This is a genomic window from Microbulbifer echini (genome assembly GCF_041447225.1).
Lineage (GTDB): Bacteria > Pseudomonadota > Gammaproteobacteria > Pseudomonadales > Cellvibrionaceae > Microbulbifer > Microbulbifer echini.
In genome coordinates, this window is sequence record NZ_JBGMEL010000001.1 from 403,698 (window position 1) to 461,368 (window position 57,671).

A 57,671-nucleotide genomic window follows, 5' to 3' on the forward strand; every position below is an offset into this window, starting at 1 on the left:
GCCAAAACGGCGCGGAAATCGAAGGAGATTTTACCTATGGGGGCGATGTCAATAAAGTGGGCATCGAAGTGGATTTCGAACGTACCGCCGGGGAGGTGGAAAGAAAGGAATTATGGGGTTTCTACAGCCGCGCCATCACGGCGAACTGGAACCTGATCGCTGGTATTCGCCACGATTTCCAATTGGAAAGCAACAGCCGCAACTGGGCTCTTATTGGCATAGTCGGAGAAACACCTTACTCATTAGAATTGGATGTCGTTTTTTTTGTCGGCAAAAGTGGCAGTACCGCCCTGAGGATTGAAGGAGAATACGATCTAAAGATCGCGGAAAAATGGAGTTTGGTTCCCCGATGTGAACTGAATTTCTTCGGGCAAAATGACGAAGAGATTGGCACCGGATCGGGTTTGTCAGAGTTAGAATTAGGAATACGCCTGTTCTATAAAGTTTCCCCAAAATTTTCTCCCTATGCCGGCGTACACTATTCTAGGGAAATAGGAAATTCTGCAGATTTCGCCAGGGAAGAAGGCGAGGATGTGGGCCTAACTGTCTGGGCTTTGGGCTTCCGCGCCTGGTTTTAATGTAAAGAACGGCCCTTCTTTGCTAACACTTAACGCTAACTATTTGTTGGCTCAAAGTGATTGGCACAGTGTCTTAATACCAATCACTTTCATTGATTCAAAAAATAAAATAGCGCCTCCCTTACTTGAGTAATAAATACTGCACGCTAGATCGCCGCATAATTATTGGCGTATATGCCAGTAGTATTTTTCCTTTAAATCCACTGACAAACGTACTAGAACTCTTTCCATCTCACCTACTTTCAAGCGATAGTTTCGCCCTTACCCGTTGATCAAATCATTACTTCGGTCACAACGAGGGTTCGACGGCCAGCTCACCAGAATCACCGGTAACCATCTCCCGCCACCAGGTTCGGGTTGCCAGTGGCGTTACCACATTCACCGGAGCGCCAACAATTGGTGTCAGTAATGTCACGCCTTGGCTTTCGGCGGCAGCCTGCACTCGCTCCAGAGGCTCAAACCAATCGTGCAAAGCAAGGTCAAAAGTGCTGTTATGGATTGGTATTATCGCCCGACCGCGCAAGTCCAAATGTGCCTGCACACTCTCCTCCGGCTGCATGTGGATTTCACTCCACAAATCGTTATAAGCACCCGTTTCAATCAGGGTCAGATCAAAGGGACCGTAGCGCTCACCGATTTCTCGAAAGCCACCGAAATAACCACTATCACCACTAAAGAAAATTCGCGCATCGCGCCCACCAATTACCCAACTGGCCCAAAGGGTCTTATCCCGGTCGGCAAGACCACGTCCGGAAAAATGCTGGGCCGGAGTTGCTGTAAATTGCAAACTGCCCAATGAGAAGGACTGCCACCAGGCAAGCTCGGTAATTTTGCCCGCGTCCACCCCCCAGCTCTGTAGATGTCTGCCGACGCCGGTGGGGACGATAAAGCGCTCCACTTTTTCATCCAGGGTGCGCACGCTGGCCTTATCCAGATGATCGTAGTGATCGTGGCTGATTATCACCGCTTTCAATGCAGGCAGGTCCTGCAGGGACAGTGGCAGTGGATGGAAACGTTTCGGCCCCATCCACTGAAACGGCGAAGCGCGCTCACTGAATACCGGGTCAGTAAGCACATAGTCTCCATCAAGATGGATCAATACCGATGAGTGACCCAAGCGATAAACAGTGGGCCGCCCCTCATTGTCAGCAAGTACTTTCCCAGTGATGGATTGCAAGGGAATTGGCACTTTCGGTACCGGTGCAGCTCTCTCGGTGCGGATATAGGCATTGAGCATCTCCACAACCTTTCCCATTCCGGCTTTGTAGTCAATTTCCGTATTTTGAAACTTCTCGGATTGAGTCGCACAGCTATTAAAGAAACCAATCGACATAACAATAACCCCTACAAATAGGTACCAACGCTTCTTCATAGATACCACCAAGTAAACTATACCGTACAGTGTATGTACGACAAAGGAAAAAGTAAACCGGTTAGTGTAAAATTGCTCACCGAAAGAGACCCCTAGTGGGTAGTGGGCAGGTGCCCGGATGCAAACAGAGATACCGAGAGTCCCATGAGTGAAAAGATGTCAACCAGAAGCGCGCTGAAACGCCAAGCCATTATCGATGCCGCCAAACAGGCCTTTCATGAACTCGGTGTCCAGGGTACCAGCATGGATGAATTGTCAGCCCGCGCCCAAGTGTCAAAGCGGACTGTGTATAACCACTTTGCCAGCAAGGAAGCGCTGGTTATGTATTTGATTGGCGAGCTCTGGCAACAGGCAACCCTGTCTCCCGGCTGCGACTACAACCCAAACAACGATCTACATGCACAACTGCGCACCTTGCTAGCATTGGAAATTAAAACCATCTGCAACCCGCAGTATATTGAATTGAACCGTATGGCCTTCGACTACTTCTTTCACCAGCCGGATGCTCTGCACAAGGAAATGGAAAAATTTAAAGCCAATGAAACCGGTGTACAACGCTGGATAAAAGCCGCTGCGGCCGATGGCCGCCTGAAGCAGCTGGATCCTGAAATTGCCAGTGGACAGATTCACAACTTGATTAAAGGTAGCTGCTTCTGGCCGCAGCTGTTACAACTTTCGGGACCACCTAACCAGGCCGAGCAGGAGGCCCTGGCTGAGCGTACAGCGGCTATGTTTTTAAGCTATTATCAAACTTTATAAGCCTATCTGCTCGCTCTTTATATCCGTTAGGATTTGCAGGGTTACTCCACATAAAAATTCGCCGAGATACTTTGACGATGCAGCGTTTAAGCCGCATTCATACATCTTAGGAGCTTATAGATTTGATTAAACAACTTGGGCGAAAGGGTTCGAAAATAAAAACCTCTATAGAAAGCTCCGTTCGCGAACGGTAATCCACAATAAAATTTTAAACATCAATAGATGTATTTTATTCCAACCCTGACTTGGTGAAAACCTATATTACTGCAACACCCAACAAGGATATCACTCGCATTGAATATCGAACCTTTAATAAGAGTACGTGTATTGCCAATTTTTGATTTTACCTAAGAGCGAGGTGATTAATGAATTTGAAGTATTTATCACTCCTTATTGCTATCAGCTGCATTTTTTTGAAGAATGGGTGCCAACCGAAATCATGATCAAGTATACGGAATCCATTGTTAATTTATGGATAAAAAGAGAAATCGATGGTTACTTGTTTAAGCATTTATTCTCATGTGACATACACGATGAGATTGACAGAATAATTTTCAGGATGAAAGACATCCTAATCAATGAAAGACCTGAAGATAAAACAACAAACACACAGATCAGTGGAGCATCTATGTCAATGCCAAATTATCCACAAAAGAAAACTTTCTCGATAACTTGACATTTTCAAAGTGAACTTAGGCATCGGCCTAATTTTAGAGTCAGAGATGACAGATAGCATCTATCAAACACTCGAGAATTATGTGTTCTTTTCATGGAGCACAGGAGTTTGTGTCATTTAGATCCTATTAAATCCAGGAAACAGAAAGATAATGATCAGAAAATATAAACCAAAAGATACAGATACCGTTTTAGATATTTGGCTGAAAGCCTCTGCCGAAGCACACAATTTTATCTCTCCTGAATTCTGGGAGTCACAATTAGACAACATGCGCAATATCTATCTACCCTCCTCAGAAACTTATACTTATGAGAGACAAACGGAGATAGCTGGATTTTATTCCCTTTACGGGCACTCACTTGCGGCGCTCTTTGTTTATCCACATCTCCAAGGCCAGGGTATAGGAAAACAGCTGCTTTCTCACGCGAAATCCAAACAACCTCACCTGACACTGGCCGTTTATAAAGAAAACGTAGCCAGCTTTCGCTTTTACATATCTCAAGGATTTCAGCTGATTAAAGAACAAGTCGATGAGCACACCGGGCATATCGAATATTTAATGGAAATAAAAATCTAGCCACCACGACCGATTATAAAATCATTCACAACGATTAGTTATTTTATTCACCTGCAATAATTAGGCGGGAAAATAGTAATTTATATTACCCGCATAACTCTGCCTAGTGAAAAGGTGAGAAAATAACCCTACTAGCAAGAAGCTCATTAGTATCACCCCAAAATTTTTCTCCAGAAGCCAATTAAGCTACTTTGTGAGATCCCGCTAATCCACATGATACTACTGTATTTTTGACCGTTCCTTCAGCTGCGACCAGCTGTTCACCCTTAGCCTCACTAAAACGTTCCGTCAAATAATCACTCTGCCCACGCAGCAATATAGTAGTCTTAACCAACTCTTCCAAAACATCGATAACCCGATCCCGGAATGAGGAATCCTTTAGGCGCCCCAGCTCATCAAATTCCTGCCACGCCTTGGCAATGGAGGATTGATTGGGAATCGTGAACATGCGCATCCAACGCCCTAGTACGCGCAGACTGTTAACTGTATTGAACGACTGGGAGCCACCGGATATCTGCATGACTGCCAAGGTTTTTCCCTGAGTGGCTCGGGTTGCGCTCTGATCCAGTGGTAGCCAGTCAATCTGGTTTTTGAAAACCGCAGATATATTCCCGTGGATCTCCGGGCTGATCCAGACCTGCCCTTGGCTCCAAGCCGACCATTCTCTCAATTGATGTACCTTCGGGTGCTCAAAATTGACACCGTCGTAGAGCGGAAGGTCAGCGGGATCAAACAAACGCACCTCGGCATCAAAGTACTGCAGTATTTCGGCAACTTGATTAGCCAGTAAGCGTGAAAAAGAATTGGGCCTAAGCGATCCATACAGAATCAGAATTTTTGCAGGCTCGCTGCTGGGCGAAGATTTCTGCAAACGCCGTTGGATTTCGCTGCGGGTATGCCTGGGTAGCATAAGACTTTACCTCAAAATACCTATATTTCTGGAATATTCGAAATATAGGTTAAAATAATAGACTAGTTACAGTTAACCGATTCCTGGCCAGGTGTCATACAACACTCTTCCATCAGGTAATTCACCAAGCCCATAAGTTCGGGGAAACAGGCTTCGCAACGCAACACTCTTCCTTCGCGTTTTTGTACCATCAAACCAGAGCTAACTAATCGACTGATGTGGTGAGACAATGTAGAGCCCGGAATATCCAGCTGTTCCTGAATAGCACTTACGGCAAGACCATCTGGTCCCGCTTTAACCAGCAGGCGATAGATTGCTAAGCGGGTGGTATGACCCAGCTCAGCGAGTTTCTTGGCGGCATCTTGGTGTTCCATGGCAATTACGATATACCACACTGAGCAATCTGTAAACTACATTTCTAGAAACTTCGAAATTAATCCAAATTATAGCACCCCAAGGGGTAACATTCTGAAGCCACCAATGAAGCTCCCCCAATAAGGCTGACTACAGAGGACCTCATAGAGCCTGAAGTCTGGCGCTTCTATTTATCGGTCATTTATCCGTGGGGCTGAATTGTAAGGGGCGAGTGATTGTTAATATTGGAGTCCTATCGATTTTGGAATAACAGCATACCCTTACCGGAAGCAATTCATCACTTATTCCTAATGGGGTTTTTCAAACCATTCCAGCACTATACCCTGAACCTAGAGTGCTATATTAGAAAGCTTTTGTAAGTATTGACCTATAAAAATAGTATTTAATCTTACCTATAAACCTACACTCAACTCTGAAGTGCATTACCCTTTAGGCTGCCGAGAAAGCCGTATATTCTCCCAATATCTGCCTGGAATTTTATAGCCCAACGTTTTCTGAGACGATTATGTAAACGCTCAATAAAAACTTCGACATCATTTTGAATCACAAGCTTGAAGTCCGTATTTCTCGGAAAGTACTGGCGCAGCAAGCCATTAGTGATCTCATTCAGGCCACTCCCCCAAGAGGTATACGGATGCGCAAAATAGATGGCTGAATCCAGTACCTCGCCAGTCTTCACGTGCAGGGCAAATTCTTTTCCATTAAGATAGCAATGGTGTGTAATAAGACTTTATACGGCTCAAGTTTAGCGACCAACTCTGCCGTTTTGCGCTCAACCTTCTGAAAGAGAGTAAATTTACTCTTACCATCTACTCTGGTAACCAGGGCACCGCTATGGCCTTTACCTATAGCGGTATCTAGTTCCCCGTCTCCGATGCGAGTTTTATCATCGATAACTGGTGGGCGCTGCTCGATGCTGATGGCGTTCTTGATGTGCCCGCGAGTTGATTTTCCATTTGCTCGTTTGTCGTAGGGTCTATCCCGGCGCCGCAAGTTCTCCTACAGGGTACCACGCTGCTTATCAGCCCAGACATGCAGGTAAATGATTTCATGGCTGAGACAGACTTTCTTCCTGTTCTAGCCTGCCAGAGATTTTCTTTGGGCTCCATTGCAGCTTCAGCTTGCTCTCTATCCCTGCAATGTTCTTGGGTAGCATCTTTGTTGTTATTCTCGCTTATCTACACCGCTCTTCAGTCATCCGTTGGGCTTGTTTATAGCGGTAGCCATAGCCACCTCGATTACGAGCCAGCGCTCTACTAATCGTAGTTTGGCTAACCCCAACCTCCCTGACGATTGACCTCTGACTCCAGTCACTTTTCTTTAATGCCTAAATCTGGCATCGTTGCTTACCGGTCAGTTGTTTATCGCTTTCTGTCACCACTTAATCTCTTGGCGGAGAAGAAGCGGCAGATATTACCTTCGACTGACCGTCCTTTTCCAAGTGATTAACTGATGCACTTCAAAGTTGAATGCAGGAAAACATAGGAATCAGTAACAATGCTCCCAAGCAAGATATATCTCATTGATAAAGCAAAAGAGTTAACTGATGCCTGGCATCAAGTATTCGATGATATTGAGATTTTCGAAATCATAGAGGGCGATTACTTTTCACAGCCTGCCGATGCCATGGTAAGTCCAGCAAACAGCTTTGGAATCATGGATGGGGGATTAGACCTCCCAATTAGAAATACTCTTGGCTTTGAAGCTGAAGAGAAGTTGCAAAAACGGATAAAATCTGATTTTCACGGTGAACTGCCTATAGGGGCGGCAATCATTGTTTCAACGTCCCACAAAAATTGGCCTTACTTAATTTCTGCTCCCACCATGCGCATACCGGAAGATATCTCAAATACATTAAATGCTTACCATGCTTTCAGGGCCATTTTGAATTCAGTACAGCTATTTAATAAGGCACACCCCAAAGAAAAGATTAATTCAATCGTATGCCCAGGTTTAGGTACAGGCATCGGGAATCTACCCGCAAGACGCTGCGCTGGCCATATGCGGGCAGCCTACAACTATCTCTCCAAACCCTCTAGAATTCCAAGCTTTAATGAAATTCATGAAACGCACAGGAGACTGCAGTTGGCCAACTAGGGAAGTTTAAGAATAATAACCCCCTATTTTTACTCGACCCAACGCCCCCAAAAACCTTTCCTAACCAAGAAGACGAAAAAGTTATTATGATTTTCATTTTTTGAAAAAATGGAAGCATTAAAAACCAAGAATTTTCTGACTTTTTATAGCTAAAACGCCAACAAGGCCCCAGTAAGGGGCCTTGTTTCATTTTTAGGGGCTACAGTTTATCCCAAGCCATATCCCAGTTCGATCCTCTGCCCGGCTCAAACTGGTTTGCACTTCGACTCCACTGCACACAGTAACCAGAGTTGGGGAAAGGTTTACACTGATAAATATTACCATCACTGGCCATCACTTTTGTTCCTGCAGTATATGATTTTAAACCTTCAGGAAATACATAATCATAGTTACCTGACGGTGGTGGTGCTACATCGTCATCCATCAAGTGGAAATCCTGCATGGTTTGATCAATCAAGTTGCCATCCATATCTTTTATTACGATCACCAACATGTGATGTCCAGGTTCAGATTTTGAGAGTGTCAAAGTCTTATCCAATCTCTGACCATCACTCATATTGACTTCATAATTAGCCAGTGTTTCTCGCGCATGATTCAAAACCTTGAGATCGGCCCTGATGTTACCTTTTGCAGTAAGAGCGAGCTGTAAAGAAAGTGGCTCTCCAGATATTGAGTACATATCTTCAAGCCCTGACACATCTAAATCGTAGTCAGGTATCGGGCTATTGATCTCATAATTGATTTCAACACGCTCCAGACCACTTCCATTCTGCAAATATATTGGGTTTGAGCCGTAGACTGGGCTAAATTGATCTTCATTAATAAGCTGACCTGCGCGAACACTGGTCTGCTCTTGGTTGATTTTGGCCGCAAGATTATATGCCCAATTATTAGCCATGCCCTGTTCATCTGTAGCAATTTCCAACACGGTCGAATACGTAGGTTCTTCGCTGCTACTACTGTAAACACGCGTGGAAACTTTATCCCCAACTTTTAAATTTTGTGTTGGGTTGATAGTTCCACCCTGACTCCAGTCTGATTCGGGGATACCATCACCACCAAACTCTACGTCAATAACATTGTAAAAGGCCGCGGCTGTATCCGCTACATCCCATACTGCGAGAATCACTTGGTAGCCTTCTCGATCGGGAACTACACATTCGTGATGCATATCAATCGGTGGCTTCTGGTTATTTCCATCGACAGCACAGAATGGATTGAGATCAAATGAGTCACGGGTTAATGGCTGATTCGGGTTCCAGTTCTGTTTGGTAATATAATATTTCCAGTCACGGGCAACATGATTTGCCGTAAAGTGCCACTTAAAAGTTTGTTTACCCGCTGTAATAGGATTTTTGAGCCAACGGTCAGCCGTTTGTTCATTTAAAGGCGACCACACATTGCTACCGGCACTGGCAATCTTACCATCCGCCGGACCACTTTGCGGAAATCCTTCAGGGCCTTCAACACTCTGCGGCTCCCATTGAACAGCCCCGCAATCCACATTCTTTTGACCTGTTGTGGATAAAGGATATTTACATAAAGTTCCCCGTGCAGATGCAACCCCTCCACCATACTCTTCAACATAGCCATGACTCATTACATTGGAACTAATACCAGCCAAAAGCATCGCCAGTAGCGTTTGATTTAATGCAGGTTTTTTCAAAGATGGAGCCGATTTTTTCATTCGTAAAATCATATCTACAACCATTATTTATGCATGTACGGTTTCCTTCCTGGGTATGTTTAATTCCCTATTTAGCCCTACAAAGCAAGTACTACTATTTTTAGAAAATTACTCACAAGGCGTTATTGTCAGGTTAATGGACTGTGACCCACAGATGCGGTTCCAAAAATTTTTATTATTGTGCAAATAATGTGAAATCTTGTCGCCATACGCAAACTCGAAGTTCTGTTTAAGATACTCTCAAGAGAGCTTTCCTTATACCAACCGTCTAGACGGGTGGTATAAACGCCTCAATAGCAAAATTTCAGCGATATAGTTCGCCTAATTTTTTTCATCCCCAGCCATTCAAATTAATGGCCAAAACTCGATTACCGTTCCAGAAAAATAAAAATCACCATAGGTAGGATCAGTATCTTTTTTATGAAAATACTGTGTATCGATAGAACTTATTTGCACTATTTGCGCTTGCCACCCCCTTGATGTTCTGCGAGAAAGCAGCTTAAGGAAACTCTGAATAACCCCATGATGCCATGGACTGTTAGACCTGCTCACCATCGAGGCATGGCTTCGCAGGAGTGACTAAGTTCCTCCAGGAGGTCACAATGTAGCGCAGGAATCACCCTGAAAGCTGCGTAGAGCGCGACTTAAAAGCACTGCTAGTGCGTGCCGCTCTTGCAGCTGGCTAGGCGCGCTGCGCCTAATATCTGTCGCCTTCAAGCCCCGAAGAGAGATTAAGGAATCAATCCGAGGCTCTTTAAGTGGTTTTTTTAAGTAAATGAGAACATCCAGAAAAGCATAAAAAAGAAAAACAAATTCTCAGCGACACGCACATTTGCCGTATTCCCTTCAGCATCTTAAACGCTAGTCTTGTGACTCTTTCTGGCATTTATTTGGAATCAATCCTATCAAGTACAAGCCAGCCGCCGCTGGATATCTATCATTATCAGTAGATTAGCTAGAAACCAAAGATCCTTTATAATAAAGATCCCACTAGAGGACAGCAGTCCTAGACTCACCCAGCTCCCTGGGTAGCTGAACAGAAAGGTCTGTGTAGTCAAAAAAACCGCACTACAAAGTAATATTCCCGGCCAAAATAATGCGCGAATATGAATACCGATGGCCAACACAACCAAAGCGGCCAAGTCATAAACACCAATAATATTGGAGGTCTCCTGAATATCGAAAAAGCGATAAAGCCAGGCCATAAGAGGGGAGCTACTAACCAGGCCTTCAATACCCTGAGCCTCTATAGCCGTAAACTTCATGCCACCAATCCACAGCAAAACCAAACCTACCGGCAGAAAATTTAGCCAAATATATAGTCGCGATTGAAGGGTGTTGTGGCTAAGTAGAGTCAAACCTATTGCGACCAATGCAAAGTATTTGATCACACCCTGCCCGGAACCGAGCGCGGGAAACCCACCCAAGCTCTCTATCCAATGGGCACTGCCGAAGAGGCTGAGTAAAGGCACTACGGATAGTACAATCATCCATAAAGCCAAAACACGCATCCATTTTCGGTGTAAAAATGAAAGTAGCGCTAATACGGCTGCCACCATGAAAATGGTCGCTGACGCAATCCCTGCTACTGTGAGATCAGACGCTTGGCTAATACCATAAAATCGAAAAATTGATGCTAAACCGCCCTGTTGGCCAGAAAATATAGCGATAGCAATCAGTGCAAAGGAAAGGCCCAAGAGGGCCGATATCAGTTTTTGTAAGCGGATATTCATTGTTCCGGGCCATATCGTGAATAATAATTTCAGCGCAGTGCCACTCGTCACTTTCCGTTAATTTAGCCACCCTTACCGAAAAGTTTCCGGAAGCATGACGATTCACAAAGGTGGCGTGGCGAAAAACTGGATGCCGATAAAGAGTGGTCGGACCCGGCGGGAAATTATTACAGCTGCCCTCAAGTACCAGCATATGACACTGCCCCCTGGCGACTCGCCAAGAACAACTGCCGCTGCACACTACGACCAAACTACTCCAAGATCAGAGTGCCCCGGTACATCTGCATCTGGCAGCTAAAGGGATACTTTCCCGGTTTCGCAGCCGGTATCTCTACGGAAGTTTCCTGATTGAGTTCTAACTCAGCACTAATGCCCAGATCCGGGATAATCACCCATTCGGAGCAGGGGCTCGGGTCTTCGCGACGAAAGTGCAAGGTGGCAGCTTGATTGGCAGGTAGGCGAATATGATCCGGCTCATAAACGCCGCCTCTAACCAGAATTTGCAATTTCTCACTAGCCTCCACAGCCTGTACCGCACCGCGCCTGGGCCCCAACCAAAACCACCAAATAATGGCAATAATCAGCAATACTCCGATTGTATTTACCAAGACCGCTTCCATTAGTGGACCTCCGAAGGCTTAAAAAGGCGTAGGCGATTGGCATTGCTCACCACGGTGAGAGAGGAGAGCGCCATGGCGGCACCGGCGACAATGGGGCTCAGGAGCATGCCGGTTATCGGAAACAAAACCCCTGCAGCAATGGGAATACCCAGAGTGTTGTAGATAAAGGCCCCGAACAGATTCTGTTTAATATTGCCCAATGTTGCCCGCGATAACTCCACCGCATTGGCGACGCCATGCAGGGAGGAACGCATCAGAGTGACATCGGCACTTTCGATAGCGACATCGGTGCCCGCACCAATGGCAAAGCCCACATCGGCGCGAGCCAAGGCCGGCGCATCGTTGATACCATCCCCCACCATCCCCACACGCTCACCGCTTTTTTGCAGCTCGGCAACGATTTGCTCTTTATCTTCCGGCAATAACTCCGCGTGCACCTTATCGATGTTAAGGCGGCGGGCCACGGCCTCAGCACTGGCCCTGTTATCACCAGTGAGCATTTCGATACGCAGACCCAGTGTACGCAAACGCGCGATCGCCGCCTCGGCATCGCTGCGGATAGGGTCGGCCACCGCGATAATACCCTGCAGCTCACCATCCACAGCCCCATACATCACCGTGCGCCCCGCTTCCGCCAGGGAATTGGCTCGTGCCTGCCAGTCCCCCAGGGCAATATTTTCCCGTTGCATTAACTTACTGTTGCCAAGCAGCACTTTTTTGCCGGAAATCGTGCCCCTTACCCCATGTGCAGTAATGGCTTCAAAATCGCCCGGCGCCTGCAGGCCCAGTTTTTTCTCCTGGGCGGCAGTGACGATTGCCTCAGCCAGCGGGTGCTCGGAGCCCTGCTCCAGACTCGCCAACAGTTGCAGCAACTGGTCGCGGTCTCCATCGCTTTCGATATCGGTAAGACGCGGCGAGCCCTCGGTGAGGGTGCCGGTTTTATCCACAACCAACACGTCCAGGTTGCAAGACTGCTGCAACGCCTTGCCGTTACGGACCAGCACGCCGTACTCCGCCCCTTTTCCCACGCCCACCATCACCGACATGGGTGTCGCCAGCCCCAGAGCACAGGGACAAGCGATAATCAGCACCGAAGTCAGCACCACCAGCATATGAGCCGCGCGGGGCTCAGGCCCCAGATTGAACCAGACCAGTGCCGCTCCTACGGCAATAATCATGACAACCGGTACAAAAACTGCAGAGATCCGGTCGGCCAGGCGCGCGATGGGTACCCGCGAGCCCTGGGCGTTTTTAACCATCTCGATAATTTGCGCAAGGCGGGTGTCGGCGCCGACTTTTTCCGCGCGAAACAGCAGGCTACCGTTTTTATTCAAGGTGCCGGCGGCCAAGTTATCCCCCTCGCCTTTCTTCACCGGCACCGGCTCGCCGGTGAGCATGGATTCATCCACCAGGCTGGAGCCCTCCAAGACCACGCCATCCACGGGAATTTTTTCACCGGGCCGCACGCGCAACTGGTCCCCGGTCTGCACCTGATCTATCGGCAGGTCTACCTCTTTACCAGCGCGCAGCACCCGCGCCGAGGCATCCTGCAGCTCCAGCAGTTTCTCCACCGCCGCACTGGTGCGCCCGCGGGCGCGCACTTCAAGCGCCTGGCCCAGGCTGATCAGGCCGATAATCATGGCGCTGGCCTCGAAGTACACGTGGCGCGCAGATTCCGGTAACAGGTGCGGCACCAATACCACCAACATCGAGAAGAGCCAGGCCGTGCCCGTACCCAGCGCCACCAGGGTATCCATGGTGGCACTGTGGTGACGCAGCGCCTTCCAGGCACCACTGAAGAACTGCCCACCGCAAAACACCAGGATCGCCAGGGTGACAAGTCCCATTGCACCCCAGGCGAGCTGGTCTGCTAGAGAATTCACCGACATCTTGTCGGTGATCAGCCCCCAGGCCATCAGCGGTAGGCCCACACCCAGTGCGATGGCGGAGCGCCAGAGAAGCTGATGATAGTGACGCTGCTCCTGGGCGCGCTGCTCCTCACGCCGCTGGCGCTCGCTGCTCATAGCCACTTCGGCGTCGTACCCCGCCTGGCGCACCGCCTCGATACAGGCCTGAGACGCAGCCGCTCCCTGCACGGTGAGCGTCTTATCGGCCAGGTTGACACGGGCATCCTGTACCCCCGCCACGCCCTGCACGGCACGCTCGATCTTGTTCACACAGCCGGCACAATTTACGCCGCTTAAACGGAACACTGTCTGCCTTGATTGCTGCTCATTCGCCATAATGCTCTCCCGAGAAACCATTTCTAGCGACAAAGTTACAACCTTACCGCTGGGGTAAGGCAATAGTCTGCGCAGCAATCTCTTCTTTATTTGCGCAAGCGTCGCCAATCTTCAGCTTAGCGGCCCAATTGCTGCCTCGGAGGCCTAGCCAAACTCGAGTGCAAAGGCCGCGCAAGGCCCACTTCGGAGTGTTATTATCGCGCCATGAAACACCCCCTGCTCCCTGAAAGACCCCTGAGTATCTCACCGTCTCTGGCCGCGACTGTTGGCCTGGAGGAAGCGGTATTACTCACAGCACTCGGCGACTTGACGCCTTTCCTACCCCTGGAACCTTATGGGGGGCGGGATTGGTACACCGCGCAGGGGGAGCAGCTGTATCTGTTGCTGCCGTTCTGGCAAGCGGCCGATATTCAGCGTGTGGCCACTAGCCTACGCAACCAGGGAGCTCTATTGCTTGGCGCGGCTCCATTCGGCAGCAGCGAGATCCTGAAGTTCGCCCTACCCGGCGAATACAAGCGCTCCGCCGCCACACCACCGCCTGTCCAACAGGCGCATGCACCGTCCAGCCGCAGCGCCAATACCATCGCACCGGGCTGGCAACCGGATGCCGAAACCATGGCGCGTATCAGCCAACTGGGTATCCCCGAGCATTTCGTGCGCGAACAACTACCGGAGTTCGTCACCTACTGGCGCGAACGTGCGGAACCACGTCATTCCTTTGGCTCCTTGTTCCTCCGCCAGGTAAAGAGTAAATGGGAAGCCTTTCGCGCTACCGCCCAGCGAAAACAGGCTCTGCCTGAGGGCTGGCAACCGAACAGCGACACCCTGCGCAAACTGGCAGACGAAGGCGTGCCCAGCACATTTGTCAGCCGCGGATTACAGCGCTTTCTCGATTACCATCACTCGAGCGGCAAGCAGTCCATTTCCTGGGACTTAGAATTCAATGACTGGATCATGGAAGACTGGGAAAAGCAGGACACCCCGTTTATCGAAAAGCGTAAACCCACCGCTATGGCGCGTGACTGGCAGCCCAGTGAACACACCTGGGAACAGCTACAGCGTCTGGCAATCAATCCGCGCTTTGCCGCCGAGCTGCTGCCTGAATTTATCTATAAGTGGACTGAGCGGGGCGGCCACAGTGCCCGCTGGGGTGAATTATTTATTGAATACGCCCGCGAAGAATGGGCCTATTACTGCCAGGGTATTGAAAAGAACCCGGTAGCTAAACCGATCTCACGCAATTGGCAACCGGGCGGTGATTGTCTCAGCCACCTGGTAAACCAGTGTGAAATCGAGCGGGACTTCGCCCTCTCCCTCGTGCCTGAATTTATTATTTACTGGCGCGGACAAAATGCCGCGCGCAAAAGCTGGGACGCCGTATTTGTGCGTCATGCCCGCCACCAATGGGCGGAGCGCAACAAGTTGGCAATAGGAAACTCTTATGGCAAACCACAAGAATCCAATAACAGCGCAAACCAGCGCACCCGCGACCGATCGATCGGCGACATACTCACAGACACAAACTGGTAGCGGACAAAGCCAGGAACAGCTGAACGAGAAAAAACGTGTAATCAACGAAGTGTTTGCACTTTTTAAACTGAATTACCACAACCAGTTCAGTGCCGCCTTCCCGGATACGGAAACCTTGCACCACGCCAAGCGTTTGTGGCTGGAGGCTCTGCTCTCTTTCGCCCCGCAAGATATTATGCAGGGCGCGAAACGCGCGATTTTGCAGAGCGAATATCTACCCACAGTACACAAGATGTTGCAGCTTTGTGCCGCTGGTGAAAATGGCCTTCCAGAAGCCCGTGCCGCCTATCGAGAAGCCTGCAACGCCCCAAGCCCCAAAACCAATCACAAGTGGAGCCACCCAGTGGTATACCACGCTGGGCGCGAATCCAATTGGCATTTCCTCGCCAATAACCCCGAATCTATCGCCTACCCGGTATTTGCCGAACACTACCGCAAACTCTGTGGGCGGGTTTTGGAAGGAGAAAAACTCAGCGCACCAGAACCATTAAAACTGGAAGAAAAACCAGGAACACCTCTTTCCAAAGAAGAGAATGCACAAAAGATGGCTGCTTTGCGTGCTGAATTAGGTATTTAAACTTCTGTAGATGGCGTTAAAAAATACGCTTAGCGCCGTTCTCCAAACACCCACCTCCCTTCATACTTTCCCAAATCATGACCAGATCTACTGAAAGCTTTAGGTCACCTTCCCTGTATTTTATTAAGCCATCCTCAAAAGATAGAACGTCTTTCAGATTCAAGATTATCTTGAAGCTGTTCGGTATCCTGACAAGGATTGTAATAATCCTACCCACCAACGACGGACACTCTCTTAAGCGATAAACTACGTAGCAGAGGTGGCCTAATGCATGACTCATCGCAATCTTGCTGGATAGCAGAATACGACCTAATTGGCTTACAATTTATTCAGAAGCACCTTAGAGTATACAAGGAAGCCACAGTAAGTAAATACACACTTACAACCCTAATCACTTATAAGAATAACGCCGATAAATGGATGGGGACCTTTAGAGAAGCAGAGAGAATGACTTTGTTCTACGCTTCCAGAACCAACAATAATAAACAGCTTACAAGCCTCAGCAGATCAATTGAATAAGATAAAAATTGAGAAAGTTTATGATTCAAGCATTATTGGCAAGCGGTATAGTTTTCGTTCTATTAAAACTCTTTGAACGAGGAAAAAATCGGGGGTTAGACGGATTTACATCTTTTGCCTTTGTACTTATTCCAGCAATGTTGATTTTCTTAGCCAGAATAGTCACAGGAATAGCGGGCATCAATCAGGAGCTTTTATTTATACTGGTAATATTATACCTCATTATTCCGGCACTTATGTTACGATTTCAGTTTGAACTCCCATGGAAACCCTCGATACTTTATGGACTAATGGTGTTATTTGTCGTAACGGCAGTTGATAGCATTTTTTATCTACTAATTAACACCTACGCAGCCTAAAAATCCTAGCACGATAAAATCGTGCCATTTACACCTTGGGAAAATGAACTAACGTATAGTTCAACTACAGATAATCAGACACAAACTTAAGGAATAAATCTTGAAGGAATTGTTTTATTTGGTACCCACTGCATTGCTATGTATTTCATGTGCCACCGTAAAGACAGTGAACCCCGAGAACAATCAGGTAGATATTAGCCATCAAGGACATAGGAGTTATTGTGAGAGTATTCCAAGAGTTTACAGTGGCACCTCATACTCCTTCTGCCTGCTAAATAGCGAACCAAGTGAACATATAAATAAAGGGTCAACGGTAAACAATGTGCCCCTAGCCGCAGTTGATGCCGTATTTTCGGTAGCAGCAGATACTGTTGTATTGCCATATACAGTATTTATGCAGGCAAAAAATGGCAATATTAAAGTGAATTAAAAGTCATGAGTTTTAAATTTCACCCCTCAGCCCAGATAAAATCGAGCACGCTTCTTACGACAACTGATCACCGTTTAATTAAACAGGACAAACCCTTAAAGTAATAATGGCATATTCCATCATGAGTAATGAGCAACCAAATAATCCATTGCATGGTGTCACACTAGAGACAGTTGTAACGAAGCTTCGAGAGCATTATGGCTGGGACGGATTGGCCCAAAGGATTGACATCAATTGTTTTAAGAGTGACCCATCGATAAAATCATCACTGAAATTTTTGCGTAAAACCCAATGGGCCAGAGATAAGGTTGAGCATTTGTATATTTCAACCTTTGAAAAACCATCCCCCTGGGGTGGGTCCAGTTGAATTATTTACGATTATACCGGCGCTGCGGTTGCCTACCCTCCCAACCATAAACACGACAGGTAAGGCCGTAGAAATTTCAGCTCGACTTTACGGCTTCGTTTCTCCTGAAACATAATATCGACCATGAAAGACTTATAGATACTGGATACATGCCCACAGGAAAAATATCCCTTACAACTGGACTTTAATTGGGATGAAATTTCGGCACAGACCTGACCGCCATCCTTCCTGAAAATTGGTGGAGTGTTATTATTGATAGTTTTTCAGAACCCAAAGCGAATACAGTTTTTCAAACAGCGCATACTTAAGGATCCAAATATCAATCAATAGCATTGTTATCACTGGGTCTACTTTTGGTGACCTCACCCAAATTATGGATAAGTAGAGTCCCTAGCGGCGATCAAACCCCCAAAAATGCTCTGTAGTGGTCAATAAAAATTATGATACCTAGCAATGGATATGATGATAAAATTTCATCCCAGCCCTATAAATATTTAAAAGAATTTTCATATACGTCTAACGGAAATAAGCTCGGTAAAACTACTTGATCAAGCAGTTAACTCCCCTACATCGAGCAGCAATCATCAAAAATATATATGGATCGATCATGAAAAAAATAAAATTTCTGATAAACATAGTTGTGATACTTACGCTATCAATCGGGAATCTGACTGCCGAAGAGGTTAAGATAGATGAAACTCTTACCATTCATTACAAGCAGGTCGGCGAGGGCGATACAACCATTATCTTTATCCCGGGTTGGATGATGTCGACCGATGTATTTGAGCATCAACTTGCACATTTTGAGGGCTCAAAAAAGTACCGGGCGCTGACATATGACCCGCGAGGCCAAGGGAAATCCTCAAAACCTGTTGAGGGGCATACCTACCAACAGCATGCTCGGGATCTAGCCCGGCTGATTGATAAATTAGATTTGGAAAATATAATTCTAGCGGGTTGGTCCTATGGTGTCACAGAACAACTGGCTTACTTGAATCAGTTCGGAACTGATAAGCTCAAAGCAATGATCATGATCGACACGGGCCCAGATATTACAGGGGCCACGCGCGATGAATGGGTGTGGTACCTAAACGACGATTCAGATGGCTATTCACGCGGGTTTACCGAGGGTATTATTGAAAATCGAGAGAAGGTAATTGCTGAATTTAGTGAATGGATGCTCGAAAACCCTACCCCAGAAAAAGTTACTTGGGTATCCAATATCGCCCGTCAAACTTCCAGCAGTGTTGCTTCCATTAATAATGCCACAGGATTTTATTTGGACTACAGTAGAGACCTTATTTCACAGGAAGGAAAGTTGCCTCTACTTTATATCGTGCGTCAAGAGATGAAGGAAGTGGCGGACAGGTGGATTAAAGCCAACACCCCATCGGCAACAGCCGTTTATATGGGGAAGCATATGATGTTTTGGGAGAGACCTAAGGCGTTTAACCACGCCTTGGATAATTTCCTGTCAAGCATTGAAGGTAAGTGATCTATCTTTGACCTATACGCCCGAAAAATATTACGCCTCAATTTGCATACAACTGGGGTATCTTAGGCCCGATAACACCGGGCCTAAATTCCAGGGGATGTTTCTTTTAAATTCAGGTTGAATGCATAGCCAATAGAGACCAACATTTGGTAATATCGCACCAACTTAAAAAGTAAAGTAACAGAATATACCAATTGTATTACTATGCTCGGCATGGCCGATTAATCGAGAAAGTAACACTACAACTATAAATTGGGGACTACGGTCCCTACCTTAGCTTCTCGGCACGTCGAGTCTAATTTTAGAGAAGAAATGCCAAAAAAAACGTTTACTATTGGGCAACCTAAAACCCCAACATTTTTTTGAAACTTATCTCAGTATAGATTTCTCATTTCCGGCTTTCTCTATAAATCACATTGATTAACACAGTAACCAGATGTTCCTTTCCTCTATGTACAAATTTTTATTTACAATAGCCCTCGCCTTTTTCTCTTTTATCCTGTGGATAATTTATTTAGCAAACACAGCCAGCAACAGCATTTTCTTTGATCTTGTGAGGGCCATTCCATATGGTGATAAGTTCGGGCATATTTTTCTGTTTGGCCTACTCGCTTTTCTGGCTATTGTGGCCAGTAGGTTTCGCACCTTCAAGTTGAACGCGCTAAAAATCTACTATGGGACTCTAGGAGTATTAATATTTGCTTTGACTGAAGAGGCAAGCCAGGCATTTTTACCTTCACGTACTTTTGACTTTCTGGATTTGGGTGCCGATCTTATCGGTATTGCACTTGCCAGTTTGGCGGCCCATCAATTAGAGCGGCGAAACCCTGATATAAATCGCTAACATACAGCCGGAATTTCGACCCTGATAAGAAATTTACCCGTTGTACGATTCCCTTCCATCGGTTACATGCTCAATACGTCGCTGATGTATTACTTGGCAATGGCATTGTGGTCCAGTGACTTCCTGACTGAATCCCAGCCCACCAGCTTAAAATTCTGTGTAGCACTGGGCAGTCGGTTTCTGCCGTCTTGAATAACCAGGAGGCCCTCCGGATAATCCGATCCAAGGTACGCGCTGGTTACCTCCAGGCCATCAGTCTCTGAACTGCCATCAATTCCTGCCTGCATATTCAGCGCTACCCTGAACTGCCCGATAAAGTCCTTACCATCCCGAGAGAACGCAGCATAGCTGTCGTTACCCTGGGTGGAGGCTATCAGGTAACCGCTATCTCAGCCGCTAGTATTTTGTTATCCACGGCAGCAAGCAGCTGCGGCTGTGTCGTATTGCCAGATTGTTTTTCTAAACTTAGCGACCAAATCCCCCGGTCCTCCTCGGCGAAGAAAAGGGTTTGCCTTTTGTCATCCACAACACAACCTTCAACTTGGCTGTCAACGGAAATCCGTGCCTGAATACTAAGGGTAAACTCTGTGGATTGACTATCCAGGAAAAGCTCTAACTGATACAGCCCTGCGTCTGAAATCTGCGCTCATATCCGGGGATCAGGGTTTTAAATACCTCCAAACTGGCGAGTAAATCGGAGGGAATCACATCCAAGGCTACAGCGCGGTTTCCGGTGCAGGGAGCTCACACCGTTAATCGTGGCGGCGTTCAGATTGGGATCTAGTCCGGCGCCCCCCCACAAAACGGCCCTCGCCCTGGTCGCGGGCAATGAAGACCCCCGGCATGCGCTGCAGGGCTTCGGTCACATTGGAATCGGGCAGTTCGCCGATGGCATCGGAGGTTTGCACCGCCACCACTTTGTTAGAATTCTGCTGACGACCCAGGTCGCTGCGCGCGCTGCTGGTCTGGGCGGTGACGGTTACCGTTTCCATAACGCGGGATTGATTTTCCTGCGCGAAGGCATTGGCACAATAAACAATGTTGGCGCAAAAAATAACTGAGGCGAGTGCTGTCACCGGAGGGGTGGGCCATCGAACGTCAATGGTTTTACTCTTCATCGTATCCCGCTCCAATTGATATCGATGGCGTATTTATTGGAGCGCAGACTAGAGGGCCTCTATGAGCTTTGCATGACGATTTTTTTAAGCTGTCATCAAGCCTTCAGAAAAACCTGGAAGTTTTCCGCTCAATTTTTCCTACCGGTGATACTTTATTAATTGGCAGCAAAGTCGAGAAACATTCACCTGTAGCAAGATTGCCTACTAATGAATGGCTCACCGGGTGGTACCGCCACATGATCTACAGTGATTTCCACCCTATGTGTGCACACTGATATGTAAAACATTCGAAATGTATTCTCAGGTTTCCCGCAATGGAGCAGCACCCATGAAAGACTCCCCCAAAAATCCCGGTCGCAGACAGCTACTCAAGACCCTCGGAGGTGCCACTGCCGTCGGGGCAGCCTCCACGTTAATTCCCGGCTGCGACGCCAAGCAAAAGGCCACTGCGGTGAATCTTTCATTTCGGGAAATTCCCCACAGCCTGGATTTCGAACACCACCTGCCGCAGGAATACAGCGCGGATATTCTTTTGCGCTGGGGTGATCCCATTGATGACAACACTGCGGAATTTCGCCCGCAAGCACTCACTGCGCAAAGCCAGTTACACCGTTTTGGCTACAACAACGATTTTATCGCCTTTATGCCCTTGGCGGCGGATATCCCCGCGGAGCGCGGAGACCTCCACTACCGAAGTAACAACAGCACCCGCGGCCTGCTGTGTGTAAACCACGAATACACCCAGCCACATCTGATGTTCCCCGGTTATAACAATAAATATAGCGCCACGCGGGGAGTCAGCGCTGAACATGTCGCCATTGAACAGGCCGCCTGTGGCCATTCGGTGGTAGAAATTGCGCGCGGAGATAAGGGCTGGCAGGTCATTCTGGACAGCCCTTACAACCGCCGTATTACTTTGACGACGGCGATGCAGATCCGCGGTCCCGCAGCGGGGGACAAGCGGCTGCAGACCGCGGCAGATCCCAGCGGTACCCGAGTACTCGGTACCATCGGCAACTGCGCCGGTGGCAAGACCCCCTGGGGTACCGTGTTAATTGCCGAGGAGGGGTTTGGCGGTGCCTTTCAGGGGGCCCCCGACGACATCGAGGATCCTCGCGAGGCACGCAATCATCGCGACTTTGGTATATCGCCGCACAACCGCAACCTGGGCGATTACGACCGGCGCTTCGATATCCAGCATGAGCCCAATGAGCCCAACCGCTTTGGCTGGATGGTGGAATACGATCCCTACGATCCCCAGTCTGTCCCCCGCAAACTCACCAGCCTCGGCCGATTTGAACACGAGGGCTTCACCCTGGTATGCAAACCGGGCCAGGCGGTGGTGGCCTATGGCGGCGATGACGACGAGCACCAGTTTGTCTACCGCTATGTCTCCAAAGATATCTACAAACCGGACGATACCGCCCACAACCGCCAGTTGCTGACCGAGGGCACCCTCTACGCGGCGCGCTTTGGCGAGGACGGCAGCGGGCAGTGGCTGCCACTGATCGTTGGCCAGGGCCCATTGATTAGGGAAAACGGCTTTCGCAGCCAGGCGGATGTTTTAATCGACGCACGCCGCGCAGCTGCGCTCATGGGCGCCACCCCCATGGACCGCCCGGAGGATGTGGAAACCAATCCCCACAACGACTGCACTTATGTAATGCTGACCAAGAATAAAAAACGTGGCAAAGACGCTGTAGACGCAGCCAATCCCCGCCCCCGCAACACCGCTGGCCATGTACTGGAAATTGTGCCCCCCGGCAGCACGGGTAAGCGGGATCACACCAGTAACCACTTCCGCTGGCAGCAGTTTCTTCTGGGAGGCAATCCCAATGCGGAAAACCCCGCGGAGCGCGGTGCCTATGGCCAGCAATCTCACTACAACATCTCCAGCCACGGCTGGTTTGCCAATCCGGACAATGTCGCTTTCGATCCCCGCGGCAATATGTGGGTGGCCACCGACGGCTGCGAGCGCTTCGGTTTTCACGACGGCCTCTGGGCCATGGCCACCGAGGGCCCTCTACGCGCGGCGCCCAAGCACTTTTTTGGCTGCCCCCAAGGGGCTGAGGTTTGCGGTCCGGAATTCACCCCCGATGGCAAAACCCTATTTGTGGCGGTGCAACATCCCGCCGAGGCGCGTAATTCAACCTTCAGCTCTCCCCTGCACCGCTGGCCAGACAATGACCCGAACCTGCCACCGCGCCCTTCGGTATTGGCAATCTACCGGGACGATGGCGGCGAGGTGGGACGTTAGGAAATCTCCTGTCGGCGCGCTTTCACTCAATCCAGGCGGCCCTGCTAAAATTTTTATTTACCGCCCTTTTTGTGTGGCACGCCGCCGGTTCCCAAAGGAATACTGGCGGCTCTTTAGTAGAGGTTCCCCATGTTACCGAGGTGCCCCACGGTCTTACGCCCCCTTGTAGTCTTACTGGCGGCAATGGCCAGTATCCTGCTCTTTAGTGTGCCAACCCAGGCCCAGGTGCCGGAGAATCCCGTCAACTTACGAGGCAGCGGCGCCAGTTTCCCCTATCCCATTTATGTCGAATGGTTTCGCCAGTTCACGCACCGGGAAAACAATATTTTTATCTTTTACGAGATGAGTAGCAGCGGAGATGGTATCCGTGATTTTATCGGCCATACCGTAGATTTTGCCGCCTCTGACGCGGCTATAGAGATCAATGAACTCAAGCATCTCAAAGAGGGGGGCGTGGTACTTCCCGTCACAGCCGGAGAGGTAGTACTGGTATTCAATCTGCCCGGTATCGAGGAGTTAAAGCTGTCTCGGGAAGCCTACTTAGGCATTTTTATGGGCAAGGTGCGACACTGGAATGACCCCAGCATCGTCGCCAGTAATCCCGGTGTGAAATTGCCACGCACCGATATTACAGTGATCACCCGCTCGGAAAGTTCCGGCACCTCGTATATTTTCTCGGGTCACCTCAGTGCCATGAGCGAAGCATTTCGCGAAACCATCGGGCTGGACCGGACTCCCAACTGGCCCAAGCTAGCAACCTTTCAGCAGGCTCCCGGCAATCAGGGGATAGCTGCCAAAGTCAGGGCGATACCGGGAGCCATCGGTTACGTCGAACACGGCTTTGCCGAGATCGTCAACCTGCCCATGGCCGTGCTGCAAAATCGTGCGGGTCAATATGTTGAGGCCAGCGCCAAGAGCGGCATGGCAGCATTGGAGGAAGTAGAGTTTCCCAATAGCAAGCTGCCTGTGAGCGGCGCACCCAATCTGATCGCCTGGGTGTGGGACCCCAAGGGCCAGAGCGCCTACCCCATCACCAGTTTTTCCTGGCTGCTCCTCTACGCCAACCAGGAAGATGATAAAGCCCAAGCTTTGCGGCAAATGCTGGTATTTATGCTGAGTCAAAACTCCCAAGCGGAGGCCGGGAATATTGGACTGGTCCCACTACCGGAAAGTGTGCGCCTAAGAGTCCTCAACGCCGTCACTTACGTGCAGTAGTGCAACCCGTTCAGGCATCTGTGTCCACCGTAACATAGGGCAAGACCCGATTGCGCCCCGCTCTTTTCGCCCGGTAGAGAGCGCTGTCGGCATGCTGTAATAATTCCAATACATCGCGCTCCCCCTGTAACTGGGCCACACCGATACTCGCCGTAAACTGAACCGGCCCCTGCGCAGACTTGATCATAATCTTGGCGATATCCCGGTGGATACGCCTGGCAATGGCCAGTGTGCCAGGGCCATCGGCGCTGACCAGCAGTGCAAACTCCTCGCCGCCGATACGACCAAAGACATCCACCTCGCGCACATGCTGGGCAATCACTCTGGCCGTGGCGCAAAGGGCCTGATCACCGATTAGGTGACCGTGCATATCATTGATGGATTTAAAGCGGTCGATATCCAACATCAATATGCCCAGGGGAATCCCCTTGCGCTGGACCAACTTGAGCAGCAGGTTGGACTCCTCAAAGAAGCTGCGGCGGTTGTGAATACCCGTGAGGGGATCAGTGCGCGCCTCCAGCTCCGCTCTGGCCTTGGCCGCCTCTAATTCTCTGGTGCGCGACTGCACCAGCAACTCCAGATCGGTTTTGGAAATTTCCAACTGTTGCAGGTATTTCTTTTCCGCCCGATCTTTTTGCAAGCGCAGGCGCTGTACCATCAGGCCAATCGCTACCATGATCGCCAGCATCTCGACAAAGGAAGCAACCGGTGGCCAGTAATAATTGACCGGATTGTGCACTACATAGCCAAGATCGCGCATCGCCTGTGCCAGCAGTCCCAGTACCAGGGTCGCCCAGCCCAGGGCAAATACCCCCGCGGCATTTTCCCCCTGACGCCAGCGTATCAGGGCGATAGGCACCACCAGCGGATAACACAGCAACGCGATAATCATGGATATCTGGGACAGGGCCTTCCAATCCAATAAAACACACCCCACTAAAAACGCTACATTGAGCAGCATAAGTTGCAACAGCGCATCGAGTTTTGGTGTGTGACGACGGGTTTTTAGAAAGGTGCGAGCGAAAAAAAGCCCCGCCATAATCGCCACAGCGCCGCTGAGCGTGGCATGTCCCCAGTGGAAGCTGCCTTTCATCAGATATTGGTGGGTATATCCCAATACTGTGCCCCACACTAAAATTTTGCTGGCACAGTAAAAAGAATAGAAATACAAAATTTTATTATTAATGGCGATCGCCCCCACCAGGGCAAAGATCGCCATCAGGAAGTAGCCCCCAAACAGAAAGGCCATCAGGCTGATTTCCCCCTTACTGTTTTGTTGTAGAGGTTGAGGGCTCCAAATTCGTAGACTGGGGAAAATCACGCCCAACTCACCGGGATCGAATTTCACCATCAGCGCCTCAGCGGCCCCTGGTGCAATGGTGAGCGGGAAGACAAAGCGATTGTGTGCCACCTGGCGTCTATCAAAGGGCTGATAAATTGAGAGGTTGCTTATCTCGCGAAATGCCTCTCTACTCCCCTTCTCCCGACTAAAAACCTGTAGGCCAACAAGTTGGTGATCGACGTATTCAATATGCAAGGTTACCGGCTGGCTGTCCCGGTTGTGCAGGGAGAAGTGAGACCAAAAGACACCGGCTTGAAGCCCGGTGGAGCCCGCAGTTTCCAGAGTATGAAACTCTCCCTGTTCATAGGCTTGCAGCGCTTGGGTAAGACCACTCTCGCCGTGCTCGTCATGCCATATGGCGTGGAGGCCAGTAAATTTATCGCCAGCCTCATTGGCCGTGACATCGAGGGGGGTATGTGCCCATACGGGGTTTTGCGGGAAGAAAACACCGCAGATAAACAATAATAGAAGAGCACAAAAAGCGAAACGAAAGTACCAACATATAACTTTAACACGCCGCAAATTCAGAAGCCGCAGTCTTGTTATTTTGTCTTTCATAATTCGGGCGCGCGCGAGATAAAACACTGTTGTTATAAAGCGTTCACTCCAAGCAGTAAATGACAGCCTCTCACTTAAGGCTAAATATGCTGGGTAGGCACTACCAGTGGGATGATCAACCCGCCGAAATGTTCCTATCTGGGAAATTTCTTCGGCGACTTAAAGAGGGCTTTCAGCGTGTCAATAAAGGAAAATCTTTATATTCACGAAAGTCACAAAAAATAAAATGGCTGTCGCCGAAAGGTAAACCTGAATGGGAGGTAGAGTTTGTGAAGAGTCCTATTGGCAATGACTTCAAGATTCCTGCTAAATCCCAAAAGATCATTTAAGCGAGCCCACGGGAATAATCGCGCGGACCCGCCACAAGCGGCTAGATCGAAAAGAACTGCTGAATTCCCACCAACACATTAGTGGTGGCCACGGAGGCGAGTATCAGCCCCATGACCCGGCTGACGATACTGGCCCCGGCATTGCCAATAAAGCGGTAGATCCAATTGGCGGTGAGCAACAACGCAATCACAATGGCCAGTACCGCAAGCATCGCCGAAGCGGTATTGAGTTGGTGCATCATATCAAAGCGGTGGTTGTCGGTGAGTACCACCGCCGCCAACATGGCCCCCGGTGAAGCGATTGAGGGGACAGCCAGAGGAAAGATCGCTGTCTCGTGCCCCTCTCGCACAATTTCCATCTCCTGCTCCGGCTTACTGTCACCAAAGATCATGGTGAGGGCGAACAGGAACAGCACGACGCCACCTGCCACTTGGAAGGCAGAAAGGGGTACGCCGATCGCTTCCAGCAGAAACTGCCCCACCAGCAAAAAGAACAACAGTATGCCGGTGGCCACCAACACGGCGAGCCAGGCGATTTTACGCTTTTGCCATTCGGCGTGGCGGGAGGTGACCGCGATAAATACCGGCAGGGTGCCCACCGGATCGATCACTGCAAAGAAAAAAACAAAACTACTAATCCAATCGCTCAAGGGTGCTCCGGCGTACCATGCTACTATTATCCGCTTATTCCCTGCCGCGGGGAGATCGGCAAGCGCCTTGGGGGTAGAATATGGTATGCCCATCGACCACCAATAACAGCCCTACTGGCAAATGCTTAACCTGAAACTCTGAAAGCAAGTCTAGTGCATGACCAATCACTCACCGACCGCCCGCCGCATCGCTAAGACCATCCTGAATGGTTTTGATGCGTATTTCGCAGACTACCAGAACATCACTCTAGGCGCCAAAGCGCGCTTTGAGACAGCCGCCTGGCAGGCGGCTCACCACGCCAATAAAGAGCGTATCGACCTGTATAAAATCAAGGTCAACCAAGTACTTAAACTGGTGCACTCGGTCACCAGTAAAGACACCGGCCAGCTGGAATTGTGGCGCGATGCCCGCGCCACCTATGCACAGTTGATCGCCAATCACAGCAATTACGAGATTGCCGAAACCTTTTTCAACTCGGTCTTTTGCAGCCAGTTCAAGCACGCAGATATTCACGATAAGAATATTTTCGTCAAACCCTCGCGTGCACCCGAAGATAAACCGCTGCGCGATTACAGTATCTATATCAGTTACAGTGGTCGCGATGGCCTCGAATGTATGATCGAGGACATTCTCAAGGACTTCAGTTTTTCCGCGCCCTGGGAAAACATGCAGCGAGATATTGAAAATATCTGTGCGGCTCTGCGCGCAGAGCCCCTCGCACACCTGGAGAATGAAAAACAGCTGCGTGTGGATATGCTGGAGTCCGTTTTCTACCGCAACAAAGCCGCTTACCTGGTTGGGCGCATGATTTTCAATGGCGAAGTGGTGCCCATTATTCTGCCCTGTCTGAACAATGGCCGCGGCGGCATTTTTGTTGACACCCTACTGCACAGCAATGATTCCGCCAGCATCATTTTCAGTTTTACCCGCTCCTACTTTATGGTGGATGCCCCGATCCCCTCGCGCTTTGTGCGCTTTCTCTCCACCATTATGCCGCTCAAGGAAAAGTCGGAGCTGTACAATTCCATCGGTTTCCACAAACATGGCAAGACGGAGTTCTACCGCCATATCCTCGCCCATATGAAGGTGAGCAATGATCAGTTTGTCATTGCCCCCGGTATCAAGGGCATGGTCATGAGTGTGTTTACCCTGCCCTCCTACCCGGTAGTTTTTAAGGTTATTAAAGACCGCTTCGATCGGCCTAAAACCGTCACCGAAAAAATTGTGCGGGAAAAATATAAATTTGTATCCCGCTCTGACCGGGTTGGACGCATGGCAGATACCCAGGAGTACACCAACTTCATCTTCTATCGTAATCGCTTTAGCGAGGAGCTGTTGCGCGAATTACAGGAAGTGGCTCCATCCAAATTAATCATTAACGACAAATGGGTGATTATCAAACACCTCTATGTCGAGCGCCGCATGGAGCCGCTCAACCTCTACTTGCAGAATGCCAGCGATGCGGAAATCCGCGAGGCGATGGAAGAGTACGGCAACGCCATCAAGCAACTGGCCGCAGCCAATATCTTCCCCGGTGATATGCTCCTCAAAAATTTTGGTGTGACCCGTCATGGTCGTGTGGTTTTCTATGATTACGACGAACTTTGCGCACTGACGGAATGTAACTTCCGCAAGATCCCCGAGGCGCAAACCCCCGAGCAGGAGCTGGCAGATAAACCTTGGTATACCGTGGATGAGGCGGATGTTTTTCCGGAGGAGTTCCGCCTGTTTTTCTCCGGCAACCCCATCGCGCGCGCCGCTTTTGAAAGATTGCACAGTGATCTCTACGACTACCGTTACTGGAGGCGCCTGCAGGACCGTATTCGCGCCGGACATGTGGAAAGCGCCTTCCCCTATCGGCGCAAATGGCGTTTCCACCGTCGCGCCCCGGCCATCGCACGGAAAAAATAAGCGCGCAAACTATGGCTATATTGGTAGGAGGCCCTAACAATTCGAATAGGTGATCAGTGCGCATATTTGCATGGGCCGCAACCCTCGCGGCCCTGGCTCTATTAACTGCCAGCGGCTGCGGTTATCTGCCCAGCGAAATGACCATCGTCGGCAAGGAAAAGGCACCGCCCCCATACGCCCGTATCACCGGTAAACCCCAAGTGGTCAGTTGCGCCATCCCCGCACAAGGGTTTCGCCCGGTTACCTTTGACAGTCTCTATACCTTTACCGGTAGTGAGCGCGAACCCTTTCAGGAAAAGACCAACGTGCCTATGCAGTACGACGTGCTGGCCTATGTGTGGGGTAGTGAACGCTGCGCACCGCGCGCCTTCTGCAAAAGGGGGGATTATTACTGGCTGATCGGCCGCGGCCCCGGCAATGATTTCCAGACCTGGGTCGTCACACCTCAGTACCCGCGTATGATTATTCAGTCTCCCTGCGCCGAGCGGCTGCGTATAGGGTTGCGCTATCGTTTTTCATTCAATCGTGGCAAGTTGGTGGGGTTCAGTCAGGAGAGATAACTGTGCGCCACACAATGAAAGAGGTGCATCCTTGCCTGTTGCCTGCTACCCAGCTGCGCACCGCGACCTCGTTGCTGTGTTTAAAAACCATTAATCTCTTAATAATAGGGTTATTCACTTTCACCAAGCTGCTTCAGATAAGTGTAGATAGCATCCTGGGAGCGGCAGTTTTTCCCCTCGGCGTTGGCCAGGCGGGTATTACTCTGTTCGGCATCGAGTACCCTAGCTTTCTGATTATCGTTCCATTGTAACTCCATAACTTCCCGAATGGTCTTGTGATGCTCCGGGTTGGATACTGGGAAGGTTACTTCAACTCGCTGGTCCAGATTGCGTTTCATCAAATCGGCCGATGATATCCACAGCAGTTCTTCGCCGCCATTGTGGAATATATATACCCGCGCGTGCTCCAGATATTTATCCACCAGGCTAATTGCCTGGATATTGTCGGATAATCCCGGTGTTTCACAAATGAGAGAGCACATGCCACGAATCAACAGTTTGATTTTTACGCCGGCCGCACTGGCTCGATACAATTGGGCGATCACCTGGCTGTCTACCAGGTTATTACATTTGAAAAACAACCCGGCCTCTCGCCCCTCTTTGGCGGCCTCTATTTCCCGTTCAATAGCCGCCTCCAGAGATTTACGCAAATTAAATGGCGAAACGATAATATTCCTGTAAACAGGCCGCCGATCGGGAGCACGCATAAATTCAAACACATTGTAAATATCGCGGCCAACCGCCTGGTTATTGGTTAACAGGCTAAAATCACAATATACGCGTGCGGTGTTCTCATTAAAATTGCCAGTGCCCAGATGGCTATAAAAGCGGTTTTTACCCTCTTCCCGTCGCACCACCGAAATCAATTTGGCATGCACTTTTAGTCCCGGTATACCATAAACTACCTGTACGCCGGCCTCACTCAATTCATGAGACCAGTGGATATTGGCCATTTCATCAAAACTCGCCCGCAACTCAACCACCGCAATTACTTTTTTATTATTTCTCACCGCATTGATCAAAGCAGCCACAACCCGGGAGTTTTTTGCCACTCGATACAGGCTGATCCGAATTTCCCTCACCTGCGGATCGATCGCAGCCGAAGCGAGGAAATTGGTGATCGCACGAAAATCATGGTAGGGATAATAAAAGAGTTGATCGCTCAACTTCAGTTGAGCAAAAATGCTCTCGTTGACCGGCAGGGTGGGCAGCGGGGACATCCGCTTGTAGCGGTGGCTGCGAGAATCCGAGGCAAAGCCCATCAGATCTTTGGAGTTGTGGTAACGCCCACCTGGGGTATAGCTGTCGTAACGCCCCATTTTTAATTTTTTCTTCACCAGGCCCAACAGTGCCTTGGGCATTTCGGCATCGTAAGCCAGCCGCACTGGATCAGCGTATTTTCTCTGTTTGAGTGAGCGCTCCACCCGATCGACGATGTTCTGAGTCACTTCTTCACTCAATTCCAATTCGGAATCGCGGCTTATTTTGAACATATAGGCCTGGGCAGAAAGGATAGGTAAAACGTGACGAAAAACATCCATCAGGCATGCACGGATAATATTATCGAGAACAATATATACCTTTTCCCGCTTGCCTCTTCGCGCCGGAATTTCCACAAAGCGCGACAGGGTGTCCGTTGGAATTTCCATGGCCGCATATCTACGCAGGTTGCCTTCCAATTCCAGAGTAATGGCGAAATAAATATTCTTTTCATTGAGCAGCGGCATCGAATTTCGGTCATCGATAAAAAAGGGCTCCAACTCAGGCAGCACTTCACGGTGAAAGTATTCCTCGACGAAAGCGCGCTGCGGCTCATTGAGATGGGTTTCCCGGACAATATGAATATTGTGCTTTCCGAGCTCAGAGAGAACCTCGGAATACGCTTTGGAATAGCGCTTTTGCAGCTGTAGTACCCGGCTATTGATCTTCCCCAGCAGGTTGGAAAAGTGCTGTTTTTGTTCCTCACCAATAGCAAATGCAGTCAACCTGCGTACATCGGCTACACGTACGCGAAAAAATTCGTCCAGGTTGTTAGAGAAAATACCCAGGAAGTGCACTCGTTCAATAATTGGTACGCTCTTATCCTCCACCTCCTGCAACACTCGCTCGTTAAAAGACAACCAGCTTAATTCTTTGGGGTAAAGGGGGATATCACTCGGCATCGGAAAACCATTTCGCAAAATTACCAGTTACAGCATGATAACAAGATCAACCGGGATAAAATCCCCCGAAAGACGAAACCTCTGTGACAGAGGTATACTTAGCCAAGTCTGAAGATTTCCCAATAAAATACACTCGCGCATTTCTCTACGCCTGTGGACTTTGGCGGCACTAGCCGAGATATTGTCGCTAACTCTTTGCCGAGACAGCGGGTGCTAGAGCAGATTGCTCTTTTCATTTAAGCAGGTGCCAGGATGCCGACACAAATGCCGATTGAACGCTTCGCCGCGCTCGACCTTGGCTCCAACAGTTTTCATCTGTTATTGGCTGAGTTTCGCGGACAACGCATGGTGCGCCTGCACACCGACCGCGCCATGGTGCGCCTAGCGGAGGGGTTGGATGCGGACCACAACCTCGACCCGGCAGTATCCGAACGCGCTCTGGCCGCACTCACTCGCTTCCAACCTGTACTGCAAAAGCTACCGGCTGACCATATTCGCGTCGTCGGCACCAATACCCTGCGCGCCGCCGCGGCCAAGGCCGACGGCTTTCTCGAAGAGGCGGAATCGATTCTCGGTGTGCCGGTGGAAACCATCAGCGGCATTGAAGAGGCGCGCTTGATTTACAGCGGGGTAATGGCCGCCGCCGATGGGCCGCCGCGGCTGCGCTGCATCATTGATATTGGCGGCGGCTCCACCGAGCTGGTGCGTGGCAGCGAAGCGCCGCAACAATTGCAGAGCCTCGATTTGGGCTGTGTATCCTTTAGCAAGCGCTACTTTGCCGATGGTCTGATTAGCGAAAATACCGTCAACCATTTCACCCGCGCGCAGCGCGCCGCCCGCGCCGAGCTACAGGAGCTGCAACATATGGCGGCCGGGGCCGAGGTGATTGGCTGTTCCGGCAGTGTGAAAGCCGTGGCGCGAGTGTTCAATGACGGCGAGGTGGCCGAGATCCTGCGCGAGGACATCGACCGGCTGGCCAGTGAGGTCTCACAAGTAGAGCATATTGCCGACCTCAACCTGCCCGGCCTCGACGAAGAGCGGCGCCCGGTCTTTGCCGCCGGCCTAGCGATCCTGCATGCCATCTTTTGCGAGCTGGATATTCAGCGCATGGAGGTGTCCCCCTACGCCATCCGCGAGGGCATAGTGCACGACCTGGCCGGCCGGCTGCACGGTGGTGATCGCCGCGCCAATACCGTGGAGGCCGCGGTACAGCGCTGGCAGATCGACCAAAACCAAGTGCGCCGTGTCAACGATACCGCCCTCAAACTGCTGCATCAGCTGCGCCTCGAATACTCGCAGGAGGGCCGACAGCGTCTGCGCTGGGCCATACAGTTACACGAAGTGGGACTGGCACTCACCCACAGCAGCTTCCGCAAACTCGGCGCCTATATGATTAAGCACGCCGATATGGCCGGTTTTTCCCGCGACGAGCAAGAGCACCTGGCCTATCTGGTACGCAATCAGCGAGGTGGCATTAAACCGCCAAAGGAGCACTACGGTTTCCACCCCAGCCCAGATTTACTGTTGTGCCTACGCCTAGCCTGCATTATTCATCGCGACCGCACAGAGCGCACTTTGCAGGGGATCAACCTAGCGGACCAGGGAGATGCCTATCGCCTGCAAATTGAGCGGGCATGGCTGGATAGCAGCCCGGCCATCGAAGAGCTGCTCTACCAGGAGGAGCAGCACTGGCAGTCACAAAGCCACCCACTGCGCCTTTTGGCGGTATAGCGCCTCTCCCCAGATTGCGCGGGGCCGCTGCATAACGGGCCCGCATCCATTTCCAACCTAAACTCTGTATCTATGAAACTCAGCGAAGTTACCCTCAGCCACCACTACGCCGACTTGGGCGACGCCTTTGGCCGTCAGATCGCCCCCACCCCCTTTGCACACCCCCATCTCATCGATATCAATCCGGTAGTCATACAGCTGCTCGGAATCAATAGCGCGGAGGCAAGCAATCCGGACTGGGCCAAACTGGGCTGTGGGGCTAAGTTGTTCAACGGCAGCCGCCCCTTCGCCATGAAGTACACCGGGCACCAGTTCGGGGTCTACAACCCGGACCTGGGCGATGGCCGCGCACTGCTGCTGGGGGAAATTGAAAAAGCCGGGCGCCGCTGGGAACTGCACTTAAAAGGTGCCGGACAAACCCCCTACTCACGCTTTGGCGACGGCCGCGCAGTACTGCGCTCCACCATTCGAGAATACCTCGCCGGCGAGGCTCTCAACGGCCTGGGTATCCGCTCCACCCGCGCTCTGAGCATTGTCGGTAGTGACGAGCCCGTAACCCGCGAACACATTGAGCGCGGCGCCATGCTGATCCGTGTGGCCGAGAGTCATGTGCGCTTCGGCCACTTCGAATACCTGTTTTACACCAAGCAGCTGCAAGCCCAGCAGCAGTTAATCGGCGACATCTGCCGACGCTTTCTCCCGGGTACCCATGGGCTCAGCGCCGGCGAGCAGGCAGAAGCCATGCTGCGCTTCACCACACAGCGCAGCGCCGAGCTGGTAGCCGGTTGGCAGGCGGAGGGGTTCGCCCACGGGGTGCTCAATACCGACAATATGTCGATCATCGGCGACACCTTCGACTACGGCCCCTACGCCTTTCTCGATGACTACGACCCGACCTTTATCTGTAATCACTCAGATCACACCGGCCGCTACGCCTTCGAACAGCAGCCCGGTGTGGTGTTGTGGAATCTAAATGCCCTGGCCCACGCCCTCTCCGGCTTTGTCAGCGTGGAGGCGTTGCGCGATTGCCTTGAGCAATTCCAGCCACAGGTTAGCCACGCCTATGCCGAGCGCATGCGCGCCAAGCTCGGGCTCGCTGTGGAAGAGGAGGGCGACCAAGCGCTGTGCGCAGAGCTTCTGCAACTGTTACAGCAGAGTCAGGCGGACTACGCTCGCTTTTTCCGCGCCCTGGCCCACTACCGCGGTGAGCGCCCGGCACAAGCGTTGCGCGAGTGCATCGCCACCGCACAACAGGACGCTCTGGAGCACTGGCTGGAGCACTACGATCGACGCTTAGCGCGCGAACACAGTGACTTCCGCGCGCGCAACCGCACCATGTTGGCGACCAACCCCAAATATATTCTGCGCAACTATTTGGCACAGAAGGTTATCGAAGCCGCCGAAGGAGGGGATTACCAGCCCCTGCGCACTCTGCGGCAATTACTGCAAACCCCTTTTGATGAACACCCACAGCACGAGACCTGGGCCTGTGCCCCACCGGAATCCGGCAAACGTATTCCCCTGAGCTGTAGCTCGTAATAGAGTGTAAATTGGTACAAAATGCGAATAACTTGCCGCCATTTGCGGCCAACTGCGCGCTATATGCGGTTAATTTTTTATCCGATGGCGACTTATCCGGTGCCGCTGCAGATGACTTGCTGTAAGATCTGAGTCACCCACTGAATAGAGGAAAACCTACAGATGATCAGAAACCTGCTCCTGGCCGCTTTCGGCCTGATGTTCGCCCTGCAGGCCAGTGCCGCAGATGTTGTAGGCAAGTGGCGCACCATTGATGATGAAACTGGGCAGCCCAAGTCCATCGTCGAAATCTACGAGAAAGACGGTAAGTATTTCGGCAGGATCGACCAGCTGCTGATGAAACCCAACGACACTATCTGCGAGAACTGTCCTGGCGACTTAAAAGGCAAACCGCTCGTGGGTATGGACGTGATCACCGATATGGTGAAAAAGGGCAAGAAATACGAAGGCGGGGAAATTATGGACCCGGTGAAAGGCAAGGTCTATGACTGTAAATTCTGGCTGGAAGGTGACAATACCCTGAAAGTGCGCGGCTATCTCGGCTTCCTGTACCGCACCCAAACCTGGCAGCGCGCGCAGTAAACCTGAGATTCCTATCAAAAAAGGCTCCGGGACGGGGCCTTTTTTATGAGCATCAACTTTTCAGTCTCTGCAGCTTTTTGACCATAAATAACCAGCGATTCAATGGTACATTTTTCTTTGGCAAAGCCGTTAATCGCAAAGATTTTTAGTTCTTATCCTACGATAGCGAAATGTCTGCGCCGGCTCGCACTTTGCCTCTGCTTCCAGTAACAAATCCACTTTTTTCCGGTGCGGTGATTTTTTGCATACAGGGTCTGCTGCGCTGGCATCTCCCGCAATCGCCATTGCCTGGCATCGACACCCACCAAAATCAATATTCTTGCGATCACAGTTTTTGCAAAGTTCCGGCAGCCAATCACCACCTCTAAATGCATTAAAGGCCAAGCCACGATACCAGCTGTCTGCGAGGCGGGTTTGCCGAACATTATCAAATTCCATTCCGGGTATAATATTCGCTCCATGGCAAGGCAGCAGAGTGCCATCTGGAGTGACATTCAACCCTGTCGACCCCCAGCCGCCCATACATGCCTTGGGGAAATCCGCGTAGTAATCCGGCGGCACAAAATCAATAACCATTTCCCCCCGAAACCGCTCAATCGCACCGGCAAGAATTCGCTTAGCTCGATCCACCTGATCGCGTGTTGGCTGCAATATCGCTCGATTTCGCAGTGCCCAACCTTGGAATTGCACACAAGCCACTTCAACCCGGCGTGCACCCAGCCGGTATGCCATCTGCAGAGTTTCCTCTAAGTCATCCAAGTTGTGCCTATGCATTACCGCATTCACAGTTAAAGGGATACCGATTTCGCGAATATCTCCGGCAATGGATAATTTATGCTGAAAACTACCTTGATACCCACTGACCCAATCTGACACCTGCGAGTTAACCCCCTGCAGGGATAATTGAATATGATCAACTCCCGCGACATCCAGAGCTATCAAACGCTCTCGGTTGAGGCCGATACCAGAGGTAATCAAATTGACGTAGAGGCCGGCTTGGCGCGCGCCAGCGACCAACTCAGCCAAGTCCTGCCGAGAAGCGGGCTCTCCGCCGGATAGATGCACCTGCAACACACCCATTGCCGCCGCCTGCCGAAATACATCCAACCAGGTACTTGTATTTAATTCCCGGTTCTTTTGAATCAATTCCATAGGATTGGAACAATATGGACAGGCAAGGGGGCAACGGTGAGTTAGCTCGGCCAGCATCGCGATAGGGGGTAAAATGTTGATGTTATTCTCCATCAACCAGATCCACTAATCGCTTCTCTAGTAAACCCTGCAGAAATTCCTGCACATCTCGTTGAACCGTATCTTGCGGTGCTCCATAGTGCTCAGACAATTTCCCGGAGATAGTCTCCAGCGAGTTGCTGCCATCAACTTCACCCAGTATTGCATTGGATATTTCATCCAATACAAGAGTGCGCTCCGGTCCCAGTAAGACATTGGTATTCCGGACCTTATCAAAATATAAACGCACTCCGCGGGGTAGCAGCGGTATATCAATCTCTCTCATAAAATAACCCCCTCACTGGGTTGCCAGGCCCCTGGGGGAATATGGCCCGGATCAATATACCCGCCCCAAATTGCATCCAGCTGGGCCCAAAGCACATCCATTTTAAAAACCAGCGCAGCTATTGCGGCATCTTGTTCAGCGGGCGTATTTGCATGCTCCAACACCCACTGCAACGCAAAGGCCACGTCCCGAGGCGCCTCTTCAAGGCGATGGCGAAAGTAGTCGATTGCTGCCGGTGTAGCGAAGGCGTAGTGCTCCAACAGTCCAGCTATGCGCTGCTTGTGAATACTTGGGGCAAACAGTTCTGTTAATGAAGAGGCGATCGCCTGGAGTAGCGATTGCTCGCGCACATAGCGCACATAGGCATCAACAGCGAAGCGAACTGCAGGTATCACTCCCCGGGTTGAAGCGACATAGGCGGGGTCCAGCCCCACAGCCTCGGCCAGTTTTAACCAGCGGACAATCCCCCCCTCCTGCTCTGCCGTTCCGTCGTGATCCCCAATACGGGAGCGCCACGCCCGCCGCAGCATGGGATCGTCGACCCGGGAGAGAAATGCAGCATCTTTCATCGGGATACGACTCTGATAGTAATAACGATTTATTACCCAGGCACGGACCTGATCCATAGTGCAGCCACCGGAGTGGAGCATTTGATGGAAAGGGTGTTTATCGTGATAACGCTCTCGACCTATTTGGCGCAGACGGGTTTCTAAACAAGTGCGCTCACTGACAGCCTCACTCATAACTGAAACCTCATGCCATCCTGAGCAATAGCCCACCCTTCACTCTCAACCAGTGCCCGCTCAGGCGCCTTCGGTTGCAAAACAGGATTCGTGTTATTGATATGAATATAAATTTTCTGGCAGTCACGTAATGCCTTAAAACGAGACAGGCTACCTTGTGGACCCGCCATGGCGATGTGTCCCATTCTGGCGCCACTTTTAGTTCCAGTGCCCGTAGCGCGCATCTCATCGTTTTTCCAAACGGTGCCATCAAACAAAATCATATCGCCATCGGACACCCGCTCGATTAACCAATCCGGTATCTCTGCACAACCGGGGATATAGTAAAGCACCGAATCACCCGCACCGATGCGCAGGCCCACAGTCTGCTCTCCCATGGCATTGAGCCTGAGGTCATCCGTTTCCTGGTACAAGGGCACTTTTCCAGGCACGGCAAAAGGCTCAATAAGGAGTCCGGGCACGGGTTCAAAAAGCTGATCCAGGGATAACGGGAGAAACTCAACCTGCTCAGCATCCAACACTTTAAAAATCGTATTTTCCCTTAAAATCCCCAGAGTCTGTTCCGTCCCTAAAACCCGGAATCCACTTTTTTCACGCAAGGTGAGTAAGCCGGCAATATGATCAATATCCCCATTGGTGAGAAAAACCGCACTAACTGGCGTGCCCCGAAGCGATTCTGGGTGCATGTCTACACACGCTTGCAACTGGGTGCGGATATCCGGCGAGGCGTTCAGAATCATCCAGTGTTTACCATCGGCAGAAACAGCGATCGATGACTGGGTCATCGCTGGAATAATGCCTCTCCGCGCGTCGGAGCAGTTACAACACCCGCAGTTCCACTGGGGTAAACCGCCCCCGGCTCCGGCGCCGAGTACTACAACCTGCAGTGATCGGGTCAAAAAAGTTCTCCGTCGCGCTCATCGTCTCCCGATGGGCCATACATACTAATTTCCATACCGCATTCAATTTCAATAATTACCGGTTTGCTCCAGGTCATGTCACTTCCTCACTCAATCTGTGTGCCAAGTTAAAATAAAAAATGCACTTCTAAATTAGACAAAGAGCACAACTTTGCCACAGAGCAAGGCCAACAATTTTTCTTTGGCAAAAGACTGATCATTTGACGGCAGCCAATTTGTATTTCAAATATTTTCGCCTTTGACTGTCAAATCGCTTCGTTATTAACTCGGCTTGGCTGCTCTCCACTCATAGATTCAGGGAATTCAGCGGCGATAGTAGAGGGTTGGAGAATGGGGGAAATTTGGGAAAAGCCCATAATCAACTCAGTAAGTCAATAGCGGGCTTTTGGCGGGATATTAAAAGATGCCTATACAAGCAGGGCCTAAAGGACAACCCTGCCTTTCTTATCAATGGAAGCTCGTGCAGAAACCACTTTGGCATCTTCACTGGTATTAATACGCACCTGGGCGCTCATACCCGCGCGCAGGGGCGGTGCATCCTTAAGGGGGTAGAGACGCAGGCGCACCGGCACCCGCTGCACCACCTTGTGCCATTCACCACTGGAATTTTGTGGTGGCGTTTGTGAAAACTCATTGCCGCTGGCCGGGCTCATGCTGTCCACCTGGGCCTGCCATTCGAAGTCCGGATAGGCATCCAGAGTCACCTCGGCCTGCTGTCCGGTGCGCACCCTGGCCAATTCGGTTTCCTTCAGGTTGGCCTCCACCCACAAACCACTGGTGCCCACCATATAGAGCAGACTCTGGCCTGTGGTGGCCATTTCACCCACCTGCGGCAGGGTATTGGCAATCACCCCATCCATAGGCGCGATAATACGGGTGCGCGACAGTTGGTAACTGGCCTTGTCCAGTTGCGCCTGGGCCACCTTGAGGTCGGCTTGCTCCTCCAGGGCCACACTGGGGTCTCCCCCCAGTTCGGCGCGCAAGCTTGAGAGTTTCTCCGCAGTGATGGTGATCTGCGCCCGCGCCCGGTCCAACTGCTGGCGCGCGCTGTCCAGCTCCGCCTCGGAGAAAGCCACCTTGCCCAGCTTTTCGTTGCGCTCCAGCTGGCGCCGGTAAAAGTCGGCATCTTTGCGCGCCTGCTGCAGGGCGGCATCCGCCTCGGCGTATTCGGCGCGGCGCGCCAATAAGTCATTGCGCACCTGAGCCAGGCGCGCCTCGGCCTCGGTCACCGCCAGTTCATAGGCGGTGCGGTCAATCTGAATCAACAGCTGGCCCTTATAAACGGGCTCATTGGCGCTCACCAACACTTTGGTGACCACGCCGTTGACTTCGGGCGCCAGGGACACCTTGTCGGCCTTTACATAGGCATTCTGGGTCTCGACGATATCGCCACCGTCATACAGGCTCCAGCCGGCCGCCAGCGCGACAAGCGCCAGGCCCAGGACGCCCCCCAGCTTACGCATTGCGCTTGGCTTTAGCTTCAGGTGCAGCTTATCAGTCACATTCAATCTCTTCGCCTATCAGGTTCTTGCGCAGCCGCCCAAGCAGCGCCTGCAGTTGTCCTATTTCCGCCGCACTAAAGCCATCCAGGGCATGGCTGCGGGTTTCTTCGGCCAGCCCGCCCAGCAGCGCCATGGCGGATTCCGCCTGGCCGGTCGGATAAATTCGGAAGCAGCGCCGGTCCTGCGGGTCGGGTCGACGCTCCACCAGCCCTTCACGCTGCAATTTGTCCAGCAGTCGCGCCAGACTAATCGGTGCCATCTCCAGGCGCCCCGCCAGCGCAGTTTGTTTCAGCCCCTGCGCGCGCGTCAGGTGCCAGAGCACCTGCCAGCGGGCATCGCTGAGGCCGTGATCCCTGGCGCGGCGATCAAAGTTGCGCCGCAGCAGGCGCGCCGCGCTGTGCAGCGCAAAGCCCATCTCAGTTGCCGGGTCATTCCCAGACTCGTCCGTCCCTGACATAGTCACTCCCTTTTTTTGAGGGCGCTCATTATAAGCCTGCTTATTATTTCATCAATGTACCGCTTAGTAATACAAAAAAATGGCAATAAAAAAGCGGTCGCAGTGACCGCTTTTTTCTGCCGCTTTGCAAGCCTTTATTTTTCCAGGACTTCGATCTTGTCGACCTTCTGGAAGCCCCGTGGCAGCTTGTTGCCGCGTCGGCCGCGCTCACCGCGGTAGTATTCCATTTCCGAGATCTTGATCTTGGTGTGGCGCTTGCCGGCGTGAACGACCAATTGGTTCCGGCCCTCCAACACGGCGATGCCCACCACAAATTCCTCACGGCTTGCCGCGCGCGCGGCGGTAATATTGATGATCTTGTTGCCCTTGCCTTTCGACAGCTCCGGCAATTCTGTGACCGGGAATACCAACATACGCCCCTCCGAGGTTACTGCCGCCAGCAACGCCCCCTCCGGGCTCTCCAATACCTGGGGTGGCAGCACCTTGGCGCCTTTGGGCAGCGTCAACATGGCCTTGCCGGCCTTATTGCGCGACTGTAAGTCCGAGAGCTTAGTGATAAAGCCATAGCCCGCATCGGAAGCCAACAGGATCCGCTGGTCATCGGGGCCCATCAACAGCCCCTCGAAGCTGGCCCCGGAAGGTGGATTAATACGGCCACTCAAGGGCTCGCCCTGCCCCCGCGCCGAGGGCAGTGTATGGGTGGGAATCGAGTAACTGCGGCCGGTGCTGTCCAACAGCAGAGCCGGCTGATTACTCTTGCCCCGCGCGGCGAGGCCGAGGCTATCACCCGCCTTGTAACTGAGCGCTGCGGCATCAATTTCATGGCCCTTGGCCGAGCGAATCCAGCCCTTCTCAGAGACAACAACCGTGATTGGGTCTGAGGACAGCAATTCCGCCTCGCTAAACGCCTTGGACTCTTCACGCACGACAATGGGCGAGCGGCGCTCGTCGCCGAACTCCTTGGCCGCAGCCAACAATTCTTTCTTGATCAGGGTCTTCAGGCGGCGCTCGCTGTCCAGGGTTTTGGTCAGGGTATCGCGCTCTTTCTCCAGCTCCGCCTGCTCGCCGCGTATCTTCATTTCCTCCAGGCGCGCCAACTGGCGCAACTTGGTATCGAGGATATGGTCCGCCTGGATCTCGGTGAGCTCAAAGCGATCCATCAACGCCTGTTTGGGCTCGTCGTAGGTGCGGATAATCTCGATCACTTCATCGATATTGAGGAAGGCAATCAACTGGCCCGCCAGTACGTGCAGGCGCTTCTCAACCTTATCCAGGCGGAACTGTAAACGGCGGCGGGTGGTAGTGGCGCGGAACGTCAGCCACTCGCGCAGGATCTTGTCGAGGGACTTCACCTGGGGGCGCCCATCAATACCGATCATATTCATATTGACGCGGTAATTGCGCTCCAGATCGGTGGTGGCGAACAGGTGGTTCATCACCGCCTCCAATTCCACCCGATTGGACTTGGGCACAATCACCAAGCGCGTAGGGTTTTCGTGATCCGACTCATCGCGCAGGTCGGTGATCATTGGCAGCTTCTTCGCCTGCATCTGCTGGGCAATCTGCTCCAATATTTTGGCGCCACTCACCTGGTGGGGCAGCGCGGTGATGACAATATCGCCGTCTTCCTTATTCCACAGGGCACGCATCTTGATAGAGCCACGGCCGGTGGTGTAGATCTTACGAATATCCTCCCGCGGCGTAATAATTTCTGCCTCAGTGGGCATATCTGGCGCGAGAATATGCTCACACAGGTCTTCGACAGTGGCCTTGGGGTTTTCCAGCAGGGCTACGGTAGCGTTGACCACTTCGCGCAAATTGTGCGGCGGGATATCTGTGGCCATACCCACGGCGATACCGGTGGTACCGTTCAGGAGGATGTTGGGCACCCGTGCCGGCAGCACACAGGGCTCATCCATGGTGCCATCGAAGTTCCCCTGCCAATCCACCGTGCCCTGGCCGAGTTCCGATAACAGGACTTCCGAATATTTACCCATGCGCGACTCGGTGTAACGCATAGCGGCAAAAGACTTGGGATCATCCGGCGAGCCCCAGTTGCCCTGGCCGTCGATCAGCGGATAGCGATAGCTGAACGGCTGTGCCATCAATACCATCGCCTCATACACGGCACTATCGCCATGGGGATGGTACTTACCGATCACATCGCCGACCGTACGCGCAGACTTCTTGTACTTAGCCGTATTCTTCAGGCCCAGCTCGCTCATGGCGTACACAATACGCCGCTGTACCGGCTTCAGGCCGTCTCCGATATTCGGCAGGGCACGATCCAGGATTACATACATGGAGTAATCCAGGTACGCCTTCTCGGTATACTCCTTTAACGGCAGGCGCTCTGTGGCCTCATAGATAGAGGTGTCGGTCATACAGCACTCGTTATTCGATTCGGAAGGGGCGGATTATGGCGGACTGGGGCGGGAGGTTCAAAGGGAAGCGAAGAGTGCTCAGAAGAGTACTCAAAGGGTGCATAGCGAAACTGGAGTAGAAGAAGGAATTGGGTCTAATCCTCAGCTAACCTAACAAGCCGTAAAAACCACAGTTCCAAATTCACACGATAGATGTATAAGCACTTCAAAATGCAGGCAGAAAACAAAAACCATTAACTGCAAAGTAGTTAGCAAGTAACCCTCAATATGCCTCAACTAAAATTAGAAACACTGAGTATCGGCTCTCTTGAAAAAATAGCGCTGGATGTACCGCCGGGAGAAGTCATCTGCCTATCCGGCCCCTCCGGCTCCGGTAAAAGCCGCCTGCTCAGAGCTGTGGCAGATATAGAGCCCCATAGTGGCGAGATATCTTTTGGTGACAAAGAACAGAATAAAATACCTGGCCACCAGTGGCGTCGCCAAGTCATGCTGGTACCGGCACAGAGTGCCTGGTGGTATGAGACTGTCGGTGAACACTTTCATAAACCGATGGAAGAAGCCATAAAGGTATTCGGATTTCCCGCAGAGGCCACAGGGTGGCAGGTGAGCCGGCTCTCCTCCGGGGAAAAGCAGCGTTTGTCGCTTATTCGCGCCCTGTCCTATGAACCCAGTGCGCTTTTACTGGATGAACCCACAGCTAATCTGGATACGGATACCACTAATAAAGTAGAAAAATGGCTACTTGCACAGATTAAAAAACATCAATACCCGGTAATCTGGGTGGCGCATAATAGAGAGCAGATCCAGCGCGTAGCCAGCAGGCATTTTGAGATTCAGGGCAGTCATCTTGTGGAGCGGGAGATATCACAATGAGTGTGATCGATCTTTCCTGGTGGCAGTTGTCATTGGCAGCAGCACTGGTAGTCGCCCTGGCAATTTGTACCCATATCGCACGATTACAGCTCGGTAAATCGCTGATTATTGCGGCGGTGCGCACGGCGATACAGCTGGCGCTTGTCGGAGTCATACTGGAAGCGCTATTCGCCGTAGGCACCCTGTTTTGGGTCAGCCTGTTAGGACTGGCGATGTTACTGTTTGCCGGGCAACAAGTCATCTCGCGGCAAAAATATCGCCTGCGCGGGGGCTGGAGTTTTGCCATTGGCACTTTATCCATGCTGGTTTCCGCATTTAGCGTCACAATACTGAGTCTAGTGGTACTAATCGGTCCTCAGCCCTGGTACCAACCGCAATACTCTATTCCACTACTGGGGATGCTTCTGGGCAATACCATGACCGGCGTTGCCTTGGGACTGGACCGACTAACAGAAAGTATGCGACGTTCAAGTGATATTATTGAAAACCGCCTAATGCTGGGTGAAACCTGGCGGCAAGCCAGTATAGAATTTCGCCGGGATGCCATGCGCGCGGGATTAATGCCAACGATCAATTCAATGGCCGCAGCAGGGATTGTATTTCTGCCCGGTATGATGACCGGGCAGATATTAGCTGGTACACCCCCTACAGTTGCAGTGAAATATCAGATTTTGATTATGTTTACGATTGCTGCGGGTACGGGGTTTGGTACTTTTGTGGCGATTGGATTGTGTGCGAAGCGTTTGTTTGATGATCGCGAAAGGTTAAGTTTAGGCAGGCTACTTGAAGGTTAGGAGATCTTCAAGATTTTCTCCGAAGGCTGTAAATTAGATTGGAGGGTGTTCAAAACTCTGTGTCAGCCATAGCCTCATAGGCTGATGTATTTCTCCAAACGATCCGAGAAGTGGATTGTTAGCTGTGACAGCGTCAGATTCCAGTTTTGAATCGGGTGCGTCCAGCGCTCGGTGGCTTTTAGTATACCGGCGTACAGAAGCTTCAGTAAGCGATTCTCATTGGCGAAGCCACCCTTTGTCTTGGTTAACTTGCGGAACTGCCTGTGTACAGTTTCCACCGCATTAGTCGTGTAGATCGGAGTACGGATATATTCTGGGTATTTAAAGTAGGCCAAGAGAGTTGTCCATTTACCACGCCACGACTTGATCACCATCGGATATTTTTCTCCCCACTTAGCTTCCAGCTCATCTAAAGCGCTCTCGGCAGCATTGCGCGTTGCCGCTTTGTAGACGCACTTAAGATCAGCCATAAAGGCCTTCTGGTTTTTTGAAGCTACATACTTCAGCGAGTTGCGGACCTGGTGAATGATGCAGTGTGGGTTTCGGTATTTGGGTAGATGCTCTCTATCGCCTCGGGAAAGCCCTGCATGCCATCGATGCAAGCAATCAGGATATCTTTGACCCCACGGTTATGGAGGTCAGTTAGGACGTTCAGCCAATGGTGGGCGCCTTCTTGGTCGGATAAATAGAGCCCCAACAATTCCTTCTTGCCTTCGATATTGAGGCCAAGAATCGTGTAAATAGCCTTGCTAGCATAACGGCCATTTTCCTTGATCTTATAATGAATAGCGTCGAGCCAGACGATAGGGTAAATAGCCTCCAGATCACGCTCACGCCAGGCTTTAAGCTCAGGCAGCAGCTTGTCTGTAACGGTGTTGATGGTACCGTTGGAAAGCTCCATTCCGTAGATATCGGCAATATGTGTACGAATGTCCTGGTAGGCTGTTACCCAAGGCAAACAGGGCAATGATTTTGCGCTCCAGTTCGTCGGTAAGCTGGGTTTGATGCTTCTTGACGATTTGAGGTTCGAAGGTACCAGCGCGGTCCCGCGGAGTCTGCAGCTCGAAGCTACTGGCGGGACTTTTCATGGTTTTTGAGGTGGTACCATTCTTGCGGTTGGGCTTGTCCTCGCTGGCGAGGTGCTCCTCCAATTCCGCCTGCATGGCCGCTTCAGTGAGTTGTTTTATCAGTGGGGTCAGGATGCCATTTTTGCCACTGAGATCTTTACCCTCATGCAGCGCCTTAACGGCAGCATTCATATCGAAAGTAGGTTTGGTCATGGGTCATCTCTTTTTTGCTAATAGTAAAGAAATGACACAGAATTCTGAACACTACCAAAAAGCCCGCGATGCGGGCTTCAATACAATTATCAGAAAAATGTTTAATCTTTATTAGTTGAAATTACATCTTTGCATAATATTTCAATTGTAATCTCTCCGCTATACAGGCTCAGTATTTTTAGATCTCCTTCGCCAGGTAGATAGGTCTTTCCATTTCCGCCAGAAAACCCGAACTTATTCTCTTTTAACCAGCTTCCTAAACTTTCCCTATCCACTGTCTCACAGTTAACCTCTCCTATATAACACGCAAACCCTTCATCTTCTTCGAAGGTATTCTGCATATTAAACATGGACACAGACTTACACTGTATATCAGCTAAAGGCTGTAGTTCATACATATCAAGAAAGCTTAAGCATATATCTCTTCCATCAACGGAGAACTTAACGGAATCTAAGTTTACATCGGACAATAAATTCATTCTAAACCTAACGACTCGATTTTATTGGGCCATTGAACTGTTCAACATAATGCCCTGTTTGATGAGATTGATTCCCATGCCCACCAGGTAAACGATTGCCATCGTAATCAAGCCTTACTTGACCTTTACCCAGATTGTGATTGCTAGGATCTTTCCATACACGCTGAGTAGGAATTACTTCACCTGTAGGTTTTACATCAACTTTTAAACCATCCGGTCCTTTATATGTTGCATAGCCGTTCCCATTAGTAGTTGATTTTAAATTATAGCCTTTGGCAGTTAAATCAGAGTGCAAAGCTTCGCGAGTTTTCGGGAGTCCACTCTTTGTAACCTCTTTGGGCTTGGGCTTCCCTAACCCTCTAAGATCCTCAAGGGCCCCATCGTTAAATTCAGTGCCCGCTAAAAGATCTACAGTAGCGGCAAGTTTATCTTTCAGACCAGCTTTGTCATCAAGGAATATTGTATTCAGGTCATCAGCGATCCCTACCAGCTCATCCAGACCAACCTCTTTTAGAGATTTGGCATCCAGTTTTCCGGTTTTACGGAACTGCTTATACGCTTTATACGCCAGCTTCCCTCCAGTGACAGCCAGTTTAACAATCGACTCACCCTTGGGATCCACATAATTAATCGGATTATTCCGCGCATAGCGGTAGGGCGTCCAACGCTGCGGATCGGCAAAACGTCCCGAGTGGTTTAGCACCGGATCCGGGCTGATAAAGGTACCAAAGTCAGACTGCAGATAGCGCCTTTCGAAGTAGCCTAAACCCGTGGACTTATCCAGCTCTTTACCCGCATAGCGGTAAGGTGCTGCGGTACTATCACCGAAGACATTTTCCAGCTCGCCGTAAGACTTATAGGTAAAGGCATTAACGATCTTGCCAGCTTTATCCAGAGTCAGGTCGGTAGAACCTACGTGCGTGTGCAGGTAATACTCAGTCGGCGTGAACACTTCTCCACTCTGGTCACTGCGGGCAATACGTTTCTGACCAACACTGATGTACTTCAGTAATTTGCCATCACGTACTTCACTATCTCCGTCGATATACAGGGTGACGCTGCGAGCTCCGCCTGTACGTTCGGTGATTTTAAAGCGGCGCTGGTGTTTAAAGTCATAACCGTACTGGTCAGCGGCTTGCTGATTACCGGCGTAAGTCAGACGCTGGTCGTGGTCCCAGTGGTAGGTCTGGTCGCCGGCTTGCGTACGATTACCGTTGTCATCGTATTCAATCAGGCCTTGGGCCCAGCTCAACGCTTGAGGTCCGGGCAGGCTGCCACAGCTGCTGCGGTTGGAGGCGCCAGTGTTGCTATTGTCATGGCTGCCGCCGTAACGCAGATCTGTGATCTGGGTATTTCCAGCGGTAGCCATATCTGCCAGGTCGACGCTCGCGCGGCCCACTTGCAGCAGGTTGCCGATTTTGTCGTAGCTGTAATAAACCTGCTCGATATCGTCGGCAACGCCGGTCAGGCGATAAACATCGTCGTAGCTGTAGACAATATTTTTTGCCAGTGATGCTGCCTGGGCACTGGTTGCACCAAGTTCGGCAGCCATTGCGGCAAGGGCGTCACTGGGGCGTTTATCGTCGATACCGAGTACATTGGAGACGGCATCAAAACGGTAATCCCACTGTTGCAGTGGCAGGGCGTCCCCGCTGCGCTGGGTGCGCAAGCCAGCCAGTCGCTGGCGCTCGTCAAAGCCCCAATCAGTTTCAACACCATTGGCCAGCCCTTGGTGTTGCAAAACCCCATTGGCGGTATAGTCCAGGCGCTCTACCACTCCCGGGATGCGCTCGAGCAGGCCGCGGGCGTTATATTCAAAGTTCACCCGGCTATTGTCGGGGTAGAACTGCTGTGTCATACGCCCGGCACTGTCATAGGCGAAGCGCGTGGTGTAGAGGGGGCTGTCAATTTGCGGGCCGATGATCTTGCGCTGGCGCTGTACCACTCGGCCGCGTGCGTCATATCCCCATTGCTCGAAGCCAGCTTGGTCGGTCACTTTGGCCAGGCGCCCAAGCAGGAAGGCACCGCCCTCTTCGCCGCGCTGGTCGTACTGGTAGCTGACTACCGGTGAGGTGGAGCCCAGCTGCAAGCCCGGTTGCCAATTTGCGCCGCTGGGAGCTTCTCCTCGCGGCGATAATTGATACTCGGCAAAGAGACGGTTGGCGCCGTCGTAGCGATAGTGCCGCTCCTGCCCCAGGGCATCGCGGGTAGCCAGCAGGTTGCCGGCATCGTCAAAGTACTGCCAGCGCTGTCCGCGGTTGGGGTCGTCCAAGAAGCGCATGCGCCCCAGGTCGTCGTAGTGCATGGTGCGCACATTATTTTGCGCATCCTGCAGGCGGGTAAAATTACCATTGAGGTCGTAGTCGTAATAGGTGGACCAGGTGGCACCACCGATACCGCCCTGGGTATTGGCTCCAACAATTTCATCGACTTGTCTCAGGCGGTATTCGCCCTGCGCCGTTTGCAGGCCATCAAACACCAGTTTTTTGGCGGCGCCATGGTGAACACTGTTCGCGCGGGTTTGCTCTTCATCTTCCAGCACCTGCGCCATGGGCAGATAGGTGATACGGCTGAAGACACTTTCCCCACTTTGCGCGGTGTAAGGCTGGTAGATCTCCTGGGCTCGCCCTTGGGCATCGTAAAGATATTGTCGGTGGTGCTGACCTTTATCATTGGCGCGGTAGGCGAGACCCTGGGCAAAGTAAGGCAGCGCAGTCTGTACTACCTGGCCGCGCGTATTAAAGTTACTGTGATCGCTGACCACAACTTGTCCCGGCTGCTCGGCTTCACTGCGTACCATCAGGGTACGACCCAGGCCGTCATAAAAATGGCGGCTGTCGATGGTACCGCCGGTGCCACTCCGTTCGCGTTGGCGTGTCTCTACCCAGCTGATGCGGTGGCCATCCACCATCTGCGCCAGTTGATAATCGTATTCAACCGTGGGGAGTTGCAGGCTATCTCCAGGTTCGACCACAGCAGTGAGTCGCCCGTGGCTGTCGTAACCATATTGGATCTGTTGTCCGTTAAAGTCGGTGTAGTCGGTAAGTACACCCAGGCCCTTGTCGTAGCTCGCACTAGCGGTGAGCCAGCGGCTGCCGGTATGCAAACTCACTTCCGTGGGGAAGGTGTGATATTGCGAGTCGTAAGTGACTTTGGTTTGATGGCCCGCTTCGGAGCCCCACAGGGGGTCATAACTTTGGATGCGGTTACCAAAGGTGTCGTAGACATGGCGCTCTGCAGCAACGTAGGCATCCGCACTGTCGGCATCGTGCCAGAGTCGACGCAGGGTTAGGTTGCCCTTGGAGACTGCGCCGAGGTTGCCAGCGGAGAAACTTTCATCGTCGTAGAACCACTGCTCTTTGGCCACAGCGCGGCCCGATAAGTCGGTAACCTTGCGCTCTAGGGGTAGATGCAAGAACCAGTGGCTCTGTGCAGAGGCGGATTCCGCACTGAAGCGCAATTGGGTAATACGCTCGTCCTGCCAGTTGCCATCGGTACGGCCCAGCTCTTTGATATAAGTGGTATTACCGTAGTTATCGTAGTCGTATTCCCATGCAAGGGTCACTGGGCTACCGCTGCCCCGCTCCAGCATATGCTGCTGGCGTTCGGTCATAGCCGCAAACTCGACTTTGCGGTTTTCCTCGGCATAGCCGGAAAGCAGTTGGCGCAGCTCCCACTGGTTTTCCTCTCGCGAAAAAATTCCGCCGAAGGCATCGCGGGTTTCTATTTGTTTGATCTTGCCTTGCAGGGCTTCCTGTTCGGTGCCATCGGCTTTTTGGCCCAGGTGGAATTCATAACGGGTTGCCAATGTCGGGGTGCTGGCATCGCCCACGCGGCGCTCTTCACTGTGCGCGAAGCCCTGGAATTCTTTATCGGCAGCATCGTAAAAGCCGTCCCAATAATCCATCTCGGTGGTTTGCTGTTCGCCACCGCGGCCATCGTCCACAACAACGCGTTTGAGTACCTGCATCGCTACGGGAATACCCTGTGGCCAGGGGCTACTGGCCTCGCGGTCTCTCACCATTTCTTCGACAACAGAGCCGTACTCCAGGGTCGTCAGTGCACCTAGGCCATTGTCGATGGTTTTTAGCTGGTTCGGTTGCTCAGTGGGGAACAGTTCGGCGAAGTAAAAAGTATTAGCACCGCGGCCAGGGCTATACCAGACGATATCCGTGGAGCCATTACCATTGATATCGACCAGGCGCACTTCCTCGGCAGATACATTCCCTTGGGCTTGAATCAATTGTGGCTGGCTAAACTTTGCCTGCTGATGCTGATTCGTATTCAGGCCCTGATTCAGCCATAGGGATACCTGAGTTCCATTGAGGTAAATCAGGTCGGCACGGCCGTCGGCATTGATATCAGTAACACGCACATTCTTTATGTTGTGCAATGTGTTGGGGCTATTGGCGAACACCACTGCGGGGGCAAACCCCTGCAAACCACGGTTAGCATAGTAAGCGGCATAGCCATTGCTAACCCAAACCAAATCAGGCAGACCATCTCCGTTCATATCGCGGAGAAAGACATTGGGATCACCCAGGCGCATAGCCGCGGTGCCTGTGGGCATCGGTAATTGAATGGGCTGCGACCAACCGTTGGGGTGGTTCAGCTGCACAACATGGGATAAAACCTTACCGCTGCTATTGGTTATCGTTGCAAAGACATCAACACGCTTGTCGTTATTAATGTCCAACATATCCACATTGGAACTATCGAGGGGGATATACAGCCCGTTTATGGCACCGCTGTACTGCCAGCTATGATTATCATCAAGATGGAAGTAATGAGTACTACCAGAGCTATACTGCAGCAGGTTCACTTCACCAGAACCATCAATGTCAGCCCAGGTGACCGAGTTACTGGAAATACGGCTGGTAGTGAAAGTATTCATTTCACGATAACTCTGCCATTGGGGCAGGCCATCTTCGTCAGGACCTAAATTAAGCCAATAGACATCTTTATTCGGTGCCGTGTTAACAACATCCGGTAAGCCATCCCGATTAATATCCAGGAAGGATACGTCAGGGTTATTCAGAGGCACTTGGCTTGCAGCCGGCATCGGTGACATAAACACCTGATCCTGCTGGTAGTGGGTGTAGCCATAGCGTACTGGTGGCAGGGTTACCGTAGATTCGCCCTCGCCTGCACTGGAATGGACTTCCTGTAACAAAGAGAGGCTTTGCCATTCCGTTAGTGGCTGATAGGAAAATTCGTATTTACGTAAGTGGCGCCCGGAAAATTGTGTTTCCACGCGTTGCAAGCGATAAGCGGTTTTAATCTCAAAACCCGCTTTATAATTTGTTAGGACGTCAGGGCGGTCTTCATAGTGAAACTGCACCGCCATATCGCCATTCGTATTATATTGAATCCTGTCCAGATAAATCTGAACGCCATCATCCAACTTACGATATTGATAGTCGATACGATTGCCCTGGGTATCTTCTACCGCCTCTAGATACCAGGAGAATACCGATGTGCCGTTGTTGCCACTGACTCGGCTATTAGAGTCTTGCCCCAAATACCAACGCAGACCGTTGGACTGTGTCACCAGCCAACCCTTCGACAGACGCTCGTAGCGCGCAAAATCGCTGGCATTTTTGGTGCGATAAACACCGTCTTCCACCAGAACTAATTCTTCGCCCAGGTGATTGATAAACGTATCAAACTCATCAAACTCATCGGTGCGACCATCGCGGTCGTTATCCTGCCGATCAGTCTGGCCCCACTCTGAATAATTAGGCAGGCCCTTGTCGGTTTGACGCTGGATATAGGGGATAACCAGTTTATGCCCCAGTCCCAATAGCCCGTTACCAAACCCGCTGTTGTACTCCAGTGATACATCCGGAGCCAGTCCATTACGCCCAGGGGGCACAGCCAAGTTCACTAGGCGCGAGCTGGTGCCAGTATTTAAATTAGGAATAAAAGCTTCACCAAGACCAGAAATACTGCCTGGGCCTGTTGGCAGATTGAGGACGGGCGCCTGCAAAGCGGTGTGTTCATCAGCGGCAACAGCCGCCGTAGATGACACCACTATGCAGCAAGAGAGCAATAAATTGCGAAGCATAAGCATCCTTGTTTTTAAATCAGTGTTCTCTCAAAAAACACCTTAAATACTCATAGTTTTTATGGGCAGACCTAATAATCATGAGAGCTGCCATAAAAATAATACCCAACAAAAACGACAACCCAGCAGCATAATTACTGCTGGGTTGCCAGATTGGTGCTCTAATTTTTAAGTAGAACTAAATATAGATTTAGTGGACTACGGGCTCACGTAATAAAAGAATCGGGCCACCGCCATTGTCACCACTGCAAGTAGCGCCGGCTTTATCCCTTGTCTTAAAACGATGATTAAAGATCATTTCAACATCTTTGATGGCATCGATTTCAACCATCGGACCAAAATTATCTTTTAACTGAATTGACAAACGCCATCCAGTGGCAGCTACACTGCGCTCTTTAAATGCAGAAGTAGTTGTAGTATTGGAACCAGCGCCACTATTAAAAGTATCTAGATTGGCAGTCATCGGGACCCGATGACTAGTTCGAGGATCAAAAACACCTTCCGTATTAAAGTTCCAGAAAATAGGTGCATGAGTAATAAACTCACCATCAACACCAACACCATCTTCATTTTCTAAGAGGGTACCTGGCGTTTTATTCCTCATAAAACTAATACCGCCATAAGTTAATAAAGCTCTTGTCTCTGTTTGGCCACTTACATTGTATATCAAAGGAACATTAAGACTAATTGTCTCAATTTTATCTAAATAATCTCCATCGTATGCTAAACAGCTTAAATCACCATTATTAGCCACAAGCGGCCCCCTGAAGAAATTACTCCCAGGCAATTCCTTAACAGTACTGAATACTACAGATATCCACTCTTCTGCACCGGCATTAACTCTTAGCAAACGCAGTTTTTCCTGGAAAGCCTCCTGCGGACTTAAGCGAGGTCCATCTTGCTTTTCTGGATCCGGGTGTGGATAGGTTTGTTCGACACCCCATAAAAGATCAACATATCCAAAGACATCATCCTTCAATGAGAAGGTATCGGTAGCCAAAATAACATCACTGAAGTTACGTTTCTGATCGAAATCAATCATCGCGCCCAGGAAATCACTTAGCTCTTCTGCATTTCGTAAACGGAAGAGTTTTCCCTTGTTAATTTCAAGGCGCTCCGAAACAAAGGGCTCTTGCCACTTATACTCCAAGGCATTAGCAGTGTAGAACAACCAACGTTGAGCATTTTCAAAATCTCGCTCAGCTCGAATCATGTCAGTAGTCAAGCGACTGGCATGAATTGGATCAGCAAAATAGCGTTCAGATAGATTACTATTGGCAACAAACATCTGATTTACGATGCGCTGTGCCTGCCCAAGCATCCCTGACAGACGCTCAACTTCTTGTTCCAGCGCGGCTTCAGCTTGGGCAATATCCAAAGAAATGGTATTCGCCTCCAACCACATGGTGCGCACCCGTGACTTACTCTCAACATCCAGTAATTTATTCGTACTGTCATTAAGAGCAGCTCGCTCTTCCGCCGCCACGCGGACACTTTCAGCCTCTAATTTTCCTGTTTCTTTAATGGTTTTTATATTTCGGTTATGTATGGCTACAGATTCAGCCGTTTGCGCCAGTGTCTGTGCAAATGCTAGCCAACTACCCGAGGTTACGGCCCTTGCAACACCGCCAAATAAGCTACTCCGTTTTCGGGATTGCTCAGCTTTTTTGCGAATCTTGGCGATCTGCTGCGTAATTGAAGCCTGCTTGGAACCATAGTCTAGAATGATCTTCGACATTCCATCGACAATGCCTTCTTCTTCAGCGCGGCGTTCAATTTCGATTTCAATCGCACTCAACAGATCTTCCATACGCTGCAAATTACGATCCATCGCAATTTGAGCCAAGTCGATATTATTCGCCTGGAGGGAGATCTCACTGCCCTTTTGGGCGCTATCACTAATAATTACGCAATCTGCAGAGAAGCAGCCATCTGGAAAGCTCACACCAAGCAAACTATACAACCAATTACCCAACTCTTGATGGCGATCGGTATACTCTGTAGCCAACTTATCGGCGCTATGGCGATAGCTCTCATAACTTATTTTCGCAGAAGACAAACTATTTCTTGCTCTAGCTATAGGGCCAGTGTCTTGACGAATGTAATCACTCAACGCATTAAAAGAATCAAATACATTATTGCCATTGATCTTATAATTCTGTACCAGCAGTACCGAATCTTCAGGCAAACCAAGAATATTGGTTTCACCAGTGAGCCAGCTCACGGAGTTTTCCAAATCACTGAGATGGGTCTGCCATGCATACACCGCTTCGGATAGGCCGGAGAAACCCTGCACCTGAGTAAAATCGGTATCCGGGAAGATCGCACGCAGCGATTGCTCTTTAGTAATCAGCTCACTGCGCAGCGTAATCAACTCGTCAACCATCTGCGCCAGCAGGGTGGTATTGGTCTGTCCGGCTACGACGGCCAAACGCGCCTGTTGCACCTTGGTGGAAGCCAACTTGCTCATCAATTGATAGAGCATGGTGACATCTTTGTAACCGGTAAACAGTAATTCTGCCGGGGTTACATCTTTTTGTGCCAGGTCGTTGGGATCGTAGTAGCGGGGACTAATTTGACCACGGGAGGGACCCCATTGGGCTAAAAACTCCGGTGCATAAATCAGCAAAGAGTTGTACTGCTCCAGGGCATCCTTCAACAACTGGTGTGCAGTTTCTATATGCCCAACTTCGACCTCTACCGCTTCGTTACGCAGGCGGCTAATACGGGCATTATCCAGGGCTTCATTAGCCAGGATCATCTCCGCTACCGCGCGATCGTAGTAAACATCCAGCGTGAAACGCTGCAGGTTTTCATTGCTGGGATGGTGAGTCAGCTGCTCAAAAATAAAGGCTTCTACATCTGTAGCGCGGTTGCGCTCTGCAGTGTCATACAGGCTGGAAAATTCAACCGTGGCTTCACCACTGGCATAGGGGTTGATCACCATATTAGTGTTGGTATCAACGATATACATCAGGTCCAGGTAGCGGAAGGCCGCTCTATCCTGGGAGAAAATACCCTGGGCAGGATTTTCCTGGGCCGCAGGTACCTGATCGGCTTCGTTGTAGTACAGCTGCTTGCGAATCTGTACCGTGGGATCCAGCTCCATCGTTACCGTGAAGGTATTACTAAAGTCGGAAGAGCCCGCTTTGTTCGCGGCCTGGACACGATAATCGTGCGTACCGAATACTAATGGAGAGGCATTGTATTTATAGCTATTACCAGCACCGTTATACACGGCTTTCCAGCTGCCGTTATTCATACGCTGCTGTAGCAGGTAGCTATCTGCTTTATCGGCTGAGGGCCAACTTACGGTATAAGCTTCGCCGGTAGAGGAAGGCACAGTGATATAACTAGGCGCTACGGGTGGCTTCAGCAATGCTACGGTGGCGCAGGCTTCCGGTGAATAGTTGGACTGATCTGTTGAGGTCAGTGCACGTACCCGGTAGCAGTGGCGCCCGTCCTGCAAGTTACTCAGCTGGTAGCTGCGTGCAGTGCCCCGATAAAGCTGCTTATTTGCACTGTCTACCACTTGATATTCAACGGTGAGACCGCCTTTTTTAACTTCGCTCCAGCTAAGCTTGACCTTGCCATCCCAGCTGTTGGTTGGCGAAGCTGAGGCTACGGGCACACCAACAGCGCGATCGACTTTAACTGTTACTAACGAGGAGTAGTTAGCGCAGGTGCCTTTGGCATTACAAGCGCGAACCTTATAGCTATAAGAGCCATTGCTAACACCAGAGAAACTTTTACTTAAACCAGAACCATTGTACAGAGTGGAGCCACTGCCATCGGCTAACTGATAACTGGTGGCAAACTGCTTGGTATTCCAGCTGACAATATATTTACCATCGAGGCTGGTGGTGGTATTTAATTTAGGTGTTGGTACGCCAGGACGGAAATAGACTTCTATATTTTGACTTTCTCGATAACCAGAGCAAGTGGTATTACAGGCCCGTACTCTAAAGCGGTAAATACTACCATGGCTCAGGGAAGCAATCGTTGTACTGGTAGATGAACCAGAATAAACACCTGACCAGCTGCCATTATCCTTGCGCTGCTGTAATTCATAACGGGTAGCCCCACTGCTGGCAGCCCAGCTGATATTAACGCTGCTAGAGGAGGTATAACTGGGAACAGTGATAGAGGTTGGGGTTGATGGAGTCAGCTCTACCTTTATGGTTCCGCCGTTCTTATAAGCACCACATAAATTCTTTGCGGTGTTACAGGCTCGAACACGATATTGGTAGTTACCACTAGAGCGGCCACTTTCATTAAAGCTAGCTCCAGAACCGTTATAAACCCTGCTCCAGGAGCCACTATTTACCCTACGGTAGAGCTCATACCGGCCTGCACCAGTACTGGAAGACCAGCTAACCTTGTAAGCCCCATCACTATCGAAAGTGCCGTAATTGATACTGGAGGGCGCTGCTGGTTGAAATATAACGTTAACGGTATGAGTGCCTAACTTAACCCTATTGAATCGGGAAGCAGGGCAAGATGTAACTTTATCTTCCCAATCATCAGGGGAGATAATATCTGGAGTACAGTGTTCATGCCAATACTCATAAAAGTATTTACCGGCAGAAGAAACGGTTACAGATTTAGTAGAGTTTGAACTGGAAAACCCATAGTCTAATGAAATATTCCGAGTAAAAGTTCCATTTTTATACTCCTTTAAATATACACCCATTACCCCAAGTGGCGCTACAGACCTATATGATAAGGAATATTTCCCATCAGTATCTGTGCCCGGCCCGCTCAAGGCAGACCCATAAGCAATAGCACTGAGACTTAAAACCTGCAGCACAAAAAAGTTACGAACAAAAGTCAACATGTTAAAAACCAAACGACAGAGATCTAAAAAGATCGAAAAATAAAAACCTCAACCTCAAAAACAACAGCAAATAGAAAGCTCTTTATCTTTAAAGAACCCAAAAGCAGCCACTAAAA

Annotated in this window: 45 protein-coding genes and 2 pseudogenes (1 of these 47 only partly in view); 21 read left to right on the plus strand and 26 right to left on the minus strand. The window is 50.7% G+C overall.

What is annotated here, in order from left to right:
- On the plus strand, nucleotides 1–578 hold the 3' portion of the coding sequence (locus tag ACCI51_RS01680; RefSeq protein ID WP_371842369.1) for a copper resistance protein B. It extends 160 nt beyond the left edge of the window; only the last 578 of its 738 coding nucleotides appear in the window; its start codon lies off the left edge, out of view; its stop codon occupies nucleotides 576–578.
- A gap of 289 nt (nucleotides 579–867) precedes the next feature.
- On the opposite strand, the gene ACCI51_RS01685 is transcribed toward ACCI51_RS01680, so the two are convergent.
- Complete coding sequence (locus ACCI51_RS01685) at nucleotides 868–1,950, minus strand: MBL fold metallo-hydrolase (protein ID WP_371842370.1); 1,083 nt, start codon at nucleotides 1,948–1,950, stop codon at nucleotides 868–870.
- Between the two features lie 156 nt (nucleotides 1,951–2,106).
- Between ACCI51_RS01685 and ACCI51_RS01690 the strand changes: the two genes are divergently transcribed.
- The 3 genes from ACCI51_RS01690 to ACCI51_RS01700 all read left to right on the plus strand — a co-directional run bounded on the left by ACCI51_RS01690 (nucleotide 2,107) and on the right by ACCI51_RS01700 (nucleotide 3,962).
- On the plus strand, nucleotides 2,107–2,709 hold the full coding sequence (locus ACCI51_RS01690) for a TetR/AcrR family transcriptional regulator C-terminal domain-containing protein (protein WP_371842371.1): 603 nt from the start codon (nucleotides 2,107–2,109) through the stop codon (nucleotides 2,707–2,709).
- A 358-nt stretch (nucleotides 2,710–3,067) separates the two neighbouring features.
- Nucleotides 3,068–3,385, plus strand: coding sequence for a hypothetical protein (locus ACCI51_RS01695; protein ID WP_371842372.1), 318 nt, complete (start codon nucleotides 3,068–3,070; stop codon nucleotides 3,383–3,385).
- Nucleotides 3,386–3,536: 151 nt separating this feature from the next.
- Nucleotides 3,537–3,962, plus strand: coding sequence for an N-acetyltransferase (locus ACCI51_RS01700; RefSeq protein ID WP_371842373.1), 426 nt, complete (start codon nucleotides 3,537–3,539; stop codon nucleotides 3,960–3,962).
- 181 nt (nucleotides 3,963–4,143) lie between these two features.
- On the opposite strand, the gene arsH is transcribed toward ACCI51_RS01700, so the two are convergent.
- From arsH to ACCI51_RS01720, 4 genes are all read right to left on the minus strand, one after another.
- Nucleotides 4,144–4,872, minus strand: coding sequence for an arsenical resistance protein ArsH (arsH, locus tag ACCI51_RS01705; protein ID WP_371842374.1), 729 nt, complete (start codon nucleotides 4,870–4,872; stop codon nucleotides 4,144–4,146).
- A 62-nt stretch (nucleotides 4,873–4,934) separates the two neighbouring features.
- Entirely contained in the window at nucleotides 4,935–5,267 is a 333-nt protein-coding gene (locus ACCI51_RS01710; RefSeq protein WP_299588283.1) for an ArsR/SmtB family transcription factor, read from the minus strand.
- A 386-nt stretch (nucleotides 5,268–5,653) separates the two neighbouring features.
- Nucleotides 5,654–5,926, minus strand: coding sequence for a hypothetical protein (locus ACCI51_RS01715; protein WP_371842375.1), 273 nt, complete (start codon nucleotides 5,924–5,926; stop codon nucleotides 5,654–5,656).
- On the minus strand, nucleotides 5,923–6,240 hold the full coding sequence (locus tag ACCI51_RS01720; RefSeq protein WP_299588290.1) for a hypothetical protein: 318 nt from the start codon (nucleotides 6,238–6,240) through the stop codon (nucleotides 5,923–5,925). The genes ACCI51_RS01715 and ACCI51_RS01720 overlap by 4 nt, the downstream gene beginning before the upstream one ends.
- Nucleotides 6,241–6,744: 504 nt before the next feature.
- On the opposite strand from ACCI51_RS01720, the gene ACCI51_RS01725 reads away from it, so the two are divergent.
- On the plus strand, nucleotides 6,745–7,344 hold the full coding sequence (locus ACCI51_RS01725) for a macro domain-containing protein (protein WP_371842376.1): 600 nt from the start codon (nucleotides 6,745–6,747) through the stop codon (nucleotides 7,342–7,344).
- 199 nt (nucleotides 7,345–7,543) lie between these two features.
- Here the strand turns inward: ACCI51_RS01725 and gbpA are convergent, their stop codons facing one another.
- From gbpA to ACCI51_RS01745, 4 genes are all read right to left on the minus strand, one after another.
- Nucleotides 7,544–9,031 (minus strand): N-acetylglucosamine-binding protein GbpA, encoded by a 1,488-nt coding sequence (gene gbpA / locus ACCI51_RS01730; RefSeq protein ID WP_371842377.1) that lies wholly within the window; start codon nucleotides 9,029–9,031, stop codon nucleotides 7,544–7,546.
- Between the two features lie 905 nt (nucleotides 9,032–9,936).
- Nucleotides 9,937–10,764, minus strand: a complete 828-nt coding sequence (locus ACCI51_RS01735; protein WP_371842378.1) for a DUF417 family protein — start codon at nucleotides 10,762–10,764, stop codon at nucleotides 9,937–9,939.
- Nucleotides 10,765–11,015: 251 nt separating this feature from the next.
- Nucleotides 11,016–11,384, minus strand: coding sequence for a cupredoxin domain-containing protein (locus ACCI51_RS01740; protein WP_371842379.1), 369 nt, complete (start codon nucleotides 11,382–11,384; stop codon nucleotides 11,016–11,018).
- Entirely contained in the window at nucleotides 11,384–13,627 is a 2,244-nt protein-coding gene (locus ACCI51_RS01745) for a heavy metal translocating P-type ATPase (protein ID WP_371842380.1), read from the minus strand. Before ACCI51_RS01745 ends, ACCI51_RS01740 begins: the two co-directional genes overlap by 1 nt.
- A 204-nt stretch (nucleotides 13,628–13,831) precedes the next feature.
- On the opposite strand from ACCI51_RS01745, the gene ACCI51_RS01750 reads away from it, so the two are divergent.
- The 7 genes from ACCI51_RS01750 to ACCI51_RS01780 all read left to right on the plus strand — a co-directional run bounded on the left by ACCI51_RS01750 (nucleotide 13,832) and on the right by ACCI51_RS01780 (nucleotide 19,748).
- Nucleotides 13,832–15,157 carry a DnaT-like ssDNA-binding domain-containing protein gene (locus ACCI51_RS01750; RefSeq protein WP_371842381.1) on the plus strand — a complete coding sequence of 442 codons (1,326 nt, stop codon included), beginning with the start codon at nucleotides 13,832–13,834 and terminating at the stop codon, nucleotides 15,155–15,157.
- On the plus strand, nucleotides 15,069–15,734 hold the full coding sequence (locus ACCI51_RS01755) for a replication protein P (RefSeq protein WP_371842382.1): 666 nt from the start codon (nucleotides 15,069–15,071) through the stop codon (nucleotides 15,732–15,734). Before ACCI51_RS01750 ends, ACCI51_RS01755 begins: the two co-directional genes overlap by 89 nt.
- A 539-nt stretch (nucleotides 15,735–16,273) precedes the next feature.
- Nucleotides 16,274–16,612: a hypothetical protein gene (locus ACCI51_RS01760; protein WP_371842383.1), complete on the plus strand. Its 339-nt coding sequence runs from the start codon at nucleotides 16,274–16,276 to the stop codon at nucleotides 16,610–16,612.
- A 100-nt stretch (nucleotides 16,613–16,712) separates the two neighbouring features.
- Nucleotides 16,713–17,042 carry a YceK/YidQ family lipoprotein gene (locus ACCI51_RS01765; protein WP_299588319.1) on the plus strand — a complete coding sequence of 110 codons (330 nt, stop codon included), beginning with the start codon at nucleotides 16,713–16,715 and terminating at the stop codon, nucleotides 17,040–17,042.
- A 121-nt stretch (nucleotides 17,043–17,163) separates the two neighbouring features.
- Nucleotides 17,164–17,409, plus strand: coding sequence for a VF530 family protein (locus ACCI51_RS01770; protein WP_371842384.1), 246 nt, complete (start codon nucleotides 17,164–17,166; stop codon nucleotides 17,407–17,409).
- A gap of 607 nt (nucleotides 17,410–18,016) precedes the next feature.
- Nucleotides 18,017–18,904 (plus strand): alpha/beta fold hydrolase, encoded by an 888-nt coding sequence (locus ACCI51_RS01775; RefSeq protein WP_371842385.1) that lies wholly within the window; start codon nucleotides 18,017–18,019, stop codon nucleotides 18,902–18,904.
- 436 nt (nucleotides 18,905–19,340) lie between these two features.
- A complete protein-coding gene (locus ACCI51_RS01780) occupies nucleotides 19,341–19,748 on the plus strand; it encodes a VanZ family protein (protein WP_371842386.1) in 408 nt (135 codons plus the stop codon).
- Nucleotides 19,749–19,837: 89 nt separating this feature from the next.
- Here ACCI51_RS01780 and ACCI51_RS01785 read toward each other — a convergent pair.
- A pseudogene (locus ACCI51_RS01785) lies at nucleotides 19,838–20,274 on the minus strand (phytase).
- 226 nt (nucleotides 20,275–20,500) lie between these two features.
- Complete coding sequence (locus tag ACCI51_RS01790; RefSeq protein WP_371842387.1) at nucleotides 20,501–20,866, minus strand: hypothetical protein; 366 nt, start codon at nucleotides 20,864–20,866, stop codon at nucleotides 20,501–20,503.
- A 328-nt stretch (nucleotides 20,867–21,194) separates the two neighbouring features.
- Here ACCI51_RS01790 and ACCI51_RS01795 point away from each other — a divergent pair, with 328 nt between their 5' ends.
- Nucleotides 21,195–23,123, plus strand: coding sequence for a PhoX family protein (locus tag ACCI51_RS01795; protein WP_371842388.1), 1,929 nt, complete (start codon nucleotides 21,195–21,197; stop codon nucleotides 23,121–23,123).
- Nucleotides 23,124–23,252: 129 nt separating this feature from the next.
- The gene (gene pstS, locus ACCI51_RS01800) at nucleotides 23,253–24,338 is read left to right on the plus strand and encodes a phosphate ABC transporter substrate-binding protein PstS (RefSeq protein WP_299588338.1); all 1,086 of its coding nucleotides are present in this window, start codon (nucleotides 23,253–23,255) and stop codon (nucleotides 24,336–24,338) included.
- 10 nt (nucleotides 24,339–24,348) lie between these two features.
- On the opposite strand, the gene ACCI51_RS01805 is transcribed toward pstS, so the two are convergent.
- The gene (locus ACCI51_RS01805) at nucleotides 24,349–26,142 is read right to left on the minus strand and encodes a sensor domain-containing diguanylate cyclase (RefSeq protein ID WP_371842389.1); all 1,794 of its coding nucleotides are present in this window, start codon (nucleotides 26,140–26,142) and stop codon (nucleotides 24,349–24,351) included.
- Nucleotides 26,143–26,608: 466 nt separating this feature from the next.
- On the minus strand, nucleotides 26,609–27,217 hold the full coding sequence (locus ACCI51_RS01810; RefSeq protein ID WP_299588344.1) for a MarC family protein: 609 nt from the start codon (nucleotides 27,215–27,217) through the stop codon (nucleotides 26,609–26,611).
- A 157-nt stretch (nucleotides 27,218–27,374) separates the two neighbouring features.
- Here ACCI51_RS01810 and aceK point away from each other — a divergent pair, with 157 nt between their 5' ends.
- Both aceK and ACCI51_RS01820 read left to right on the plus strand, forming a co-directional pair.
- Nucleotides 27,375–29,129, plus strand: a complete 1,755-nt coding sequence (gene aceK, locus ACCI51_RS01815) for a bifunctional isocitrate dehydrogenase kinase/phosphatase (protein ID WP_299588346.1) — start codon at nucleotides 27,375–27,377, stop codon at nucleotides 29,127–29,129.
- Nucleotides 29,130–29,185: 56 nt separating this feature from the next.
- A complete protein-coding gene (locus ACCI51_RS01820; RefSeq protein WP_299588349.1) occupies nucleotides 29,186–29,689 on the plus strand; it encodes a hypothetical protein in 504 nt (167 codons plus the stop codon).
- Nucleotides 29,690–29,799: 110 nt separating this feature from the next.
- Here ACCI51_RS01820 and ppk1 read toward each other — a convergent pair whose 3' ends face one another.
- Nucleotides 29,800–31,851, minus strand: a complete 2,052-nt coding sequence (gene ppk1, locus ACCI51_RS01825) for a polyphosphate kinase 1 (RefSeq protein ID WP_371842390.1) — start codon at nucleotides 31,849–31,851, stop codon at nucleotides 29,800–29,802.
- A gap of 264 nt (nucleotides 31,852–32,115) precedes the next feature.
- Between ppk1 and ACCI51_RS01830 the strand changes: the two genes are divergently transcribed.
- The 3 genes from ACCI51_RS01830 (at nucleotide 32,116) to ACCI51_RS01840 (ending at nucleotide 35,703) form a co-directional block, all read left to right on the plus strand.
- Complete coding sequence (locus ACCI51_RS01830; protein WP_371842391.1) at nucleotides 32,116–33,582, plus strand: Ppx/GppA phosphatase family protein; 1,467 nt, start codon at nucleotides 32,116–32,118, stop codon at nucleotides 33,580–33,582.
- Nucleotides 33,583–33,654: 72 nt separating this feature from the next.
- Nucleotides 33,655–35,121 (plus strand): protein adenylyltransferase SelO, encoded by a 1,467-nt coding sequence (locus ACCI51_RS01835; protein WP_371842392.1) that lies wholly within the window; start codon nucleotides 33,655–33,657, stop codon nucleotides 35,119–35,121.
- Nucleotides 35,122–35,283: 162 nt separating this feature from the next.
- Nucleotides 35,284–35,703, plus strand: a complete 420-nt coding sequence (locus ACCI51_RS01840) for a DUF2147 domain-containing protein (RefSeq protein WP_371842393.1) — start codon at nucleotides 35,284–35,286, stop codon at nucleotides 35,701–35,703.
- A gap of 129 nt (nucleotides 35,704–35,832) precedes the next feature.
- On the opposite strand, the gene pqqE is transcribed toward ACCI51_RS01840, so the two are convergent.
- The 8 genes from pqqE to parC all read right to left on the minus strand — a co-directional run bounded on the left by pqqE (nucleotide 35,833) and on the right by parC (nucleotide 43,225).
- Nucleotides 35,833–36,948, minus strand: coding sequence for a pyrroloquinoline quinone biosynthesis protein PqqE (gene pqqE / locus ACCI51_RS01845; RefSeq protein WP_371842394.1), 1,116 nt, complete (start codon nucleotides 36,946–36,948; stop codon nucleotides 35,833–35,835).
- Nucleotides 36,938–37,219 carry a pyrroloquinoline quinone biosynthesis peptide chaperone PqqD gene (gene pqqD, locus ACCI51_RS01850; RefSeq protein WP_371842395.1) on the minus strand — a complete coding sequence of 94 codons (282 nt, stop codon included), beginning with the start codon at nucleotides 37,217–37,219 and terminating at the stop codon, nucleotides 36,938–36,940. Before pqqD ends, pqqE begins: the two co-directional genes overlap by 11 nt.
- Nucleotides 37,216–37,962 carry a pyrroloquinoline-quinone synthase PqqC gene (gene pqqC / locus ACCI51_RS01855; protein WP_371842396.1) on the minus strand — a complete coding sequence of 249 codons (747 nt, stop codon included), beginning with the start codon at nucleotides 37,960–37,962 and terminating at the stop codon, nucleotides 37,216–37,218. Before pqqC ends, pqqD begins: the two co-directional genes overlap by 4 nt.
- The gene (gene pqqB / locus ACCI51_RS01860; RefSeq protein WP_371842397.1) at nucleotides 37,959–38,861 is read right to left on the minus strand and encodes a pyrroloquinoline quinone biosynthesis protein PqqB; all 903 of its coding nucleotides are present in this window, start codon (nucleotides 38,859–38,861) and stop codon (nucleotides 37,959–37,961) included. Before pqqB ends, pqqC begins: the two co-directional genes overlap by 4 nt.
- Nucleotides 38,858–38,959: a pyrroloquinoline quinone precursor peptide PqqA gene (pqqA, locus tag ACCI51_RS01865; protein ID WP_371842398.1), complete on the minus strand. Its 102-nt coding sequence runs from the start codon at nucleotides 38,957–38,959 to the stop codon at nucleotides 38,858–38,860. The genes pqqB and pqqA overlap by 4 nt, the downstream gene beginning before the upstream one ends.
- A 345-nt stretch (nucleotides 38,960–39,304) precedes the next feature.
- Nucleotides 39,305–40,384, minus strand: coding sequence for an HlyD family secretion protein (locus tag ACCI51_RS01870; RefSeq protein WP_299588722.1), 1,080 nt, complete (start codon nucleotides 40,382–40,384; stop codon nucleotides 39,305–39,307).
- Nucleotides 40,377–40,841 (minus strand): MarR family winged helix-turn-helix transcriptional regulator, encoded by a 465-nt coding sequence (locus ACCI51_RS01875; RefSeq protein ID WP_299588720.1) that lies wholly within the window; start codon nucleotides 40,839–40,841, stop codon nucleotides 40,377–40,379. The genes ACCI51_RS01870 and ACCI51_RS01875 overlap by 8 nt, the downstream gene beginning before the upstream one ends.
- A gap of 134 nt (nucleotides 40,842–40,975) precedes the next feature.
- Entirely contained in the window at nucleotides 40,976–43,225 is a 2,250-nt protein-coding gene (gene parC / locus ACCI51_RS01880) for a DNA topoisomerase IV subunit A (protein ID WP_299588717.1), read from the minus strand.
- Between the two features lie 267 nt (nucleotides 43,226–43,492).
- Here parC and ACCI51_RS01885 point away from each other — a divergent pair, with 267 nt between their 5' ends.
- Both ACCI51_RS01885 and ACCI51_RS01890 read left to right on the plus strand, forming a co-directional pair.
- A complete protein-coding gene (locus tag ACCI51_RS01885; protein ID WP_299588714.1) occupies nucleotides 43,493–44,098 on the plus strand; it encodes an ABC transporter ATP-binding protein in 606 nt (201 codons plus the stop codon).
- Nucleotides 44,095–44,892, plus strand: coding sequence for an ABC transporter permease (locus ACCI51_RS01890; RefSeq protein WP_371842399.1), 798 nt, complete (start codon nucleotides 44,095–44,097; stop codon nucleotides 44,890–44,892). Before ACCI51_RS01885 ends, ACCI51_RS01890 begins: the two co-directional genes overlap by 4 nt.
- 74 nt (nucleotides 44,893–44,966) lie before the next feature.
- Here ACCI51_RS01890 and ACCI51_RS01895 read toward each other — a convergent pair.
- The 4 genes and pseudogenes from ACCI51_RS01895 to ACCI51_RS01910 all read right to left on the minus strand — a co-directional run bounded on the left by ACCI51_RS01895 (nucleotide 44,967) and on the right by ACCI51_RS01910 (nucleotide 57,411).
- Nucleotides 44,967–46,172 (minus strand): annotated as a pseudogene (locus ACCI51_RS01895) (IS256 family transposase).
- 101 nt (nucleotides 46,173–46,273) lie between these two features.
- On the minus strand, nucleotides 46,274–46,642 hold the full coding sequence (locus tag ACCI51_RS01900; protein WP_371842400.1) for a hypothetical protein: 369 nt from the start codon (nucleotides 46,640–46,642) through the stop codon (nucleotides 46,274–46,276).
- A 16-nt stretch (nucleotides 46,643–46,658) separates the two neighbouring features.
- Nucleotides 46,659–52,718, minus strand: coding sequence for a toxin TcdB middle/N-terminal domain-containing protein (locus ACCI51_RS01905; protein ID WP_371842401.1), 6,060 nt, complete (start codon nucleotides 52,716–52,718; stop codon nucleotides 46,659–46,661).
- A 190-nt stretch (nucleotides 52,719–52,908) separates the two neighbouring features.
- Nucleotides 52,909–57,411 carry a fibronectin type III domain-containing protein gene (locus ACCI51_RS01910; protein ID WP_371842402.1) on the minus strand — a complete coding sequence of 1,501 codons (4,503 nt, stop codon included), beginning with the start codon at nucleotides 57,409–57,411 and terminating at the stop codon, nucleotides 52,909–52,911.
- Nucleotides 57,412–57,671 lie beyond the last annotated feature (260 nt).

Coding starts and splice junctions, on each gene's coding strand:
- ACCI51_RS01685 (WP_371842370.1), bottom strand. CDS start 1,950: ATGAAGAAGCGTTGGTACCTATTTGTAGGGGTTATTGTTATGTCGATT.
- ACCI51_RS01690 (WP_371842371.1), top strand. CDS start 2,107: ATGTCAACCAGAAGCGCGCTGAAACGCCAAGCCATTATCGATGCCGCC.
- ACCI51_RS01700 (WP_371842373.1), top strand. CDS start 3,537: ATGATCAGAAAATATAAACCAAAAGATACAGATACCGTTTTAGATATT.
- arsH (WP_371842374.1), bottom strand. CDS start 4,872: ATGCTACCCAGGCATACCCGCAGCGAAATCCAACGGCGTTTGCAGAAA.
- ACCI51_RS01725 (WP_371842376.1), top strand. CDS start 6,745: ATGCTCCCAAGCAAGATATATCTCATTGATAAAGCAAAAGAGTTAACT.
- gbpA (WP_371842377.1), bottom strand. CDS start 9,031: ATGAAAAAATCGGCTCCATCTTTGAAAAAACCTGCATTAAATCAAACG.
- ACCI51_RS01735 (WP_371842378.1), bottom strand. CDS start 10,764: ATGAATATCCGCTTACAAAAACTGATATCGGCCCTCTTGGGCCTTTCC.
- ACCI51_RS01740 (WP_371842379.1), bottom strand. CDS start 11,384: ATGGAAGCGGTCTTGGTAAATACAATCGGAGTATTGCTGATTATTGCC.
- ACCI51_RS01745 (WP_371842380.1), bottom strand. CDS start 13,627: ATGGCGAATGAGCAGCAATCAAGGCAGACAGTGTTCCGTTTAAGCGGC.
- ACCI51_RS01750 (WP_371842381.1), top strand. CDS start 13,832: ATGAAACACCCCCTGCTCCCTGAAAGACCCCTGAGTATCTCACCGTCT.
- ACCI51_RS01755 (WP_371842382.1), top strand. CDS start 15,069: ATGGCAAACCACAAGAATCCAATAACAGCGCAAACCAGCGCACCCGCG.
- ACCI51_RS01760 (WP_371842383.1), top strand. CDS start 16,274: ATGATTCAAGCATTATTGGCAAGCGGTATAGTTTTCGTTCTATTAAAA.
- ACCI51_RS01770 (WP_371842384.1), top strand. CDS start 17,164: ATGAGTAATGAGCAACCAAATAATCCATTGCATGGTGTCACACTAGAG.
- ACCI51_RS01775 (WP_371842385.1), top strand. CDS start 18,017: ATGAAAAAAATAAAATTTCTGATAAACATAGTTGTGATACTTACGCTA.
- ACCI51_RS01780 (WP_371842386.1), top strand. CDS start 19,341: ATGTTCCTTTCCTCTATGTACAAATTTTTATTTACAATAGCCCTCGCC.
- ACCI51_RS01790 (WP_371842387.1), bottom strand. CDS start 20,866: ATGAAGAGTAAAACCATTGACGTTCGATGGCCCACCCCTCCGGTGACA.
- ACCI51_RS01795 (WP_371842388.1), top strand. CDS start 21,195: ATGAAAGACTCCCCCAAAAATCCCGGTCGCAGACAGCTACTCAAGACC.
- pstS (WP_299588338.1), top strand. CDS start 23,253: ATGTTACCGAGGTGCCCCACGGTCTTACGCCCCCTTGTAGTCTTACTG.
- aceK (WP_299588346.1), top strand. CDS start 27,375: ATGACCAATCACTCACCGACCGCCCGCCGCATCGCTAAGACCATCCTG.
- ppk1 (WP_371842390.1), bottom strand. CDS start 31,851: ATGCCGAGTGATATCCCCCTTTACCCCAAAGAATTAAGCTGGTTGTCT.
- ACCI51_RS01830 (WP_371842391.1), top strand. CDS start 32,116: ATGCCGATTGAACGCTTCGCCGCGCTCGACCTTGGCTCCAACAGTTTT.
- ACCI51_RS01835 (WP_371842392.1), top strand. CDS start 33,655: ATGAAACTCAGCGAAGTTACCCTCAGCCACCACTACGCCGACTTGGGC.
- ACCI51_RS01840 (WP_371842393.1), top strand. CDS start 35,284: ATGATCAGAAACCTGCTCCTGGCCGCTTTCGGCCTGATGTTCGCCCTG.
- pqqE (WP_371842394.1), bottom strand. CDS start 36,948: ATGGAGAATAACATCAACATTTTACCCCCTATCGCGATGCTGGCCGAG.
- pqqD (WP_371842395.1), bottom strand. CDS start 37,219: ATGAGAGAGATTGATATACCGCTGCTACCCCGCGGAGTGCGTTTATAT.
- pqqC (WP_371842396.1), bottom strand. CDS start 37,962: ATGAGTGAGGCTGTCAGTGAGCGCACTTGTTTAGAAACCCGTCTGCGC.
- pqqA (WP_371842398.1), bottom strand. CDS start 38,959: ATGACCTGGAGCAAACCGGTAATTATTGAAATTGAATGCGGTATGGAA.
- ACCI51_RS01875 (WP_299588720.1), bottom strand. CDS start 40,841: ATGTCAGGGACGGACGAGTCTGGGAATGACCCGGCAACTGAGATGGGC.
- parC (WP_299588717.1), bottom strand. CDS start 43,225: ATGACCGACACCTCTATCTATGAGGCCACAGAGCGCCTGCCGTTAAAG.
- ACCI51_RS01885 (WP_299588714.1), top strand. CDS start 43,493: ATGCCTCAACTAAAATTAGAAACACTGAGTATCGGCTCTCTTGAAAAA.
- ACCI51_RS01890 (WP_371842399.1), top strand. CDS start 44,095: ATGAGTGTGATCGATCTTTCCTGGTGGCAGTTGTCATTGGCAGCAGCA.
- ACCI51_RS01905 (WP_371842401.1), bottom strand. CDS start 52,718: ATGCTTCGCAATTTATTGCTCTCTTGCTGCATAGTGGTGTCATCTACG.
- ACCI51_RS01910 (WP_371842402.1), bottom strand. CDS start 57,411: ATGGGTGTATATTTAAAGGAGTATAAAAATGGAACTTTTACTCGGAAT.